Origin of the sequence: uncultured Brachyspira sp. (assembly GCF_949287625.1) — a bacterium.
Lineage (GTDB): Bacteria > Spirochaetota > Brachyspiria > Brachyspirales > Brachyspiraceae > Brachyspira.
In genome coordinates this window covers 1-45590 of record NZ_CASEGO010000031.1, presented here as the reverse complement: position 1 = coordinate 45590, position 45590 = coordinate 1, and the positions used below count along the sequence as shown (strand labels likewise).

At 27.8% G+C, this 45590-nt stretch carries 46 protein-coding genes, 1 tRNA gene and 3 pseudogenes; 19 read left to right on the top strand and 31 right to left on the bottom strand.

Annotation, left to right across the window (positions count from 1 at the left end; all coding sequences use genetic code 11):
- The 4 genes and pseudogenes from Q1X91_RS06715 to map all read left to right on the top strand — a co-directional run.
- Positions 1 to 454 (top strand): annotated as a pseudogene (locus Q1X91_RS06715) (AAA family ATPase); the annotation flags it as partial.
- A gap of 247 nt (positions 455 to 701) precedes the next feature.
- A complete protein-coding gene (locus Q1X91_RS06710) occupies positions 702 to 1604 on the top strand; it encodes a hypothetical protein (RefSeq protein WP_300754856.1) in 903 nt (300 codons plus the stop codon).
- 31 nt (positions 1605 to 1635) lie between these two features.
- Positions 1636 to 1899: a hypothetical protein gene (locus Q1X91_RS06705; RefSeq protein ID WP_020003831.1), complete on the top strand. Its 264-nt coding sequence runs from the start codon at positions 1636 to 1638 to the stop codon at positions 1897 to 1899.
- 19 nt (positions 1900 to 1918) lie between these two features.
- A complete protein-coding gene (map, locus tag Q1X91_RS06700) occupies positions 1919 to 2713 on the top strand; it encodes a type I methionyl aminopeptidase (RefSeq protein ID WP_300754853.1) in 795 nt (264 codons plus the stop codon).
- 16 nt (positions 2714 to 2729) lie between these two features.
- Here the strand turns inward: map and Q1X91_RS06695 are convergent, their stop codons facing one another.
- The 4 genes from Q1X91_RS06695 to Q1X91_RS06680 all read right to left on the bottom strand — a co-directional run bounded on the left by Q1X91_RS06695 (position 2730) and on the right by Q1X91_RS06680 (position 4719).
- Complete coding sequence (locus Q1X91_RS06695) at positions 2730 to 2999, bottom strand: hypothetical protein (protein WP_300754850.1); 270 nt, start codon at positions 2997 to 2999, stop codon at positions 2730 to 2732.
- A gap of 42 nt (positions 3000 to 3041) precedes the next feature.
- Positions 3042 to 3383 (bottom strand): hypothetical protein, encoded by a 342-nt coding sequence (locus Q1X91_RS06690; protein WP_300754847.1) that lies wholly within the window; start codon positions 3381 to 3383, stop codon positions 3042 to 3044.
- A 16-nt stretch (positions 3384 to 3399) separates the two neighbouring features.
- Complete coding sequence (locus tag Q1X91_RS06685; RefSeq protein ID WP_300754845.1) at positions 3400 to 4059, bottom strand: DUF2589 domain-containing protein; 660 nt, start codon at positions 4057 to 4059, stop codon at positions 3400 to 3402.
- Positions 4060 to 4125: 66 nt separating this feature from the next.
- A complete protein-coding gene (locus Q1X91_RS06680; protein WP_300754842.1) occupies positions 4126 to 4719 on the bottom strand; it encodes a DUF2589 domain-containing protein in 594 nt (197 codons plus the stop codon).
- 257 nt (positions 4720 to 4976) lie between these two features.
- On the opposite strand from Q1X91_RS06680, the gene aroC reads away from it, so the two are divergent.
- Complete coding sequence (gene aroC / locus Q1X91_RS06675; protein WP_300754839.1) at positions 4977 to 6086, top strand: chorismate synthase; 1110 nt, start codon at positions 4977 to 4979, stop codon at positions 6084 to 6086.
- 398 nt (positions 6087 to 6484) lie between these two features.
- Here aroC and Q1X91_RS06670 read toward each other — a convergent pair.
- The 5 genes and pseudogenes from Q1X91_RS06670 to Q1X91_RS06645 form a co-directional block, all read right to left on the bottom strand.
- Positions 6485 to 7257: pseudogene (locus tag Q1X91_RS06670) on the bottom strand (DUF2262 domain-containing protein).
- A gap of 338 nt (positions 7258 to 7595) precedes the next feature.
- Positions 7596 to 8398, bottom strand: a pseudogene (locus Q1X91_RS06665) (DUF2262 domain-containing protein).
- A gap of 323 nt (positions 8399 to 8721) precedes the next feature.
- Entirely contained in the window at positions 8722 to 12048 is a 3327-nt protein-coding gene (locus tag Q1X91_RS06655; protein WP_300754827.1) for a DUF4132 domain-containing protein, read from the bottom strand.
- A gap of 300 nt (positions 12049 to 12348) precedes the next feature.
- On the bottom strand, positions 12349 to 13776 hold the full coding sequence (locus Q1X91_RS06650; protein WP_300754824.1) for a hypothetical protein: 1428 nt from the start codon (positions 13774 to 13776) through the stop codon (positions 12349 to 12351).
- Positions 13725 to 13895: a hypothetical protein gene (locus Q1X91_RS06645; RefSeq protein ID WP_300754821.1), complete on the bottom strand. Its 171-nt coding sequence runs from the start codon at positions 13893 to 13895 to the stop codon at positions 13725 to 13727. The genes Q1X91_RS06650 and Q1X91_RS06645 overlap by 52 nt, the downstream gene beginning before the upstream one ends.
- Positions 13896 to 14191: 296 nt before the next feature.
- On the opposite strand from Q1X91_RS06645, the gene Q1X91_RS06640 reads away from it, so the two are divergent.
- Positions 14192 to 15001, top strand: coding sequence for a class I SAM-dependent methyltransferase (locus Q1X91_RS06640; RefSeq protein WP_300754818.1), 810 nt, complete (start codon positions 14192 to 14194; stop codon positions 14999 to 15001).
- A 279-nt stretch (positions 15002 to 15280) separates the two neighbouring features.
- Here the strand turns inward: Q1X91_RS06640 and Q1X91_RS06635 are convergent.
- Positions 15281 to 15354, bottom strand: a tRNA-Ala gene (locus Q1X91_RS06635).
- A gap of 258 nt (positions 15355 to 15612) precedes the next feature.
- Here Q1X91_RS06635 and flgE point away from each other — a divergent pair.
- The 5 genes from flgE (at position 15613) to Q1X91_RS06610 (ending at position 19767) form a co-directional block, all read left to right on the top strand.
- Positions 15613 to 16938 (top strand): flagellar hook protein FlgE, encoded by a 1326-nt coding sequence (gene flgE, locus Q1X91_RS06630; protein ID WP_008722355.1) that lies wholly within the window; start codon positions 15613 to 15615, stop codon positions 16936 to 16938.
- A 62-nt stretch (positions 16939 to 17000) separates the two neighbouring features.
- Entirely contained in the window at positions 17001 to 17225 is a 225-nt protein-coding gene (locus Q1X91_RS06625) for a flagellar FlbD family protein (protein WP_300754812.1), read from the top strand.
- Between the two features lie 36 nt (positions 17226 to 17261).
- Positions 17262 to 18053 (top strand): motility protein A, encoded by a 792-nt coding sequence (locus Q1X91_RS06620; protein WP_300754809.1) that lies wholly within the window; start codon positions 17262 to 17264, stop codon positions 18051 to 18053.
- A 16-nt stretch (positions 18054 to 18069) separates the two neighbouring features.
- Positions 18070 to 18870, top strand: a complete 801-nt coding sequence (locus tag Q1X91_RS06615) for a flagellar motor protein MotB (protein WP_300754807.1) — start codon at positions 18070 to 18072, stop codon at positions 18868 to 18870.
- 24 nt (positions 18871 to 18894) lie between these two features.
- Complete coding sequence (locus tag Q1X91_RS06610) at positions 18895 to 19767, top strand: class I SAM-dependent methyltransferase (protein ID WP_300754804.1); 873 nt, start codon at positions 18895 to 18897, stop codon at positions 19765 to 19767.
- Positions 19768 to 19813: 46 nt separating this feature from the next.
- Here the strand turns inward: Q1X91_RS06610 and ptsP are convergent, their stop codons facing one another.
- The 4 genes from ptsP to Q1X91_RS06590 form a co-directional block, all read right to left on the bottom strand.
- Positions 19814 to 21559: a phosphoenolpyruvate--protein phosphotransferase gene (gene ptsP / locus Q1X91_RS06605; protein WP_300754800.1), complete on the bottom strand. Its 1746-nt coding sequence runs from the start codon at positions 21557 to 21559 to the stop codon at positions 19814 to 19816.
- 19 nt (positions 21560 to 21578) lie between these two features.
- On the bottom strand, positions 21579 to 21845 hold the full coding sequence (locus Q1X91_RS06600) for an HPr family phosphocarrier protein (RefSeq protein ID WP_300754797.1): 267 nt from the start codon (positions 21843 to 21845) through the stop codon (positions 21579 to 21581).
- Positions 21846 to 22044: 199 nt separating this feature from the next.
- Entirely contained in the window at positions 22045 to 22818 is a 774-nt protein-coding gene (locus tag Q1X91_RS06595) for a type III pantothenate kinase (RefSeq protein ID WP_300754793.1), read from the bottom strand.
- 7 nt (positions 22819 to 22825) lie between these two features.
- Positions 22826 to 24220, bottom strand: coding sequence for an HD domain-containing protein (locus Q1X91_RS06590; protein ID WP_300754790.1), 1395 nt, complete (start codon positions 24218 to 24220; stop codon positions 22826 to 22828).
- A gap of 984 nt (positions 24221 to 25204) precedes the next feature.
- Here Q1X91_RS06590 and trmD point away from each other — a divergent pair.
- The 7 genes from trmD (at position 25205) to priA (ending at position 30072) form a co-directional block, all read left to right on the top strand.
- On the top strand, positions 25205 to 25933 hold the full coding sequence (gene trmD, locus Q1X91_RS06585; protein WP_300754787.1) for a tRNA (guanosine(37)-N1)-methyltransferase TrmD: 729 nt from the start codon (positions 25205 to 25207) through the stop codon (positions 25931 to 25933).
- A 5-nt stretch (positions 25934 to 25938) separates the two neighbouring features.
- Positions 25939 to 26430, top strand: a complete 492-nt coding sequence (locus tag Q1X91_RS06580) for a GNAT family N-acetyltransferase (RefSeq protein WP_300754784.1) — start codon at positions 25939 to 25941, stop codon at positions 26428 to 26430.
- A gap of 20 nt (positions 26431 to 26450) precedes the next feature.
- Positions 26451 to 26660 (top strand): hypothetical protein, encoded by a 210-nt coding sequence (locus Q1X91_RS06575; RefSeq protein WP_300754781.1) that lies wholly within the window; start codon positions 26451 to 26453, stop codon positions 26658 to 26660.
- A 146-nt stretch (positions 26661 to 26806) separates the two neighbouring features.
- The gene (gene rplM / locus Q1X91_RS06570) at positions 26807 to 27262 is read left to right on the top strand and encodes a 50S ribosomal protein L13 (protein WP_013113493.1); all 456 of its coding nucleotides are present in this window, start codon (positions 26807 to 26809) and stop codon (positions 27260 to 27262) included.
- A gap of 13 nt (positions 27263 to 27275) precedes the next feature.
- Positions 27276 to 27674 carry a 30S ribosomal protein S9 gene (rpsI, locus tag Q1X91_RS06565; protein ID WP_020004916.1) on the top strand — a complete coding sequence of 133 codons (399 nt, stop codon included), beginning with the start codon at positions 27276 to 27278 and terminating at the stop codon, positions 27672 to 27674.
- Between the two features lie 41 nt (positions 27675 to 27715).
- Positions 27716 to 28081, top strand: coding sequence for a TraR/DksA C4-type zinc finger protein (locus Q1X91_RS06560; protein ID WP_020004915.1), 366 nt, complete (start codon positions 27716 to 27718; stop codon positions 28079 to 28081).
- A 5-nt stretch (positions 28082 to 28086) separates the two neighbouring features.
- Entirely contained in the window at positions 28087 to 30072 is a 1986-nt protein-coding gene (gene priA, locus Q1X91_RS06555; protein WP_300754772.1) for a primosomal protein N', read from the top strand.
- A 4-nt stretch (positions 30073 to 30076) separates the two neighbouring features.
- Here priA and Q1X91_RS06550 read toward each other — a convergent pair whose 3' ends face one another.
- Positions 30077 to 30685, bottom strand: a complete 609-nt coding sequence (locus tag Q1X91_RS06550; protein WP_300754769.1) for a response regulator — start codon at positions 30683 to 30685, stop codon at positions 30077 to 30079.
- Between the two features lie 319 nt (positions 30686 to 31004).
- On the opposite strand from Q1X91_RS06550, the gene Q1X91_RS06545 reads away from it, so the two are divergent.
- Positions 31005 to 32075 (top strand): mannose-1-phosphate guanylyltransferase, encoded by a 1071-nt coding sequence (locus Q1X91_RS06545; protein WP_300754766.1) that lies wholly within the window; start codon positions 31005 to 31007, stop codon positions 32073 to 32075.
- 6 nt (positions 32076 to 32081) lie between these two features.
- Here the strand turns inward: Q1X91_RS06545 and Q1X91_RS06540 are convergent, their stop codons facing one another.
- The 16 genes from Q1X91_RS06540 to Q1X91_RS06465 all read right to left on the bottom strand — a co-directional run bounded on the left by Q1X91_RS06540 (position 32082) and on the right by Q1X91_RS06465 (position 45460).
- Positions 32082 to 32921, bottom strand: coding sequence for a hypothetical protein (locus tag Q1X91_RS06540; RefSeq protein WP_300754764.1), 840 nt, complete (start codon positions 32919 to 32921; stop codon positions 32082 to 32084).
- 12 nt (positions 32922 to 32933) lie between these two features.
- Positions 32934 to 33914, bottom strand: coding sequence for a hypothetical protein (locus tag Q1X91_RS06535; RefSeq protein WP_300754761.1), 981 nt, complete (start codon positions 33912 to 33914; stop codon positions 32934 to 32936).
- Between the two features lie 58 nt (positions 33915 to 33972).
- Entirely contained in the window at positions 33973 to 34842 is an 870-nt protein-coding gene (ispE, locus tag Q1X91_RS06530; RefSeq protein WP_300754758.1) for a 4-(cytidine 5'-diphospho)-2-C-methyl-D-erythritol kinase, read from the bottom strand.
- Positions 34843 to 35007: 165 nt separating this feature from the next.
- Entirely contained in the window at positions 35008 to 35241 is a 234-nt protein-coding gene (locus Q1X91_RS06525; RefSeq protein WP_020004908.1) for a type II toxin-antitoxin system HicA family toxin, read from the bottom strand.
- On the bottom strand, positions 35238 to 35459 hold the full coding sequence (locus Q1X91_RS06520) for a type II toxin-antitoxin system HicB family antitoxin (protein ID WP_104618291.1): 222 nt from the start codon (positions 35457 to 35459) through the stop codon (positions 35238 to 35240). Before Q1X91_RS06520 ends, Q1X91_RS06525 begins: the two co-directional genes overlap by 4 nt.
- Before the next feature lie 52 nt (positions 35460 to 35511).
- Complete coding sequence (locus Q1X91_RS06515; protein WP_300754747.1) at positions 35512 to 36603, bottom strand: hypothetical protein; 1092 nt, start codon at positions 36601 to 36603, stop codon at positions 35512 to 35514.
- Between the two features lie 131 nt (positions 36604 to 36734).
- A complete protein-coding gene (locus Q1X91_RS06510; RefSeq protein WP_300754744.1) occupies positions 36735 to 36908 on the bottom strand; it encodes a hypothetical protein in 174 nt (57 codons plus the stop codon).
- Positions 36909 to 37092: 184 nt separating this feature from the next.
- Positions 37093 to 37509 carry a hypothetical protein gene (locus tag Q1X91_RS06505; protein WP_300754741.1) on the bottom strand — a complete coding sequence of 139 codons (417 nt, stop codon included), beginning with the start codon at positions 37507 to 37509 and terminating at the stop codon, positions 37093 to 37095.
- Positions 37510 to 37521: 12 nt separating this feature from the next.
- Positions 37522 to 38010: a hypothetical protein gene (locus tag Q1X91_RS06500; protein WP_300754739.1), complete on the bottom strand. Its 489-nt coding sequence runs from the start codon at positions 38008 to 38010 to the stop codon at positions 37522 to 37524.
- Positions 38007 to 39194 carry a chemotaxis-specific protein-glutamate methyltransferase CheB gene (gene cheB, locus Q1X91_RS06495; RefSeq protein WP_300754736.1) on the bottom strand — a complete coding sequence of 396 codons (1188 nt, stop codon included), beginning with the start codon at positions 39192 to 39194 and terminating at the stop codon, positions 38007 to 38009. The genes Q1X91_RS06500 and cheB overlap by 4 nt, the downstream gene beginning before the upstream one ends.
- 9 nt (positions 39195 to 39203) lie before the next feature.
- Positions 39204 to 41525 (bottom strand): apolipoprotein N-acyltransferase, encoded by a 2322-nt coding sequence (gene lnt / locus Q1X91_RS06490; protein ID WP_300754732.1) that lies wholly within the window; start codon positions 41523 to 41525, stop codon positions 39204 to 39206.
- A 92-nt stretch (positions 41526 to 41617) separates the two neighbouring features.
- Positions 41618 to 42079 (bottom strand): bacteriohemerythrin, encoded by a 462-nt coding sequence (locus Q1X91_RS06485; RefSeq protein ID WP_096737122.1) that lies wholly within the window; start codon positions 42077 to 42079, stop codon positions 41618 to 41620.
- An 83-nt stretch (positions 42080 to 42162) separates the two neighbouring features.
- Positions 42163 to 43524, bottom strand: coding sequence for an ATP-dependent protease ATPase subunit HslU (gene hslU / locus Q1X91_RS06480; protein WP_300754724.1), 1362 nt, complete (start codon positions 43522 to 43524; stop codon positions 42163 to 42165).
- A 3-nt stretch (positions 43525 to 43527) separates the two neighbouring features.
- Positions 43528 to 44058, bottom strand: a complete 531-nt coding sequence (hslV, locus tag Q1X91_RS06475; protein ID WP_013113511.1) for an ATP-dependent protease subunit HslV — start codon at positions 44056 to 44058, stop codon at positions 43528 to 43530.
- A 169-nt stretch (positions 44059 to 44227) separates the two neighbouring features.
- A complete protein-coding gene (locus Q1X91_RS06470; RefSeq protein ID WP_300754717.1) occupies positions 44228 to 44671 on the bottom strand; it encodes a hypothetical protein in 444 nt (147 codons plus the stop codon).
- Between the two features lie 72 nt (positions 44672 to 44743).
- Positions 44744 to 45460, bottom strand: coding sequence for an ABC transporter permease (locus Q1X91_RS06465; RefSeq protein WP_300754714.1), 717 nt, complete (start codon positions 45458 to 45460; stop codon positions 44744 to 44746).
- Positions 45461 to 45590: the final 130 nt, after the last annotated feature.

The following is a 45590-nucleotide window of genomic DNA, read 5'->3' as shown; positions in this document are numbered from 1 at the left end:
CGAATATGTACCTAACTTGGACGACGTTATCAATGATGATGATAGCAAAGAAGAAGATAATAAAGATGATGATACTCCAGAGATGAAAGAGTATACTGATGATGAGCTTCTTGATGCTGATAATATTATAGATGATGATGAAGATGTACCTAACTTAGACGATGTTATCAATGATGAAGATAATAAAAAAGAAGAAGAAAATAAAGATGATGATACTCCAGAGATGAAAGAGTATACTGATGATGAGCTTCTTGACGCTGATAATATAGAAGATGATACAGAAGATATGGAGGAATTAAATAAATCAGATAGTGATAATAATGATAGCAATATAGATGATACTGTTGAAAATTTAGATGATATACCTAATTTAAACGATGAATTAGAAAATAAAAGCGAAGATAATAAAAATGATGAAGATGATAATAATATAGATGATACTATAGAACGATGAATTAGAAAATAAAAGCGAAGATAACAAAAATGATGAAGATGACAATAATATAGATGATACTATAGAAAACTTAGATGATATACCTAATTTAAATGATGAACTAGAAAATAAAAACGAAGATAACAAAAATGATGAAGATGACAATAATATAGATGATACTATAGAAAACTTAGATGATATACCTAATTTAAACGATGAATTAGAAAATAAAAACGAAGATAATAAAACAGACGACACCACTGAAAATATGGACGATATACCTGATTCAGATAATGAAACAAATTCAGACAGTATAAAAAATGATGATGATAAACTAGAAGAAACAATTGATGATGACAATGTAGACAATAATAAAAATGAGGATATAATAAAGGGCATTGATGATATAATAGATGATAATAATGAGGGGGACATTTTGATAAGTCATGGTTCTATTTTAGAAGATGAAATAGTAAAAAAAGAAGAAGAGTACTTTTCTTCCAGCGATGCTTTTAACTTCTCTCTTAACCGAGATTTTCTTCTTGGAGATTATGATGATGAAGAAAACAGCGATAATAATAATAATTCTAATTTATCACCTAATTTCAGAGAAGAATATGACGACGGAGAAGTAGTAAAACCTGCTAGTGAAAAAGATACATTTGATACAGATGATCTTACAGATAAAGATTTATATGATCCTGAAGAAGTACCTAAAATACCAGATGATTTTTACAGAGAAGCAGAAGAAAAAGTAAAAGAGAACATGACAGCTGGTTGGAAAAATGTATTAAAATCAATCAGAGGTAAAAAATTTGTCAATAAAAATATGCATGATATGCTTAATTGGATAAAAGAGCAGTCTGGTTTGGATATAAAACATGCTGCTATGCTTACAAGAAAAGATGACGGCAGCTATACTATAGATGAATCTCAGAATATATCTGATGCTACAAAAGATAAATTAAATATAACTGAAAATGAAGCTTTATTTAAAAAGATTTTATCACATAAAAAAACTTTATATGTATCAGATCCATTTTCTTCTGATTCTCTAAAAAATAAATTTGATGCTGCTGATAGAGAAAATATATCTCATATGATATTTGTTCCAGTAGAAAATGATGAAGGAGGATTAAAATCATTCTTTATAGGACTTTCATCTAATTAAATATTATAATAAAAGAGGTTGAAGCAAATAAATGGAATATATTATAGTAGTATCAGCATTTATAGTTATAGGCATCATTGTAAGCTTAGTATTTGGCAAAATATTAAAAATCAAAGTATTCGGCGGCTGGGTGATGATGTTTCTTATATCTACTGCAGGTGCTTTGCTTGGTTCTTATTATCTTCCTAGAATAAGCAACATACAATATGTAAGAATAAATTTATCATCTGCCGTATTAGGTGCTATTATACTTGTTATTCTTTTATATATATTTACTCCTAAATCTTTAAAATAAATAAAAGGACAAAAATAAAATGTTTATAAAAGAGATGAAAGGTATAGTAAAACCAAGTATAAAAGATGATGAAGCTATAGAAAATATAAGAAAAGCAGCTCAGATAGCACAGGACTCTATAGATTTAGCTTTCAAACTTTGCATCTCTGGAGTAAGAGCTTCTAAAGTAGATAAAGAAGTTGAAAAATTTATAAAAAGCCAAAATGCATATCCTGCAAACTTTGAAGTTCCAGATTACGGATTTGCTACAAGCATATCAAGCGGTAATGAAATAGCACATGGAAGACCTACTAATAATAAGATACTTGTTCATGGGGAACCTGTATGCGTGGATGTAGGAGTAAAATATAACGGATACTATGCTGACTGTGCTAGAACTGTAGTTATAGAAGGCGGTATGGGATCTGTAAATCATAGAGCATATAAACTTATAGATGCATGTAAAAAATCATTGGAATATTCTATTTATAAATTAAAACCAAATGTGCTTTTAAGTGAGTATGGAAAAACTGTTGAAAATAAAGTCCATGAATATGGTTTCAGTGTTATAAAATCGCTTACAGGTCATGGCGTAGGCTATGAATATCATGAAGCTCCTTATATATTTAATTTTTATCACCCAAATAATGATGTAATATTAGAACCTAATATGGTGCTTGCATTAGAACTTATGATAACAAACGGCACTGATAAATACGAAAAAGAAAAAGACGGCTGGACTTTATCTACTCCAGACTATTCATTGGCTGTGCATTTTGAGCATACTGTTTTAATTACTAAAACTGGTGTTGAAATACTTGGAATAAAAAAATAGAATTATTAACCAATTATTATTCAAGCCACATAGGTTTTCTCTCAAAGCCCACATGATAAGTAAGCCATTGAAGCACTACCTGATGTTCGCCTAAATTAAATAAATAAAAATTTCTCTCTATACCTATAATTTTTCCTCTTGGAACTTCATTTAAGCATTTATTTAATAACTCATTTGCTTTTTGATAATCTTCTTCTTTATAGGGAATATTAGGATCATTCTGTCCTACTATTATTCTTTTTACATATCTTATATTAGTTAAATCAAAAATTTTACTGTCAGACATAAAATATCCTATTTTTACTTCATTACAAAAAATCAAATATTATTATACCAAAACAAACATTACTCTTTCAGGTCTATTTATATATTTATTGTTGATTTTTACTCCATACTGAGATGAAAAATAAAGTTCATATTTATCATCTGTGAAATAATCATATAAACAAAATACATTTTTATATACCTGATAAGCTGTAATGCTGAAACTTATATCAATATCATAGTTTGTATAAGAAAAAAAATTATGCACATCTTTTATATTAAATGTATATTGTAAAAGAGGTATAAGAGAAGAATACTTTTTAAAAAGTTCTCTCTCATAAGCCTCTTTCATCAATACGGCTTTTTCGTCTAAAATATCTTTTAGAGACTTAAAACTAATAATCATAAGTTTTTATTTTTAATTAACTAGCATTTTCAGTTTCATTTTCAGTTTTAGTTTGAGGGGTATTTGCAGATTCTACAGGAACAATAGTAGCATTTATTATATCCAATACTCTGGCAAGCCCCTCAGGCATTCCCTGATCTACAGCATGCAGTTCCACATGGTATTTAGCAGAAGTATCTGTTTTTCTAGTATTTTCTTTATGAGAACTTACACTTCCTTTTATTTCAGTGCGGGCAGAAAATATCCACCATCCCACTTTTCCAGATGTTGTAGTAGTTACTGAACTATCATCTGAACCTTTTTCTTCTTCACTGCTTTTTACTTCCATATCAAAAGTAATATCTACATTTTTTATAAATAAAGCAGGTACTTTAACCATACTAAGCAAAGGAGCTCTTAATACCATATCTACAGTATCATTACTTCCATCATCTTTTTTCACAATTTTTTTATATGCAAACTCGACAGTCCTAAGTTTTGACTCTGACTTTACTTCTTTACCGTTTTCATCTTTTTTAACATCTCTATCAATTCCAACACTTTCTATAAAGTCCTTTGTAATATTTGCTAATCTTAACTGTGCCTCTGCCGCCGCCTGCAATGGAGCTCCTATAAGAGACGACATTGGAAGACCTGTAAATTGATTGGCTATAACTTTATTATCACCTACTGCCATAAATTTCCTCCCTAAAAATTTTATTTATTATTTTTTATTGAAAATTATTATTAAATATAATTATTATTAATCATCATTTTGATTGTTTTTATTTACTGTTAAAAACCCCTGACTTAAATTTGTTATCTCATTTATAAATTTAGACATTCCTTCACTATTCTCTGATTTTTTTATTGTAATCTCAATATTAATATTTGTACCCTTATCCTTATTAATACCAGCACCTTTAAGATCAACAGATACATCTGAAGAATTATTAAAATCTGTCATATTATTTACTACATCGCCTTCAAATACATCATTAAATACAGATTTTTCAGTTTCTTTTTTTGCTTCTATAAGATCAAGAATAGCTATGTTAAATGAAGCTTTTATTGAATCTATATTAAGCTGCGATATTGGAATTAAGTTTATATAAGGAACACAATAATATTTATTACCATATTGATTATTTTCATCAGGCATACCTATTTTTAATCTTATAGGAAATACACCTGGTAAATGCTCATCTTCTTTATTTTTATCATTAGATGTGTAATTTCTATTTCTCTTTTTTTTAAAGTATTTTGATAAATTACTTACCTGCGTTTCTTCTAATTGAGCCTGAGCTTCAGCAACTGATTTGGCAATCGCAATAATGACATCATTAAATTTAGCCATAACAAGACTCTCCTGATGTATTTTTATTAATAATAATTATTATCTAAAATTATTTAAATGAATTATAGTTTACTTTCATTACTTTAAATACATAATTTCATAATAGCCATATATTTTTTTAATCATTTTCATACATTTGATACTAAGTAAATTGTATTATCTATAAATTTTAATTATTAATACAATATGGAAAGTTTATAGAAAATAATATATACTAATAGAAATTATAATAAAAAATTAATTTCAGGAATATATTTATGGGAAGCGTATTTGGTAATAATATTAAATTAAGTTTATTCGGGGAATCTCATGGCGAAGCTATAGGCTGTGTTATAGACGGTTTTCCTTATGGTATTAATATAGATAATGATTTTATAGAAAGCGAAATGGAAAGAAGAAGAGCTAAAAATGCAAAGCTAACAACTGCAAGAACAGAATCTGATAGCCCAGAAATATTATCAGGTATTCTCGAAAACAAAAGCACTGGAATGCCTATTGCTGCGGTAATTAAAAATGAAAATAAAAGAAGCGGTGATTATTCTAATTTAAAAATAATGCCGAGACCTTCTCATAGTGATTATACTGCTATGCTTAGGTACGATGGGTTTAATGATATAAGAGGAGGAGGACATTTTTCTGGAAGATTAACTGCTCCTTTAGTATTTGCAGGAGCTTTAGCAAAATTAGCTTTAAAAGAAAAATTTGATATAGAGATAGCTGCTCATATTAAACAAATATACAATATAAAAGATAAATACCCTAATGATACTTTTCCAACTTATGAAGAGTTCATAGAGAATTATAATAAAGAATTAAGCGTTTTTGATAATGAAGCTATGAAGAAAATGATAAGCATAATAGAAGAAGCTAAAATGAATATGGACTCTGTAGGAGGTATTATAACAGCTGCTGCTTTTAATGTACCTGCTGGTTTCGGAGATCCTTTTTACTCATCTATAGAAAGCAGAATAGCTCAGTCAATGTTTGCTGTCCCTGCTGTAAAAGGAATTGATTTCGGACTTGGGTTTGACTTTGTAAATTATAAAGCAAGCGAATGTAATGATCTATACACTATAAAAAACTATAATAATATAAAAAAAGTAGAAACAAAAACTAATAATAACGGAGGCATACTAGGAGGAATATCAAACGGCATGCCTATAATAGTTAATGCTGTAATAAAGCCTACTCCGTCAATATCTAAAGAACAATTAACTCTCAATATAGAAACAAAAGAGGAAGAAACATTACTAATTAAAGGACGCCATGACCCATGCATAGCTGTAAGGGCAGTACCTGTAATAGAGGCAGCACTTGCTATTGCCATACTTGATTTATGTATAGATATGAAAGGTAAATTACTATAATTAAAAAATATATTTACCGCACGTTAAACCAAATTCTTAAATATAATGAAATTTAAAATTCCAAATGAAACCTATAATTATTAACTTCATTCTACGTGCGGTAATAAACGCAATAAATTTAAAAAACTCTTGGGTGGGCAGCTAAAAATAACAGATTAAAACTATAAAGAAAAACTCCTGCAGAAATTACAAAATAAGATTAAAAAATTTAGAGGGCGGGCAGATGTAATGAAATTTTTAAACTTTTATTGATACTTTGCTCTTTGATTATTTATATTTATTACTTAAATTAGAAATCAAGAGTTAATTAGGTTTTGGATTTCTTTAATGAAATGTTAGTAAAATTTTAATTATAGATAAACTTATATTTGTTATCGTGCGGAAAGAAAGCTATAAATTCAAAAAAACATTAGCTGAGTAATCGGTTTAAAATTAAAATCCCAATCACTATTTACTGGTATTGTATGTCCATCACTGTTTTTAAAATAAAATATTATACAGTTTTCACAATCTATGCTTATAGATGTTAAACTTATTGATTTTATGAATTCTTCTCTTTCTATATTATGAGGCTTAAATATACTCTCTGCCGCACACTCTTTTAATTTCCTATCAATATTTTTTTGTCAGCGAATATTTTTTTGATTATATCAACGCTTTGTTTATTAAACTCTTCATTAATATTATCAAAGAAGATTAAAATATTATTGTTAGTCCAAGGCATCTCTTTCTTAAAACTATTTATATCCTTATTAAGTTCAAAATCGCCTAATTCTTCATCTTTATAATAAATAATCTCTGAATATTTTTCTAATATGATATTTAAATCATCATCTTTATAATCATTGTCAGCTATATCTTCAAGTAAAAAATTAATATAGAAGTCATCAGGATCTTTTTCTTTTCTTACATTTAATCTTACTATGCTTTCATCTTTGAGTATCTTTAAATATTCTTGAGCTTTTTCAACTTTTTTATGAATGATAATATGATTATTTTCTATAATTTCATTAGCAGCAATATTTTTTAAAGCTATAGAATAAACAAATAAAGTACCATATTTTTCCCAAGGAATTTTAGCGTATTTGCAGCATGATCTTTTAAGTATGAATGCTATATCAAAAATTTCATCATCAAAATCTTTATTAAAATCTTCAATTTCTTTATCCATTTTTATACCCTATTAATATAGTAATATACTAAGATAAAATATCAATAACAAATTTTAAAAGTTTTATTAATACATATCTATTTATTATATATAAATTTAGTAGTAGATTTAATTTGTAAATATGTGCTTTTTAAGCTTTTGCCGCGGGAAAAGTTTATATAAAAATTATATATCAATACATTGTTTTTATATATTTTATCACAAACTAAAGTCTAATTATATTAAAAATTTATTTAACGCACGATAAACAAAATTTATATAATATAATGAAATTTGAATTATAGATAAATTTATATTTTAAATATTATTTAGCGTGCGGTAAGTAAACTAAAAATTAATTATCCTTCTATATGAGCATCTGTAAAATTAAAATTACAGTCGCTTTCTACTACTATAGTGTGTCCCCAGAAAATATCTCCGTCATCAAAATAAAATGTTATAATATCTTCGCATATAGCTATAGATGTTAAAGTTATTAATTTTGCAAACTCTTCTTTATCTATATGAGGCTTGTCAGAATCATCGTTCCAGCTGTTGGCATCTTCAAGCATATTTTCTGATATATACTCTTTTAGTTTTTTGTCAATATCTTTTTTATTAGCAAATATTTTTTTGATTATATCAACACTTTTTTGATTTAGTTCTTCATCAATATCTTCAAATAAGATTGAAATATTATTATCATTCCATAGTATATCTTTACTAAACATGTCTATACTTTTATCAAGCTCAAAATCTCCTAATTCTTCATCTTTATAATAAACAGGCTTAGAATATTTTTCTAATATAATATTTAAATCATTATCTTTATAGTTGGTATCAATAATATCTTCAAGCAAGAACCTCATATATAAATCAGATGAAGTTTTTTCTTTTCTCACCTTTAATCTTGCTATGCTTTTACTTTTAATCATTTGAAAATACTCTTTTGTTTCTTTAACTTTTTTTGAATAAGAATATTTTCATTTTCTATAATTTCATTAGAGGCAATATTTTTTAAAGCCATAGCATGAATATATAAAGTGTAATATTTATCTTTATTAGCCTTACCAGCCCCTAAGCATGATTCTTTAAGCACGAACGCCATGTCTAAAATTTCTTCATCAAAATTGCTATTAAAGTTTTCAATTTCCTTACTCATTTTATATCCTTTATAGTTTATCATAATACAATGTATAAATATAATTCATATATTTATTTTTGCAATTTTTTTGCCGCACAAAAAAGTTGCTGCCAAAGGCACACAGAGCGAAAAACGCAATTGCTAGAACTTTATATTTTATATATACGTATTAAATGTAGTGTATATCCATCATTTAAGCCAAAAAATTCAGTTCTTTTGGTTCTTTTATACCAATAAAAGAACTGGGGGTGCGGGGGCTAGTCCCCGCAAATAATTAAAATAAAAAAATTCATTTTTGACAAAATGAAAAATGCTTAGTATATACAGGTTGTAAAAAGTTTCTATTTTATAAAATAAGATTTTACTGTTCCGTATATTGATGAAGTAAATCTCTTATTAATATCTAACGGATTTATATATTCTTCTTCATTGCAGTTTCCGTTTTCATCTAGTCTGTGGAAAGCAATATTTTTAAATGTTACTTTTTCGCTAGCCTCTATTCCAAACCACATATATTCAAAATCTATACGGCATGCAATATTTAATATAGAGTCTTTTAATTCATAATAAGTATAGCTTCCGCCGTCTTCAATATCTCTGCTTCTTTCAAATGACATTTTATTTGCCATTGACATAATCTCGCCTGCTGTTATTTCTTGATCTTCAAAAGAAATGATTTTGTTGTTTTTTATATACTCTTCTTTCACCTCTTCAAATAATAAATCAAGCTGGTTTATAGGCTGTGATATTTCGTAGTCGCTTAATTGAGTTTTCCATTTTGATAATTTTTCACTGTCTAATTCTATAGGGTGAACTAAAGTAATATTTTTTTTATTTTTAATAGTATCATCAAATATATATTCCTCTTCATCATAAGTGTTGAAACTTCCGTCTTCCATATATCTGAAACTCTCTATTAAATTATTTTTTTCATCATAAACGCCCCATATAAGTTTTAAAGCAAATATATTCATTATTGGGTTTTCTACAAAAAGCTCGGTAAAAGTTTTATAAGACCATTTACGAGCATTTAATAAAACTTTATTTAATCTTGTCATTTGATTAGAAGTTATCATTTTTATATTTTTCTTTATCAAAGTTAATTCTTTTTTAGCTGCATCTGCTTTTTCTTTATCATCTTTACTGTTTGGTGCAGGAAGCGATTTTAAAACTTTATTGTTTGAATCTGTTACTTCTATAGTAAAATCATTTTTTATTTGAAGTTTAAATACTCTGTCGGCTTCTCCTCCGTAATGAAGTTCTCTTGTCCCCTTTTTATCAAAATCCAAATCTGGAATTATTTTATCTATAAGCTCATCTTCTGAAATCTCTAATGCTTTGGCAGTATTTTTTAATGCATCTTTAGCCGCATTTTTAACCTGATTATTTTTAACTTTTACAGACATAGTATCAACTAAAACCAATGCAAATTTGCTTGCTTTTAATGCTATGGCATATACTGCATGTGCTGCTAATGCTCCCCTTGAGTTTAATGCCCATTCTTCAATCTGGGCCTTTAATTTTAAGAGTTTATCTTCAGTTTGAAAAAGACAATATGGAATGAGTATATTTTTTAATTTTGTATCTGCTTTTTTATCAAACCAATTTGAATATATATCATCAAGTGCATTTCTAAGTGAATCAATATCAAAAAACTCTGCTATTTTGCTGCAGTCTTTTAAGATTGAAGGCTCTTTTAAAGCAATGTATTCCATAAAAACATACTTAACTATATTTAAAGGAGCTTTAGTTTTTTTATCCTTTAACAAAATATTAGAGAGTATATTTTCGTCTATATCTTTTATTAGAGTTTCATGTCCTTCATTATAGTATTTATTTAAATATTCGTTTATTTCATCAACGCTTTTAAATTGAAAATCATCATCAAACTTTTGTAAATCCCAATATTTAATTATTTCTTTATAAACCGTTCTTGATGCCTCTTTTCCTTCATTTGCTAATTTTTCTACTTCGCTTCTAACAATGCTTTCATTATTATTTATTACCGATACACAATGCTTTTTTATTTCCTTTGATTTTGCTGTGTCGAGAACTTTGAAAACAAAATCAAATTTATCATCAATAAGTTCTTTTAATTCATCACTGAAAATACAATTAATAAATGATATAGTACCGCTAATATTTGATGTTATAGAAGTGATAAATGATTTATCTTCCATAATAGATTTTGTTTCTTCTAAATTATTTTTTATAAGTGTAATAATATTATTTTTTGATTCTAATAATGATAAATAAATATCTTTTAATGGTACTTTTTTATCATTAACTAATTTTTCTTTAGCTTCCAAAATATTTCCATTATAGAATATTTCCTGAATAGAAACATAAATTGAAATTTTGCCGTATATTCCATAATGCTTTAATAATTTAGTAGTGATTTCTGATGCTTCATCATTTATGCCGTCAAAGGACATTATAGCTGACAAATAATGACTATGATTAGCATAAGGTTCTTCTTTTACATATTTAAAGCTTTTAGAAGTTATATCATCGAAACTTTCAATAGGTCCCCTTATTTCTAATAAATCCACGCATATTTCTTTTAACTTTGCTACAATAGAATTAATATCAATATTATATTTATTATCACCGCTTGCAAGAATAATTGATGAAAGCATAGCATAATCAAGATATAAATTTTCTAATTTTGATTTTTCTATTATCTCATAAAGTTTATAAAATGTTTCTTTGTCTTCATCATATAATTTTTTTACTTCTACTGTTAAATATGAAATAAAAAGAGTGTTATTATTAACTATTGTGTTTAACAAAATACATTCTTTAGGGAAATTGCATAGTTCTAAATATTCAGGTATAAGTTTTTGTGTGTAGTAATAATAGCCTTTATCCTCTGAATATCCTTTAAATAATCTTTTATATAATTTTATAGTTCTTGTCATATCTTTGTATATATTCACAAGAAAATAAATCATATTATTATCTTTATTTAAAATATTCATTAATCTTTTATAAACTTCTTCATCTTTATCAGCTATAGTAAAAAGTAATGATATAGTTTCTTCATCATTGATTTTTAGAGAATCTATATAATTTAATAATTGTTTGATGAGGCTTTTATCATCATCTCTATTTATAAGGTATACCAAAATAGTTAATAATAAATGAGGCTCTTTATTTAATAATACTTTATTATCATTTTTTACTTTTTCTAAGTATTGATTAAACTTTTTAGGCATACAGCCTTCTAATTCTAAAAACTTATAAAAATTATTAACTTGTATTTTTATATATTTAGATGCTTTATTATTAGCCAAAGTTGCTTTAGAATATTTTGTATCATATATAGTTCTTTCATATGTATTATTATAACTTTCTATTAATGCTTTTTCTAAATCTTCACCAGTGGATAATCTTAAAATTATATCAACATTTTCACCCTTGTATATATCTTTAATCACAGCTTCAGCGTATCTTGACAAAGCTTTTTTATCTTCTTCTGAAGTGTTTTCATCAAAATAAAACTTAAAAATTTCTTCTGCATCATAACCGTAATAATTTCTTAAAGTGGGGCAGCTGTTTGACTTTCCATAAAAATAATCAAGAAATGCATTCTTATTATTTTCATATTGAAATATTCTTTCAAACTTATTTCTTATTTGTTCTTCATTACTGATATTATTCTCCATAGTTAGTACCTCATCTTTTAATAGTATTTTTATATAGTATAATTAATTTTTTTCATTATGTCAAATTTTTATTACTGTTGCTATGTTCGCCTTCGCCTATAATTAGCAAATAAATAAATTTATTTGCTGGCTTCGGCTCACTGTTTGGTTTATATGTTTCTTAAGCAAATATTATTATTTTTTAATTGTATTTATATCAACTTTTCCCGTGGCAAAAGTTGCAAAATCACTCATTAATTAAAAAAACTCTATCTTATATAAGAAATATTTTAATTAATAATTTTTGTTACATTAAGTATATTATTTCTCCATAAAATGCTTAAATCCTAAATCTTTTGACTTTTGAAGATACTCTTTACTTTTATTTTCGCATTCTTCTTTTGAGCACCCGCTTATATTTTTATCAAGTTCAGCATATTCATCGTATACAAGATGTAAATAGTAGTAGGTTTCTCCTACATCTTCTTTTATTCGGCTATTATCTATAGATTTTTTCAAATACTTTTCAGAATTATTTAAATCAGTAATTGTTTTATTTTCTTTACATTTCAAATACAATAATATACCATAATTATTTGATAATTCTAAATCATTAGGATACAATTTTAAACCTTCATTCAAATATTTTTCTGCTTGTATTAGACTTTCTTCATTATAAGTTATTTCATAATGATTTAAATATAAATAAGAAATACCCTCATATATTATGTAAAAATTACTATTTATACTTAAGGCATTATTGTAATATTCTAAAGCTTTATTAAATTCTTCTTCTCTTTTAGTTTCTCTATATTTATTTGAATATAATATACTTCTATTAGTTAAAACATTAATATTTTTATTATCTATATCTAAGGAATTATTATAGTCTTCTAATGCTTTATTAAAATATTCTTCATCTTTAGTTTCTCTGTATTTATTTGAATATAAAGCCCCTCTATTATTTAAAGTATCAATATTATTTTTATCAATACTTAATACTTTATTATAATCATCTAATGCTTTACTAAAATATTCTTCATCTTTAGTTTCTTTATATTTATCATAATATAAAAGTCCTCTATTATTTAAAGACATAATATTATTAGAATCTATTTCTAATGATTCAGTATAAAGTTTTATAGCTTCATCATAATTTTTATTATTTAATGCTCTTGCAAATAATTCGCTTACTTTAGATCTATCAGCATTTATTTTTGATTGTTTGGTTTGTTCTTCTATTTTCTTTAATGTTAATTCTATTTCTTGGGATTTTTTATTTAATTCTTCTAGTGTTTTATTTGATTCTAATTCTGTTTCTTTTATAATAAGTTCCGACTGCTTTTGATTGCTTTCCATTATTTTATTATTGGCGTATATGCCTAAAATTGTGAATATTATCATTATTAAAGATAAAAATGCAAGCCAGAAAGTTACTGTATTTATTGAAAAATCTTTACTGTCTTTTAGGGTTTCTCTAAGTAAATCGATATTAGGTTTGAATGCCTCTTCTAATGTATTTTTTATAAACTCTTTATTTTCAAAACTTTCATTTGTAACCGTTTCTTTAAGGAACTCATAATAATTGCTTAATTGTATTTGTGAGTTTGATTCAAATTGTTTTATACTGCTTTCTATCAATGTTTTACTTTCATTTGTGTATTTAGAATATTTGCATATCAAAACTAATAAAAATATTATGCATATAACAGAATAGAGTATAAAAGTAGAATGCCTTTTAAAAAACATTCTTCTTTTTTATTTTCAACCTTATTTTTTTCTTTGGCGTTATTTTTACCATTGTTTGTTTTATTATCTACATCGTCTACATTATTAGTATTTTCTGTAGTATTATTATTATCAGACATATTTTTAACCTATCATATTTTAAATATATTATACAGCTAAATTCAAAAATATAAAATTGTTTGAAATGTAAATTTTTATTATATACAAATTCTATTTACAGTGCGTTAAACAAATTCAAGGCTTAACTAATGATTAATTTGTAATAATATTTTTAAATAAAACTTTAAAACTAAATAAAATATTAAATGGAAAGCATATTAAGTATATTTTTTATTTTAAGAATTTGACAAAAAATATAAAACTTGTATAATTAAAAAAAATGTTAGCTTATTCTAACATTTAAAGGAGATATATCATGAATATTAATTTAAACGGGGTATCTGAAACTTTATTAATTACACTATGGGCTAAAGCAGAAGAAAGTAAAAGAGAAGATTCAATTATCAAAGATTATAAATCTATAGAAATATCAAAAGAAATAAATTATGATTTTTCAAAGTTCAAAAACTCTAAAGGAACTCAAGTAGGAACCTGTATAAGAACAAAAATAATAGATGATATAATAAAAGATATTATTGAAAAAAGCTCAGCAGAAAGTTTTACTATTATCAATTTAGGAGCAGGTCTTGATACAAGAGTAAGCAGATTTATAAAAGATAATATTTATTGGTATGATATAGATTTTGAAGATGTTATTTTGTTAAGAAAACAATTTTTTAAAGAACTAGAAAATAATAAAAATTATGAATGCATATCATCATCTATACTAGATTATAGGTGGATAAAAAATATTAAAGTAAGAGGCACTGTTATAATAATATCTGAGGGGGTATTGATGTATATAGAAGAAAATTATATAAAAGAATTAATTGAAAAACTATCTGAAAACTTTATTAACAGTCATTTTATATTTGATACTATACCTACAATTTCAGCTAAAAATACAAAACTTCATGAAACAGTAAAAGAAACAGCTGCAGTGTTTAGATGGGGATTAGATATTCCATCAGATATAGAAAAATTAAGCAGTCATATAAGATTTATAAACAGTTATAATTATGCTGATTATTTTAAAAATAGATGGGGACTTATGGCTATATTAAGACATTTACCATTTGTAAAAAATATGATAAACTTTAATACTATTCATATAAGACTTGTTTAAAATATTATTTATTTAGTTTAATAAATTTTATTACATCCGCCCGCCCTCTAAATTTATTTGTATTATTATGTTGCTGATATGCTATTTCTTGTTTTTTAGTTTGATACTGTTATTTTAGCTGCCCACCCAAGATTTTTTTAAATTTGATATGTACTTAACGCACGAATTGCGTAATTATAAATAACAGATTTATTTGTAATAACAATATTTATTATATAATGAGATTTATTTACCGTGCGTAAAAATAGGTGTAATATGAAATAAAATTTTTATCAAAATTGGAGATAATGGGGCTCGAACCCACGACCCTCACAATGCCATTGTGATGCTCTCCCAAACTGAGCTATATCCCCTTGAAATGTGTGAATATTCTAAATTATTTTTAATTAAAAGTCAATTATATGAGTATTAAGTATTGGTGTAAATTTATAATATTATTATATAGCTATTATAAGTTTAAGATGTTCATTAAATGCATTTGATCTGTATTTATCCTAAAATATATTAATGTAAAATCTATGATAAGTATATCAAAAAAAACATTAAACAAATTTTAATTATACCGAAAATATTTTATAAGAAATACTAAAATTTTTGGAGGAATACGCCTTATGATGCGTTCATTATTTGCCGGCGTGTCTGGTTTACAAAATCATCAAACTCGAATGGATGTAGTAGGAAATAACATAGCAAATGTTAATACATACGGATTTAAAAGAGGAAGAGTTACTTTTAAGGATATGATAAGCCAATCTTTAAGCGGGGCAGCAAAGCCTCAGGAAGATAGAGGCGGTATCAATCCTCAGCAAGTAGGCTTAGGTATGATGGTTGCAACTATAGACACTATACATACACAAGGTGCTTTACAAGTTACTGGTGTAAACACTGATTTAGCTATTCAGGGAGAAGGTTTCTTTATAGAAAAAAGAGGAAACAATTCTTACTATACAAGAAACGGAGCTTTCTCTTTAGACAGAGACGGATATTTAGTTAATCCTTCTATAGGTTATAAAGTACAAGGCTGGAATGCTGTACTTAACCCAGAAACAGGTGAAATGGAATTAAATACTTCAGCTGGAGTAGAAGATTTAATTATACCAGTAGGTTCAAAAGACCCAGCAAGAGCTACAGCAAATACAAAATATTTCTGTAACCTACAAAAAAGCGGAGAAACACATCAGTCAGATTTAACTATATATGACTCTACAGGAATACCTCGTCAATTAAGAGCAACTTTCACTAGAACAGATGTTAACAGATGGGATATGACAATAGATATACCAGATGCCACAGAAGGAAGTGTAAGCGTATCAGCAGGCGACCCAGTAGAAGGCGGCGGAAACAATACTTTCCAATTAGTATTTAATGATGCAGGTTCTCTAATTTCTGTAAGTGACGGTACTAATACTCAAACAGAAGGAGTATTAATGCCTAATGTATCTTTCACTTATCAAGGAACAGAAGGTGAAGTAAATCAAACTATCAACCTTACTATGGGAGAAGTTGGTTTATTTAACGGTATTACACAATTTGAATCTCCATCAACTACTAAAGCTATAGAACAAGACGGATATACTATGGGTATGTTGGAAGGTTTCAGCTTTGATGACAGCGGTCAAATAACAGGTGTATTTACTAACGGAAACAGAAAAACTTTAGGACAGGTTGCATTGGCTAAATTTAATAATGCAGGCGGTTTAGAAAAAGCAGGAGACACTTTATTTGTAGCAAGCAATAACTCAGGAGCTGCTAATATTGGTACTGCTGCTGCTGAAGGCAGAGGTTCTTTAAAGGCAGGTGCTTTGGAAATGTCTAACGTAGATTTGAGCGAACAATTTACAGATATGATAGTAACTCAAAGAGGCTTCCAATCTAATGCCAGAACTATTACTACAGCAGATCAAATGCTTCAGGAAGTTATAGCACTTAAGAGATAATTATAATAGTAGTATACTTTTTATAATTTTATAGTATAATAGAGTTAGGAGTTTCTGATATTATGATACATATAACAAGATTTGACGGAAGTATATTATATGTTAATCCGCATCAAATAGAATTTATGGAGGAAACTCCTGATTTAGTAATAACGATGTTATCTGGAAGGAAGGTAGTAACTAAAGATAGCTTTGAAACTGTGCTTAACAGAATAGTAGAGTATAGAAGCAGAATAGTTTGTGAAAACAGTATGAAAAAGCCGTCATTCTATGGTAATGAAGATTAGTAAAATAAAAAATAAATTTTAGTTAGAGGTCAAAATATGGATATATTTGTACCATTAGGTGTTGTATTAGTTATAGCTATTAACTTATTCGGTATCATTTCAGGAGGAGGTAATGTAGGTCATATGGTTGACTTTGCATCTGTAGTTGTTACAGGTTTGGGAGGTACAACTTCGCTTTTAGTTGCTAATGACTTAGGAACTATATTAGGTGTTCCTAAAGCTATAAAAGTTCTTTTGAAAAAACCTGATTATGATGAAGCACAAATTATTATAACACTTTTAAGTTTTTCAGAAAAAGCTAGAAGAGAAGGTTTATTAGTATTAGAAGATGATATACAAGAAATTTCAGATCCTTTACTTAAAAAAGGTATGCAGCTTGTAGTAGACGGAACAGATCCAGAGCTTGTAAAAAACATTCTTAATACAGAAATAGATAACGTAGAAGCAAGACACGATACAGTAAGAAAAGTATTTGAAGATGCTGCTTCTTTATATCCTGCTTGGGGTATGATTGGTACATTAATCGGACTTGTAATCATGCTTAGAAGCTTAGGAGGCGGTGGCGGTATGGAAGCTATCGGTTCTGGTATGGCTGTAGCACTTATTACTACATATTACGGATCTGTTATAGCTAACGGTTTTGCTTTGCCTATAGCTGGAAGACTTGCAGCAAGACACTCATCTGAGGCTACAGTTCAAAGTATTATGCTAGAAGGTATATTATCTATACAAGCTGGCGATAACCCTAGAATAGTAAAAGATAAGCTTATATCTTTCTTGCCTCCTTCTCAGCGTCAGAAAGTTAATGAACAAGTTGGAGACAGATAATAATTAGAGGTAAATAATGGCTACTATTAAATTTGGTAAAAAAGCTAAAAAAGTAGGTGATAAGGCTCAAGTACCTGGTCCTTCAGCCCCTTTATGGCTTCAAACTTATGGAGACTTCGTAACATTGGTATTGACATTCTTCGTAATGCTTCTTGCAACAATGTCTAGTTCCGTTAACGATTCTTCTATACAGCTTATCGCTACAGCATTCCAAGGATCATTTGGGGTTATGCCTGGCGGTACTACTTTATCACAAAGCAGACTTATTTACGGAGGAGCTAATGCTGATACATTGCCTTCTACAGATAGAGGCTATTCTATGGGCAGAAGTATTGATAAAGCAGTAGCTGTATTGGAAGCTGAAATAAAAAGCAAAAAAGTAAGGGTAGAAGAAGATGAAAGAGGCTTTGTTATAAGTCTTGGTGCTGACCAATATTTTGAATCGGCTTCTACTAATATAATAGACAGCCAAAATAATGTAGAGACATTCATTAAATTGGCTTCGCTGCTTAGCGGTATTCCAAATGAAATAAGAATAGAAGGTCATACAGATTCAGGATCTATTATACCAGGAAGTATTACTGAACAGAAATTTGGTAATAACTGGGGACTTTCTTCAGCAAGAGCTATGGTTATTTTAGAAAAACTTTTTGAAAATGATCAAACAGCTAAATTGGATAGAAATAAATACTCTATCGCTGGATATGCTGATACCAGACCTGTAGCTTCTAATGATTTGCCTGACGGCAGAGCTTTGAATAGAAGAGTAGATATTGTTATAGTAAGAAATGATGTTACTTACTATAACCAAAGATAATAAATTTAAGACTAACTAAAAATTATGCTTTTAGCTGATAAATGGCAAGACTATAAAATTATAGACTGCGGAGAAGGCGAAAAACTTGAGAATATAGGCGGATTTATAGTGTCACGCCCTGATTCTCAAGTTATTTGGTCTAAACGTTTAAATAAATGGACTAATATGGATGCAATATATCATCGCTCGGATAAAGGCGGAGGTTATTGGCAGTATATTAATAAGCCTAAAGATAATTTTATCATCAAATATGGTGATCTATCATTCAAAATAGAGTTTACTAATTTCAAACATATAGGGCTTTTTCCAGAACAGGCTGTTAATTGGCAGTTTATTATAGATAAAATCAAAGAAAAAAAATCTTCTGCTCATGAAAATATGGAAATTAAAGCTCTTAATTTATTTGCATACACTGGAGGTGCAACTGCTGCATGTGCTTATGCAGGATGCGATGAAGTTGTACATGTTGATGCATCAAAAAAAATAGTATCTCATGCCAAAACAAATATAGAAATTAATAATCTTCATCAAAAAAAGGTAAGATTTATTATAGAAGATGTTATAAAATTTGTACTTCGTGAAGTAAGACGCAAAAGAAAATATGATGTTATAATAATGGATCCTCCAGTATACGGAAGAGGACCTAATGGAGAACTTTGGCAGATAGAAACAAGTTTAACAAGATTAGTAGAAGAATGTATTAAACTTTTATCAGACTCCCCTATTCTATTTTTAATCAACTGCTACACGGCAAGTTTTTCTCATATATCATTAAAAAATATATTATCTTCATCTATAAAAAATAAAGGTACTTTTGAAAGCGGAGAAATAGGACTTCCTATAGAAAACTCTGATATGATTCTCCCTTGCGGTATATATGCAAGATTTTATACATAAAAAAGGAGCTTTTTTAAAGCCCCTTTAATTATCTTTCAAACTATTATTAATAGCTTATTGTCTCACCTTTTTCATGTATTTCTAAGAATCTTAATAATTCTGCTTTTACCTCGTCAGCAGTATCCAAAGTAAGAACTCTTTTTGCAAGCATCTGACATTCAGTTTTATCTAAAGATATAATCATTTTCTTAACTTCAGGTATTGATATAGCAGACATAGAAAATACATCTAAACCTAAACCGAATAACAAAGGCACAGCTAATAAATCTCCTGCTAATTCTCCGCACATAGAAATAATAATACCATTAGCATGAGCTCCGTCTATAGCCATTTTTATAGCTATAAGTACTGAAGGATTATAAGGATCGCATATACTGGCTATTCTTTCATTACCTCTGTCCGAAGCTAAAGTATATTGAGTAAGATCATTAGTACCTATAGAGAAAAAGTCAGATTCTCTTGCAAATGCCTCCGCCCTAAATACAACTGAAGGTGTTTCTATCATCATTCCTAATTCTAATGCCTCATTAAAAGCAATATTTTCTTTTACAAGCTCAAGTTTACATTCATTAAATATAGCCTTAGCTTTTCTAAGCTCTTCCAAAGAAACTATCATAGGAAGCATTACTTTTATTTTACCGAAAGCCGAAGCTCTAAGCAAAGCCCTGAATTGGGTTCTTATAATAGAAGTTTTATCCAAGCATATTCTTAAAGCTCTCCAGCCTAATGCAGGATTCTCTTCTTTAGGCATTTCCAAATAAGGCAGATACTTATCGCCTCCAATATCCATAGTACGTATAGTAACAGTATGTCCGCTCATAGCAACAGCTACTTCTTTATAAGCCTTAAACTGCTCTTCTTCTGTAGGAAAATCAGTATTTTCCATAAAAAGAAACTCAGTTCTATAAAGCCCTATACCATCAGCACCATTTTTAAGAACTCCGCCCAAATCTGCAGGCGAGCCTATATTAGCATATACTCTTATTTTTGTTCCATCTTTAGATACAGCATCTTTATGAGCATATTCTTTTAATAAAGCTCTTTTTTTATCAAATTCATCTTTTAATTTTAAACATTCATCTATAGATTCTTTGGAAGGATCTATAATAACAGCTCCTGTATTTCCATTAATTATAATAGTTTGATTATTTTCTAAATCTTTTAAAATTTCTCCAATACCAACTACAGCAGGAAGCTCTAAAGATCTAGCCATTATAGAAGTATGCGAAGTACGTCCGCCTATTTCTGTAATAAAACCTAAAGTATTATCTAAATCCAAATTGGCAGTATCTGAAGGGGTTAAATCTCTAGCAACAACTATAGAGTCCTTTGGAAGATTAGAAACATCAACAATTTCCTCGCCCTGAATATTTCTTATCCATCTGTCAGAAATATCCATTAAATCCCCTGCTCTCTCTCTTAAATATTCATCTTCAACTTCACTTAAAATTTTAGTATAAACCTCTATACCCTGAGATAAAGCATATTCAGCACAAACTTTATCATCAGCTATAATATTATTTACCTCTTCAAGTAAATCCTCATCTTCAAGCAAAGTTATATGTGCATCAAATATTTCTGCTTTTTCCTCTGAAACTTTTTTGGCTGTTGTCTCCCTAATTTTCAGAAGCTGTTCTTTTGTTTTATTTCTAGCTTCTAATAATTTTTTTTGCTCCTCAGCAACATTTGCACAAGGACATTTAGATACTATAATATCTTTTTTAAGAAGAAGATATACCTTTCCTATAGCTATACCAGGGGAAACCCCAATTCCACTAATTCTTTTTTCCATATTATAAGTCCAAAAAAAATTAATCTTTTAAATTAGCAAGAAAATCTTCTATCTTTTTTAGATTTTCTTGTTCATTTTCACCATCGCAATAAATAGTAAGTACTGAATCTTTTTTTACTCCTAAAGACAAAACTTTTAAAAGAGATGAAGCATTAACTCTTTTTCCAGCTTCATTTTCTATTTCTATTTTACAATTTTGTAATGTTTTTATAAATGTAACAAATTCATTACCAGGCCTAGCATGAAGTCCTGTATCATTTTGTATAGTAACTTTACCTGTAGTCATTGGCAAAACTCCTCCGTTCTTTTCTTATATATATTTTAAAGTATATCAGTTTTTTCTCATTTGTCAAATTATATATGTACTAAAAAGTATGTTTTATATACTAAATACATACTTTTTATTTAATTTATATACTAGATATAATTATTCTATATAGTGCATATTAATTACAAATATGGTATATCGTAAAAATAGGACATATTTAATTTTTATTTATCATACTAAAATAAATGCCCTGAAGTACCAAAAAAGGATAAACTTTACATTTTAAAAGTTTTAAATTTGATATGCCGCCTGTAAGAAAGATTTTGGATTTTATATTGTATTTAGATTTTATATATTTTTTTGTTTCCAAAACAACATAATTCACAGTTCCTATAGTATTATATATAGCTCCAGACATAATAGCATCTTTTACATTATTGTTTATAGGGCTTGGTATCGATGCTATAGGCCCTATTTCATAATAAGGAAGTGAAGTAATATTTGAAAGTGCATGATAACTAGTTTTAGTGCCAGATATTATCATACCTCCCAAAAATGTAAAATCTGAAAGCATAACACTAACTGTTGTAGCTGTACCCATATCTATAACTATAGAAGCATATTTAGTATTATCGCCATAGCCTTCAAGACGTATAGAAGCATAAGTTGATAAAATTCTATCTATACCTATCGAATCTTTAGGTTCATATAAATTATCTTTAAGTTTTATATCATTATGGGTAACTCTATAAGGATTAATGTTAAAACAATCTTCTATGCTGTCCTCAAACAGATCATTTACCTTTAATGATACACTGCTGTAAAATACATTTTTTATATTGCTGTGATTATTTTTTATTTCACTTAATGCATTAATCAAATCCAAAGCATTACTATGCTCTATAGCATTATAATATATTGGAGCATTGTTATTATTTTCAAATATTGCTAACTTAACTCTCGTATTCCCAATATCAGCAAGCAAGTACATTTTTTTCTCAAGCCTCGTCCCTTATATTGTTGCTTTCTAAAAAATTTCTAGTTTTTTCAAGTAAAAATTCTCTATTATTTAATTCAGGCTCATCTAATATCAAATCAAGCAAATAATTTAATATCTTACCTATTAAAGGGCTAGGCTTTAAATGAAATTCATTAATCAAATCATTACCGTCTATTTTCAAATCTTTCACTGTTATAGCATTTTCTTCTTCAATTATCTTATCAATTCTAGCCAAAAGTTTAGGTATAGCCCTGCTTTCTTTATCTTTTCTGTGTCCGCTTCCAAGCCTATCAGCTTCTCTTAATTTTAAAAGAGGCTTAATATTTTCAACACCAATAGCACGCATAAACCTTCTAACTGCTCCGTCTGTCCATTCATCTTGATAATAAAACATATGCTGTCTAACTAATAATGTTACAAAATCTATCTCGGAATTAGAATATTTTAATCTTTTCATTACATTTTTAGCTACTTTTGCCCCTACAACCTCATGATTATAATAAACAGGATCATCTTGTTTTGAAACTTTTTTCTGAACCATAGGTTTAGCTATATCATGAAAAAGTGCGGCAAGTCTTACTAATAAAGTTAATTCCTCTGTTTCTAAAGGTTCTACAGACTGTATAGTATGAAGTATATGATAATAAACATCATATTTATGAAATTTATTCTGAGTAACTCCATATCCCTGCATAAGTTCTGGAAGGATTAATGATAACACCCCAGTTTTTCTTAGAAGCTCCAAACCTCTGAAAGGATTTGAAGATAATAATATACCGTTAAACTCTTCACGTATACGTTCTGCTGCGATAGAAGCAAGCATACCTGTAGAATGTGTTATAGCCTCAAATGTTTCTTTTTCTATTTCAAAATTTAATTTAGCAGCAAATCTTATAGCCCTCATTATTCTAAGACCGTCTTCTCTAAATCTTTCATAAGGATCACCTACAGATTTTATTATCTTACGCTTAATATCTTTCATACCGTCAAACATATCTATAAGCGTGCCGTCCAAAACATTATATGCCATAGCATTTATAGTTAAATCTCTTCTTGGCAGATCATCTTCTATACTTGAAGCATATTCTACATTGTCTGGGTGTCTTCCGTCACTATAATTGCCGTCGCTTCTGAAAGTGGTTATTTCTACATGCATATCCTCTATGATAACAAGTATAGTACCATGTTTTATACCAGTAGGAACAGTATATTTAAATATTCTCTGCACATCTTCAGGTTTAGCATCTGTAGTAATATCATATTCATGCGGAGCGATCCCCATTACAGCATCTCTTACAGCCCCTCCAACCAAAAAACATTGAAAACCCTCTATATGCAGTATTCTTGCTATTTCTTTTATCGGATGCGGTATATCTGTAAATATTTTCTTCACTTAATATCCTATTTATTTTATACTCTATATAGTATATACAATTTTCAATTAATTACAAATTATATTTTATATAAATGAATAATATAATTAGGCTTAATTGAAAAATTCTTGGCAAACTGTTTTATAAGTTTATTAATTTAAGTAAAATTATACTTGTTTCAAAACTAAATTTATTAATACTTATATTTTTTTATTTAATATAATTAGAGTTGGTACTTCACAATAGTGCAAATAATAAATTAAAAAAAATAATTTTTTGACAAATTGTAATTGTTTAGGTATATACTGAAAATTTTTAAGTTTGTCAACAGCGAGCCCTCCCTCATCTTCGTTCGGGACGCTTCCGCACGGTATTGTTTATTCTTATCAAATGTCAACGATACGTGCGGCTGATTACCTATTATTATAAAAAATAAATTATTTATTTTACATTTAAAACTTATAAAACTTATTTTATTAACAACAAATAATATTTTATACTATCTACAACTTATAATTACATTTATCAATAACTCAAAATTGAAAAATCATATTTGTTTAGGTATATACCAAAAATTCTTAAGTTTGTCAACAGCGAGCCCTCCCTCATCTTTGTTCGGGACGCTTCGCGAAAGTGCAAGTATTAGAACTTTATATTTTAAAGATACGTATTAAATGTGTGGTAATACCCGAAATTTGGGCTAAAAATGCAGTTCTTTTGGTTCTTTTATACCACGCCACAGGCGAACAGCGTCACAAAAGAACTGTGGCACGACTGTGTGCTTCGCAGGGCAGTCCCAAAATATAAAAACTAATTTTAACAAAATATAGTTGTTTAGCTATATACTAAAATAATTAATTATAAAACATGTGAAACATTGTATTAGCGTAATTTTTTAATTTGAATAATTTTTATAACTAATTTTACTAACAGCTTTTGAAACAAGTATATTATTAAGTTAATAAAACTATTGATATATAAAAACTATAGGATATAATAAAAAAATGATAATAGATATACTTACACTTTTTCCCAAATTCTATGAAAGCCCTATTTCTATGGGCGTAATAAGCATGGCACTAAACGAAAAAAAAATAGACTTGAATATCATAGACATGCGTTTATACGGAGACGGCAATTATAAAAAATGCGATGATTATACTTACGGCGGCGGACCTGGTATGATAATGACATACAATATTTTTAAGAAATATTTTGACAGTCATAATAAAGGATATACCATCATTTTTTCTCCTTCTGGAAAAATACTCACTCAGAAAAAAATAAAAGAGCTTTCAAATAAAGAGCATATAACTATGATACTTGGGCATTATGAAGGTATAGATTATAGAGTTGAAAAAAAATATGCTGATGAAGTCATAAGTATAGGAGATTATGTATTAAGCGGGGGAGAAATACCAGCTCTTCTACTTGTAGATGCTGTATCAAGATATAAAGGCGTTTTAAATAACAAAGAATCCGTTACAAGCGATACATTCGAAGAAAATTCAAACGGTTTATTAGAGTACGAACAATATACCAGACCAGAAGAAATTGATAATATGAAAGTGCCTGAAATTCTTTTGTCTGGAAATCATAAAAAGATTGATGAATATAGAAGAGAAAGAAGCATAATAAAAACTTTTAAAAACAGAAAGGATATATTTTCTAAAATAGATTTAACTAAAAAAGATATAGAAAGCATTTTTAATTATCTCAAAAATAAGGAATAGCAATAATGAAAATAAGAAAAACAGAATATAAAGATATAGATAAAGTAATGGAAATATTTGATTATGCAAGAAACTTTATGAGAGAAAATAATAATCCTAATCAATGGATTAACGGATATCCTTCAAGAGAAAATGTAGAGAATGATATAAATAATAAACATAGTTATGTATGCTTAGATGATAATGATAATATTATAGGCACTTTTTGTTTTTTTGTAGGAGAAGATGAAAACTATGATAAAATATATGATGGTAATTGGATTAATGACAAAGAATACGGAGCAATACACAGAATAGCTGTATTAAACGGAAGAAAAGGTACAGCTTCTTTTTGTCTTAATTACTGCTTTAATCAATGCAGCAATATAAGAATAGACACTCATAAAGATAATATGCCGATGCTTAATTTCCTTAAAAAAGAAGGTTTTGAAAGATGCGGAATAATATATTTAAAAAACGGCAATGGAGAGAGAATAGCGTTTCAGAAAAGTATTTAGATTTATAAATTTTATAAACAATGAAAAATATATACAAAATAATAAAAATAATAGGTATAAAAAAAGCAAAATCCATCATAAAACTTATAGGGTTAAAAAATATTATAAAACTAAGAAATGCTAATAATATTGCAGATTTTATCAGGATAGTAGGAATAAAAAAATCTGCTTCAATAATCAAACTAATAGGAATAAAAAAAATAATTGATATAATAAAATCTATAAGTTAATATCAGTCAATAACATTAAAATTTCATATGAATATATATAATTAAAATTTGACTTTACAATATCTTTATGTTATAATTACGCACCGTTACATTTTTAGATTAAAACTACCAAATTTTTTAAAACGTTAAATTAAGGTGTGTATGTTATGGACAAAAAAACATTAAAAACAAAAAATAATACTTACGTTTTATCACAAAAAGATATCAAACAAAATTGGCTTATAATTGATGCCAAAGGTAAGTCATTAGGAAGAGTTGCAAGCAGAGCAGCTTATATGCTTAAAGGTAAACATAAAGTAGACTATGCATACAACTTAGACAATGGTGATTATGTAATTATCATCAATGCTAAAGACATAGTTCTAACAGGAAATAAAAAGAAAGGAAAAATTCACTATAGACATACAGGCTACCCAGGCGGAATTAAAGCTGTAAGCTACGGCGAATTATTAGAAAAAAATCCTGAAAGAATGGTAAAAATAGCTGTAAAAGGTATGCTTTCTCATAATCCGTTAGGAAGACTTCATCTTAAAAAATTAAAAGTATATGCAGGAAGCGAACATCCGCATGAAGCTAATAAACCTACTGTAGTAAATATATAATTAGGAGATAAAAATGGCAGCTAAACAATTAACTATTTTTACTGGAAAAAGAAAAACTGCTAATGCTAGAGTACGCATCACTTTAGGCAGCGGTAAAATTTTAATAAATGGAAAAAACTATACTGATTACTTCTGCAACAGAGCAGCACTTCTTAAAGTGGTAGAAGATGCCTTAAAAGTAACAGGAAATTTCGGCAAATATGATGTATTAGCAAATGTACATGGCGGCGGAGTTTCTGCTCAGGCTGATGCTGTTAGACATGGTATTGCTAAAGCATTAGTGGGAGAAAGCCAAGATTTCAGAACTACTTTAAAAAGAAATGGTTTTCTTACTAGAGATTCACGTGTTGTTGAACGTAAGAAGTACGGCAGATCTGGTGCTAGAAAACGCTTCCAATTCTCTAAACGTTAAGTTTTTATCCTAGCAATTATATTTATTTAAGGGTTTTTATAATGACTGCTAAGAAATTAAAAAAATTTAAAGATCTCTTATTAGAGGAAAAAAAGAAAACTTTAGATGAGCTTTTAAGCGGAAATGAAACTTATGAAGCTCTTAAAGAGGATTCTCATGGAGATATGGCTGATATAGCATTTCAGGCTTATGAAAAACAAAATTTAGTAAATTTTTCTCAAAAAGAAAAAGATAAATTGGAAATGCTTAATAATGCACTTAAAAGAATAGAAGACGGCACATACGGTAAATGCATAGACTGCAAAGAAGAAATCAATGAAGAGAGATTAACTGCTTTGCCTTATACTTTAAGATGTGTTAACTGTATGTCTAAATATGAAGATAAAAAACGCCGTGAAAAAATGTAATTATAATGTATGTTAAAGTTATTTTTAATTTACCTATAGATAAAATACTTACATACATAAAACCATATGAGATTAATGATAGCTTGGTAGGATGTAGAGTTGTAGCTCCTATTAAAGGTAAAAACAGCAAAGGTATTGTTATAGAGGAAACTGAAAGGTTAGACGGAAACTATAAAGTATATCCTATCAAAGCTAGAATTGATCTTGAATCAATATGTTCAGATAAAGAATTTCAATTAGCAAAATGGATGAGCAGCTATTATCACTCATCTTTCGGAGAAGCTCTTTTCGCAGCACTGCCAGTAGGTACACCAGCAAAAAAAGAAAAAAAAGCAAAACCAATACCTGCCAAACAAAAACCATACCTAAAACTCAATGATGAACAAGAAGAAGTACTAAAAAAAATTAATGAAAGTTTAGAATCAGAAAAACCAAAAACTTTTCTTCTTCATGGCGTAACAGGAAGCGGAAAAACAGAAGTTTATCTGCAGGCTATTAAAAAAGTTGTTGACATGGGAAAGCAGGCTATTGTTATACTTCCAGAAATATCGCTCACCCCTCAAACTATAAAAAGATTCGCAGAAAGATTTGAAGGAAAAATTGCAGTACTTCACAGCAAACTCTCGCCAAACTCCAAATACAGATATTGGCAGATGATAAAAAAAGATGAAATAAAAATAGTTATAGGAGCAAGAAGTGCAATATTCTCCCCTACTCCAAATCTTGGAATAATAGTTATAGATGAAGAGCATGAAACAAGCTATAAGGCTGGAGATACGCCAAGATATCATGCAAGGCAGGTTGCTTTTTACAGAAAAAATCATGAAAATGCCCTTCTTCTTCTTGGAAGTGCCACACCTTCTATAGAAAGTTTTTATTATGCTTCTATAGGAAAAATAGAATTACTTAAACTAAATAAAAGAGCCGCTTCAGTTAATATGCCGGAGGTTAAAATACTCGACTTAAAAAAAGAAAAAAGAGCTGAAGTTTTCCCTATGATAACTCAAAAATTAGTTGAAGAGATAAATAAAAAGCTCGAAAAAAAAGAACAGATAATACTATTTTTAAACCGTAAGGGATACGCTCCTGTTGTAGCATGCTCTTACTGTCAAAGGGTTCTTGAATGTCCTAACTGCTCTGTTTCTTTAACCTATCATAAAAAGAAAAATGTTGTTATGTGTCATTACTGCGGATATACTCAATTTTTGGATAATGAGCTTTGCGATGAATGTAAAATAGGACATTTTGAACGTATAGGAAGCGGTACTGAAAAGGTAGAAGAACATTTAAATATACTTTTTCCAAATGCTGTTATAGAAAGAATGGATCAGGATACTGTAGGCGGCACAAAAAACTATGAAAAAATATTTAAAAGATTTTCTGATGGTGAAATAGATATACTTGTAGGAACTCAAATGATAGCTAAAGGACTTGATTTTCCTAATGTTACTTTAGTAGGCGTACTTTTAGCAGATATGTCGCTTCATATACCAGATTTTAGAAGTGCTGAAAGAACTTTTAACCTCATTACTCAGGTAGCTGGAAGAAGCGGAAGAGGAGAGAAAAACGGAGTAGTATATATTCAAACCTATTCCCCTAACAATTACAGTATAGAATGTGCTAAAAATCATGACTATATAGCATTTTATAATCAGGAAATAGAAAAAAGAAAATACCCGATTTATCCTCCATTTACACGGCTTGTGAGACTTGTAATAAGAGGCTTAGATGAAAAAAAAGTCGAAAGCGATGCTAATATAATAGCTGATATGCTTAGAATGGAGACTTACGAAAACTCAGATAAAATTACAATACTTGGGGCTGTAGCATGTACAATAAGTAAATTAAATAAATATTACAGATGGAATATATTAGTAAAAACACCTTCTCATTCTCTATTAAGCGGATTTTTCAATAAGCTTAATAATAATTTTAAAGCTCAAAAAGGTAATTATATAGAAATAGATATAGATCCTATAAGCATGCTATAAACGATTACACATCTACATAAAATCTAACAGCATTTCTTATTCTTGCTTTAAGTTCATTTTGACCTACTGGTTTTTTAACATAATCACATGCACCTTTCTCAAGCCCATTAACAACATCATCTTCATTATATCTTTTAGTAATAATAATAATTAATGCTGTTCTTAAAGTTATTTCATTTTTTATCTCTTCAAGTAAATAGAAATAATCTTTATCTTCTGATAAATTAATATCCATTAAGATAATATCAGGTGAAATCTTTTTAAGCTCTTTAAGAGGAGATGTAAGATTAGATATACATATAACCTCATAGTCTTCACTGAGCCATTCAGAATAATTTTTTCTTGTAATCTCCATAGGTTCTATGATGGCTATTTTATATCTGGAATGTTTTCTTTTTAACTTCACTCTTTTTTCTTTTTTATTAAAAGCTAAAAATGCTTTCAAATCAGCATAACGAATTTTATACCTTTTTCCGGGAGTAACATCAGCTTTAAGTCCGTAGTGACGAACCCAATAATTAACCGTTGTTCTTGAAACCCCAACTACTTTAGCTACATCAATGGGGGACAACATATCGTCATCATCATATATTAACTCTTCAGTATTATTCATATGGCCTCTCACAAATTATGATTAATAAAAAATCTCCCTATTATAGTAATAAAGATTAATATATAATTAGTTTTTTGTCAAATAAAAAATATTTAATTTGCAATTAATATTAGTAGATTTATATTTGTAATATTACAAATAACTACATTTTTTACAAAAAATCAATTTTTTTTATTTAATGTATAAAATGTAAATATATAATTTTTAAAAAAAATATCTAATACTGACTATGAAATTATATAATAAAAATATACAAAATTCTTGTTTTTTATCAATTTTTTAATTATAATTATACTATATAATAAAAAAGGATTAAAAAATGGAAAAAGCTGTACTCATTATGGCAGGAGGTATAGGTGAAAGACTATGGCCTTTAAGCAGAGAAAGCAAACCAAAACAATTCTTAAATATAGTAGAAAACAAATCATTAATAGAGCAAACTATAAACAGAGCATTAAAAATAACAAAAGAAGATAATATATTTATAATTACTGGAAAAAGATATAAAGAAGCATTTGCAAAATATATACCTTCATTTAAAAAAGAAAATATAATATATGAACCGCTAGGAAGAGATACAACAGCGGCCATTGCTTTAGGAGCATTATATATAAAAGAGAAGATAGGAAATGCTATAGTAGCAATACTTCCAGCAGATCCTATAATAAAAAATGAAGAAATGTTCTTAGATACTATTGAAAATGCTATTGAGGTAAGCGAAAGTACTGATAAAATAGTAATAATAGGAATTAATCCTAACAGACCTGAAACTGGATATGGATATATAAAATTAAAAGATAAAATTAAAGATAATGAATATAATGTTGATCGATTTGTAGAAAAACCAGATTATAAAAATGCATGCAGATTTTTAGAAGACGGACATTATCTATGGAATAGCGGTATATTTATTTGGTCTATTGATAATATACTTAAATCTATAAGCGAATTAATGCCTGAAACTCATGATAAAGTAATGAAAACATTAAAAGAAAAAGATGATATAAAAAAACAGGAAATTTTTAAAGCTATAGATAAAATATCTTTTGACTTTGGAATAATGGAAAAATTAGAGCATATTGTATGTATAAAAGCACATTTCTTTTGGGACGATTTGGGAGCTTTCTCAGCACTTGGCAGAATACATGATAAAGATGAATGCAGCAATGTAGTAGTTGGAAATGTATATACTAAAGAAGCAAACGGAAACATTATTATTAATGATGATGATGATACTTTTATAGCTATAGACGGAGTAAATGATTTAACTATAGTAAAATCTGAAGGTGTATTATTAATATATCCGAATAACAAAGATTCTAAAATAAAAGATATATTAAAAGATATTAGAGAAAAAGATGAACTAAAAGATAAAAGACACTTACTTTAATAAAAATTATTTCTTTTTAGAATATTTTAAAAGTGTTTCTCTACTCATATTATCTTTGGCTTCTTTAATTTTTTCTAACTCCTTTTCTCTCTTCTCTTTTTCTTTTTTCTCTTTTTGATTATCTTCTATAAGAACACCATTTATAACAACATTTTTTAACTCTATATTTTTGTTTTTTGCTATTTCAATAGGTATGGTACTGCCTTTTATTTCTACATTTTCAAATTTCAATGATTTATAAAACTTGATATTTCTAAAATCAGCATCGCCCTCTATAATAATATTTTCAAAACTAGAATCTCCCTGCAAACTAGCATTAAGAAGACTAAAATTATTCTTAAAATATGTATGATTAAACTTAAATTTATCTATTATATCAGTATTAGACATATTAAAGTTACAGTCTATAGTAATATTATCTGCATCTATAGAATATATATTTGATAATGACATATTAAAGTCCATATTAATTTTTGAGTTTTTTAAAATTATACCTTTATGAACATTGGACATATTTATAATAATACCGCTGTCAAAATCAGAATCCGTAAAGTCCAAAGAAGCCTGTAAATCATAATTTCTAATTACAAAAGGTCCGTAAAATGATGAGTTTTTAAAGAGTAAATCAGCATTCTTCTCTACCTTTAAGCCTTCAAAATTAAATCCTTCATAGCTTATCATATAAGAAAAATTATAAAATCCTCTATAAAGATCATCTCTTATAATACGTCTGAAAAGACCATCTGGTTTATCATTACTGTCATGATGAATAATGCATAAACCGTCTTTATACTCTTCTCTATCGCAATTTTCTGTATTAGATATTTTTTGTTTACAAACAGCCATAAATCAATAAACCTAAAACATAAAACTCATACCTATATTATGCGAAATATTATCCTTACTGAAATTATCAAAAACAATAGAATAATCAAGCCTGAATAATTGCACATAAACAGATAAACCCAAAGAAGCCCCATTATTACCAACGCCTACTCTTGCCAAAATACCGCTAGGTAATTTGGCAGCAAATCTTTTTTGTATAGCACTAGGAGCATCTAATATAGTTTCTGGTAAATCATCATACCAAGTACTCTTTTCTTTAAATAATCCCAATTTATTAAAATCTACTATCATAGCCTCTATACCAACAGATATGCTATGAGTAACAGAAGGAACTGATATAGTATACTGTGCAGCCACAGAAAAACTTCCATCGCTTTTAGTGTATGCTAAAGAAGCAATTATATCAGTATCAACTTTTGCAAATACATTATCATAAAATCCGAAATTTCTAACCCCCACACCTAGTTTGAAATTCGGAGTAAAAAGAGACTGCATATATGATAAATCCAAAAACATTCCGAAATTATTATCTTTTTCGCTATTATTAATAACAGTTTTTATATTTGCCCCTATAAAAGAACTTTCATTAATAGCATAGGAAGCCCCTACATTAATCAAATAAAGTCCGCTGTATATATCATTTTTTCTAGTACCAAAACTATCATATGAATAAACTTTATTAATATCTCCTGCAAACCCTATACCCACAGCATAAGAAGCTCCTATATGTGCATAAGATGCATTAAATATATATTCATTTTTAGGATTAGAAGTAACTGTATAATTTAAATTAACACTGTCTCTAAGTACTCCCATTAAAGAGGCTGAGTTTATAAAAATAGAAGAAGAATCATTACCAAGCAAAAAAGCACTATTCATCATTCCCATAGATCTTGTACTTGTTGTTTCAAGTACAGAAAGAGAATGTTTTGAAGACAAACCGTAAAATATAGAACTGCTTATAAGAAGTATAACAAATATTTTCTTTATCATATTATTTTCTTCTCTTTATATTTTTTATAATAAAATTTAATTATAACATAATAAAACATTAAATCAAACTCAATTTATAAATATTATAATTCATTTCTGATTTTAATTTATTATAGTCGTCAACTATTTTTTTATCATTATTCTCATATAAAGCAAAAAGCGAAGAACCAGAACCGCTCATAGATACTTTTCTTTTTATTATGTTTTCAGCATTGAGTTTTATATCCTCTATTCTTTTATCCAAATTAAAAACATTTTTTTCAAATATATTATATGTATTAGAAACTATATCGTTAAAATTAATATCTTTATTAAAATCTTCTCTATTATCAAGCATATTTTTTATAGCGAATATATCTGATTTATTAAAATCATCTTTGACAAACTTTGAATAAGCCAATTTTGTAGATACATGTATATTAGGATATATCAAAATAATATTATAAGGCAGTATAAAGTTATAATTTTTTATCTTCTCACCTATTCCAGAAACCCAAGCTAAACCTCCTCTTATAAAAAAAGGAATATCCGCTCCAAACCTAGAAAATGATTCTATCAAAGTATCGTTAATATCAATATTAAGTTCGCTTAAAAAAAACTTAATAATATTAGCAGCATCAGAAGATCCTCCTCCAAGACCTGCACCTGTAGGAATATTTTTTTCAATATTTATATTATAATTACTTTTAAGCCCCATTTCATTTTGAAAATAATTAAATACTTTGGTTACTATATTATCCTCTTCATCATCTTTTAATGCGAACATTCCGTTTGTATGAATACTGTATTTATCAGACTTTTCTATAGTTATAATATCATATAGATTTACTGTATGAAATAAAGATTCTATAAGATGATATCCGTCCTCTCTTTTTGATGTAATATCGAGAGAAATATTAATTTTGCATGGAGCTTTTATTATATGCATGTTATTTCCTTAAAGTGATAGACTATTATTGTAGTATATTTATAATTTTTTGCAAATTATAAAATACAATATATTTATTAAAAACTATATTGATATTATGATTTAATAATATAAAAAAGAATATTATTTTTTAAAAGCTAAGAAAATTACAAATTGAAAAAGGTATTATATTTTTTCTATCAAATTATTATATTCTTCTACATCAAGATTTATTTCATTTAATATTTTTCTCATAAGCGGTCTTGATATTACCTTATTTGAGTGAAAAGGAATAACCGTACATCTTCCATCTTCATGTTTATAAAAAGCATGACTTCCTTTTTGTCTTTGTTTAATAAATCCTAATAAAAACAGTAATTTTTCTATAGTTTTTGCATCTTTTAAAATTAGCTTACTCATACCAGTTCTATTTCTTCTATTTTTATAAACTCTGGAATAGCATTCTTCTCTTCATTGTCCATCTCTTCAAAACATAAATCCAAAACTTCTTTTAATTTTATATGCAATTCTTCCAAAGTATCAGCCTGTGTATGAGCACCTACTATTGAAGGAATATATCCAACATAAACATTACTTTCTTTATCATATTCTATATAGGCAAAAAATTTTTTATTCATTGATAAACCCTCGAAGTTATATATTTTTATTATAACAGAAATTATTATTAATTTAAGCCCCTTTTGAAAATTTCCTAAACGCTTGAACAGTCTGCACCGAACCATACCAGAATAAAACTTTACCTAAAAAATAAACTAAACAGCCAAATATTTTTAAACATAAAGTTAATTTAGATTCAGCATATTTTATTAAAAGGCTGTAATCAGTAGGTATAAAATATTTTATTAATTCTTGGAATAATTTTTTATAATATAAAAGTGCTATATTAGAATGAGACAAATCAGGAATATAAAAAACAGTAAAACAAAAAGCTGTTATTAATATAGTCATAAATAAAGCCCTAACCCAATTCTGACCATTATCGCTATATAGTGAACTTAATTCAATGGAAAGTATGTCTGCCCAATCCTTATAAGTTTTATTTTCCTTTTTTCTTAATTCTTCTTTATGTAGTTCTATTTCTTTAGCCTTATACTGCAAAGCATCTATAGCATTGTTTGATGCATAAGCCTGCTGTTTGAGAAATAAAGCACTTTCACGATTAGCGAATTTATGCACTTTGAAATTAACAGGATTGATTAACCCGCCATTGATAACAGAGCCTTTAAAATCTGCCTCTTCTACTTCAATATTTTTTAAATTTATTCTACCATTAATAAAAGTATTACTAATATTTATTTCATTTACTTTTTTTATATTATTTAGATTTATAAAAGAAGTACCATTATTAAAAGTAATGTTATCTAATTTTATTTTTGAATTATAGTTGTTTTCTTTAATATATTCTTCATCATCAGTATTGATTTCATTTATATCAATTATTTTTTCTATTTTATTATTTTTAAATATTAATTCTTGGTTTAAGTATGATTTTGTAATTTTAACACTATCTATATATTGATTATTAGCAAACGATATTCCATTTTCAAATTTAGAATTTGATATATGTAATTTAGAATTTATTTCAGAACTTCCAAAACATAATTTACCTTTAAAATAACATTCCACGAAGTAAATTTCTTTACTGAATATCATTGTATCAAACCATACATCTTTTTCAAATTCAACATTATAAAATTGTATAATACAATCAAATGTTTTAAAAAATTCATGATTAAAATCTAACTCATTATTAATAATCAAATTTTCTAATCTTATATTAGAAGATAATTTATTTACCTTCAGGTATTTTTTATAAAAAATATATATAGTCTTTTCTAAAGAAAAATTAATAATAATTTTCTTTTTATCATTATTTTTATAATCTTCAATACCTATTCATCTGTAATAGTTATGATGTTGTTTGAATTTTTAGTTTTACTTTTTTTAAGTGCCTGTTTTAGTAAATCACACTTTAGCCATATAATAAGCTCTTCTTTTGAATTATATTCTGTAGGCTGTTCTGTTATACCATATTGATATATTTCATTAACATTTAAAGTAATCATAAAAACTCTTAAAAATTCTCATTGTAAATTGACAAGTCTTAATATTATACAAATTTGCACTTTTTGCAACTTTGACGAAGTCCGCCTGCGACCGTAGGAAGTACTATTAAGTATGGTGTGCGGCGAGAAAAAGTTGAAATAAATTAAATTATAAATTAATTCTTTTATGAGAAAATATATATCATTATCTTAAAGGAAGTCTGTCTATAGATTCTATTTTCCATTTATTAGCTTCGTTTATCAGTCTTATATAATAATAGGTTGGAGAAAACTCACTGTTTCTTATTATATAATATCCTCTATAGGCACTGGTATTGTCTCCTATTGTATAATTTATAGTTACAGAATATTCCCCGTTTGAAGATGAGAGCAAATTTTTTATAGAATCTTTATTGTCTGTAAGAATATTTTTTATGCTTTCTATATTATCTATATCAGAGTTTTTTTCTATCCAGTTTATATTATCATCAAGTATCTGAGCTTTCATATTATCATAAAATATAAATAAATCTTTTTTCTTTCCGCTATCCAAATCTTCAAGACAAGAAACAGCAAGTAGAGATAAAATAAAAATGACTAATACAATAAATAATTTCTTCATAAAAATAAGTCCTTAAATATTCAAAAAATTAATAGTAAGTAAATTCCATTTATCATTTAAATAAATAGCCACAAACTCAATGGAGTTTTCAGATATTTTATTAAAAGAAGGATATTCAATCTGAGCTAATATAACATCTTTATATTTTTTATATGTAATACTTACATCATAATATCCTCCGTCTTTAGGAAGATAATTGCATAAAGCATCATCATTATTTGAAAATATCCTCTGATACAAAGCACCTCTATTTTTTATAGATTCTATAATATTAACAGGAGTAAGTTCATATATTAAAGACATTTCCTTAATAGTATTAGCTATATTATCATCTAAATTAAGAACAAAATTAGAAGTAAACTCAAGCGTATCCTTATTCGATATTAATTTAGATATATATGTTTCATACTCATAAACGCTGTATTCACTGTCTGCTTTATATTCTTTTTGGCATGAAACTAAAAATAAAATCATTATTAAAATAAATATAATATTTTTCATCTAATTTTTAACCTCATATATTGTATTAAAAACTCAGCAATATCATAAAGCGATAATACCAAATGAACAGCCTTATTTTCTATAACACTTCTAGGCATTCCATAAACTGTAGAACTAGCCTTATCCTGAGCAATAGTAAGATTATTATGATTATGAAGTTTAATCATACCTTCAGTGCCGTCATTACCCATACCAGTCATCACTATAGCTATAGCCTTGTCAGTCAAAACATCATCAATAGTATTAAACAAATAATCCACGCAAGGAGTATAAATAAACTTTTTTTCAGTATCTGGATAAAACTTAATTTTAAGCCTTCCAGCAGAATCCATATATATACCCATATTTTTATCACCCGGCGAAATATAAACAACCGAAGGCATTAACTCTTCATCAAGACTAGCCTCTTTTATTTTTATAGAACATATATCCTGAAGACTTGAAATAAGAGAAGAAGAAAACTCTTTTGGTATATGCTGTGATATAAGTATAGGAAGAGGAAAATCAGATGGAATACTGGGAAGCATTATTCTCAAAGCTCTAGGACCTCCTGTTGATATTCCTATAGCAACTAATTTTGGAGTATTAAATTTAAACTTCAAAACCTTAGTTATAGCTGTAGCAACCTGTTTCTGATTAAAAGGTATTATTCTCACATTATCATCAAATTTATCTATTTCTGTTTTTTCGCTTTCATCAACAACTTTTCTATTATTAGAAGAATTATTTAACAAATTAAAATTATAATCTATACTAGATTCAGGAACAAACTCTAAAGCATTTGCTCTATTATTTTTTGATATTGCAATTATTTTATTTAATACATTCTCTTTTAAAAAATCAATAGATACATTACGCGGCTTATAAATGATATCAAAAGCCCCAAGTTCCAAAGCCCTAGATGATAAATCTTTATTCTTAGTTAAAGATGTCATCACTAATATATTAACTTGTATATTTTCTTTTTTTAAAAGTTTTAAAAGCTCTATACCGCCCATTAAAGGTAAATCTATTTCCATAACAACAAAATCAGGCTTTATAGATATTATTGATTTATATGCATCTATACCATTATTTACCAAACTTACAACATTAATTCTATAATGATTTGCTAGAATATTATTTAACATTCCAGAAATAATCTTAGAATCTTCTGCTATAAGTACTCTAATGGCTCCCAACATATATATCCTTTAATGCTGATTGTTGTCTTTTTTTATATTATTCTTCATATTATTTTTTATAGTTTTATCTCTTCCTAAAGTTTCCTCATTTTCCTCTATAATTGTAGTTAAAGCAGAAGAAATATCAGAAGTATATTTATTATCATCAAATATACTGTATGATTTTGAATCCTCTATTATATCAGTTATTTCTTTTGTATAGTCTGTATATTTATCAGAAAACAAATCTATTTTTTCAGTATTTATATTACTGTTTTTTATATTATTACTTTCTTTTTGTATAACTTCATTATTATTTTTTATATTATTAATTTCAGAATTTTTATTTATTATTTGAGTATTAGTTTTTACTTCCTGAGTATTTTCTTTTTTCTTAACTACAGCTTCCTCTATATCGTCCAAACTAGGCAGCTCATCGCTTGCTTCATCATTAATATATTCATCTACTTTTTTAGCAGAAGGAATTACAGCAAATACAGCCTCATTTTCTGCAGACTGCTTTAGAAAGAAACGTTTTTTAATGATTTCTTTTAACTCGATTAAACTTTTAGCAGTAGCAAAAAACAAAAGAACTAAAATACCAATAAAACAAAGAAATACAAACCATTCTCCGAATCTTGTATATATAGTTATATCACTATTTAATGCCACATTAGCTACCATATAATCGGGTTTCCAAAAAGGAAGAGTTGATATAATTTTACCAGTACTTGAAATATGCCCAGTAACCCCAGAATTACCATTATGAACTATATCTCTTCTATTCTCTACAGCCCTAAAAATAGACATATAAAAATGCTGAAGAAGAGATTCATCACTGTAAGACCAAGCATCTTCTGTAATAACAGCTAAAGTCTGAGCACCATTATATACAAACTTTCTAACAAAATCCCCGAAAGCACTTTCAAAACATATAACGCCAGAAAAAGTATATCCGTTAGGGTGATTAAACACCGTAATGCTTCTTCCTCTGTCCCATCTATTAGCACCAGCTTTATCAAACTGAGCATACATAAAGTTTATAATATTTTTGAAAGGAAAAGTATTTAGAAGAAACTCATTATCCTGAAACGGATATGATTCTCCGCCTGGTACAAGTTTTATTTTAGAGTACTCTCCTATAACATTACCTCTGTCATTAATAAACTCCATACCATTATAGTACTTATACGGATTATATGCATTTTCATTAGTATCTTCTTTTATGATAGTAGTACCTAAAAGATGATAAGTTTGAGTATATCGAATCATATCATAAAGTATATATGTATTATAAACACCAGGGTAAATAGAATTAGAAACAAGCCCATAATCAAAAATTTCTTTATATTCATTTATATAATACCCATATGAATCAAGAGTAACAGATTCTGGATATACTATTAGTGAAGGTTTTGAAAGAGAGGCATCTCTGGCAAGATTTGCTATTCTTCTTACCGACACTGTACCATTTTGGGTTACTCCGTCAGGCTTTTCCTCACTTTGGAATTTTTCAGGCTTTAGGAGAAATTTCTCTGCAAAACCCTGTATTCCTTTGGAGTTCTTACGGTAAGGCTCCCCAGTATATATATTATTCCAATATACATTTGGATCAAAAGATTTCTGTATAAGTGCGATTCTAGTTTTAGGCTGAAGGGTTCTTTTTGATTCCTCAATATTAATTTTCACAGCCCCATAAATAAGAATTAATATAAATGATGAAATAAATACAATGGCTGGTATATATGGTCTTTTATATTGATACTTTTTTGAAATATTTCGCTCTGCAAAGAAAAGCAAATAATGAGCTATAACAGAGTTACAAAAATATACAAAGAAGCTGATACCCAGCACTCCAAATATATCAGCGGACTGCAGAAATAGGGAGAAATTCCACTGCGAATAGCCTATAATTCCCCAAGGGAAACCGAGATATCCTACATTTCTCATATATTCCATAAATGTAAACACAAGCGGTACAGTAACAAACCTGAATGCAGGAAGTTTTTTTGATAAAAAAACGCTTAGAAGCATAGCTGGAAAATAGAATAAAAATATTATTAAAAATAGTATAGTAAATAATGTCAAAAAAGAAACTATAGCTTCAGTTTCTTTCAGCATAAATGCAGTTACCCACATAAGCAGATAACCAAAAAATACCAGTACAAATATGGAGGCTGATATTACATAGTATCTAAGTTTATCTGATTTATATATTATAATATTAAGCGGAACAAGTGCAATAAAAGAAATAGGGAAAAAATTTAATGGCGGAAAAGCCAAAGATAGAAGTATAGCACTAATAATACTTAATATAATTACACCAATCGTGTATGAATTACTTTTCGACACTTATAAAATTTCCTATTTTTTACACAACACTATATTAAAAACAACAACATATAAACTTAGAACATTTATTAATATAACAGCATACTTAAATATTAATTATGACCTTCTTTTTTCTTTAAGGCTTCCTTAATTTCATTAACAAATTTTTTATCCTGAAAACCTATATGCTCTAAAAGCCAATCTTTAAGGAATTTAATAAATTTGTTAGCTACAAAAGGCTGACCTTCTTCGTATTTTCTAATTTGGTCAACTATTTCCAAATAGAAACTCTTATGCATAGCTTTATGATTTTCTGCATCCGAATAATTAATAAGGTCCATTATTTTTTCTTCCGTTTTGAAATGGTACTGAGTATAATCAATACATTTCTTAATAGCTTTAATAAAAGCTTCATTAGTATTTGCACTGTTATCTACTGTTGCTAAATAAAGTTCATTAACTATATTTACCAATTCTTTGTGCTGGCTATCTATTAATTTATGTCTTGTTTCATACAAAGGCACCCATTTAATAAATACCGTAGTTTCTTGTTGTTCATTATTATTATTATCCATCATAAACTCCAATTAATTTTTCTTATACATTATTTATTTTATAAAAAAAAACCAAAAAATCTATACTATACAACAAAACACTGTTATAATATATATTTGCTGATGTCTCTGTTATCCTCAATGTCTTTCATAGCATCTTTTATATTATCGGCATTGATTTTTATAAATTCACCTTTATGTTCATCGGCACTAAAAGAAATTTCTTCAAAAACCTTTTCCATGATGGTATAAAGTCTTCTAGCACCTATATTTTCAACATTAGTATTAATATTATAAGCCATATCTGCTATAGCTTCCAAAGCTTCTTCTTCAAACTCTATAGTTACTCCTTCAGTTTTTAAAAGCTCCTGATACTGTTTGGTAATAGCATTTTTAGGGTTAACCAATATATCTTTAAAATCATCTTTGGATAAAGCCTTTAATTCCACCCTTATAGGAAATCTTCCCTGAAGTTCTGGTATCAAATCCGAAGGTTTGTTAATATGAAAAGCTCCTGCTGCTATAAATAGTATATGATCTGTTTTTATAGGACCATATCTTGTATTAACAGTAGTACCCTCTACTATAGGAAGTAAATCTCTTTGTACACCATGACGGGCAACATCGGCACTGTCTGTTTTGTTTCCGCTTGCTATTTTGTCTATTTCATCTAAAAATATTATACCCATATTTTCAGTAATACTCAAAGCATCTGAAGTTATTTTCTCCATATCTATAAGAGATTCTGAAGCCTCATTTATAAGATGTTTTTTAGCCTCTTTTACTCTTAAACGTTTATGCTTTTTGTTCTGAGGCATGATACTTCCAACCATAGACTGAATCATATCGCTTTCTTCAAAGCCCATACCAGGAATTATGCCGAACATTCTATTTTGACTGCCTGTTATCTTTAATTCAACATAACTTTCATCAAAATCGCCGTTAGCTATACGTTTTTTTATCTGTTCTTTGGCATTTTTCTTTTTTTCCATTTCTTCTTCAGATACATTTTCATTTTCTTCTTTTTTTACAGAAGGAAGAAGAAGTTTTGCCAATTTATCCAAAGCTATATCGGTAGCCTCTTTTTCAACCTCTTTCATCATAGCAGTTTTAAGCTCAAATATGGCTACATTAACCAAATCTCTAACCATACTCTCAACATCGCGTCCTACATAACCTACTTCTGTATATTTAGTAGCCTCTACTTTGATAAAAGGAGCATTAACAAGTTTTGCTAGTCTTCTAGCTATTTCTGTCTTTCCAACCCCAGTAGGTCCTATGAGTATAATATTTTTTGGTGCAACCTCATCTTTCAATTCTTCTGGAAGATGACGTCTTCTGTATCTATTTCTCAAAGCTATAGCAACCGAACGCTTAGCCTCTGTTTGTCCTATTATATATTGATCAAGTGCTTCAACTATCTTTCTAGGTGTAAGCTCGCTTTCTAATTTCGCATCAAATGACATAATTTATTCTATAACCTCCAAAGAAATATTGCTGTTAGTGTATATACATATCTGAGAAGCTATTTCAAGAGCCTTTTTAGCTATTTCTTTAGCTGAAAGGTCTGTATTTTCGCATAAAGCCATAGCAGCAGCCTTAGCATACTGTCCGCCGCTTCCTATAGCTAATATATTATTCTCACTTTCTATAACATCGCCGTTACCCGAAAGTAAAAGCATTTTGTCTTTGCTCGCTACTATAATAAGTGCCTGCAAATTTCTAAGCATTTTATCGGTTCTCCATTCGCGTGCAAGCTCAACAGCTGCTCTTGTAAGATCTCCAGAAAACTCCTGAAGTCTTTTTTCAAATTTTTCAAATAATGTAAATGCATCGGCAGTAGAACCTGCAAAACCAGATATAACTTTACCGCCGTATAATTTTCTTAATTTAACAGCATTAGGCTTCATTACTGTTTCACCCAATGTAACCTGTCCGTCGCCTGCTATTGCTGTAATTCCGTTTCTGCATACTGCACATATAGTAGTGCCTTTAAACATATTTTTCATTCCTCTTAATTAATATATTGTATCTTATATTGTATTATATATTTGTATCTATTGCAAATTTATTATATATATTTTTATTACTTATAATATGAATTTAATTATAAAAACCTACAAAAAAGGAGGCATATGCCCCCTTATAGTTATCTATATAAGAAAATAATTACTGAGCTTTATTAAATATACCATCTTCATATGTTGTTGTTACACTGCCTATTTTTTTAGTATAATTAACTGTAGCTTGGATCTCTGATGTAAATTTTATAGTAAGAGTATATGAATCTGTAACAGTAGCATCACTAGCATTTTTTTCAGTATAAGTAGCTGTATAAGTTTCTCCTATTTTTACTATAGCTATAGATTCAAATATTAATTCTTTGCCCCCTTTAACATCTGTGTAAGTCATGCTTCCATCATCATTAATTACCATCTTATTTAAATAAAAATAATCAGAAACACCTTTATCTTCAGCATTCCAAGTGCCTGCATATGTACTCTCTATTCCTGTTATATTTCCTGTAACATTGCCTGCTGCCTCTTTTAATTTTTCACAGCCTACTGCCAAAAATGATACGAACAATGTTAATACTAATAATTTTTTTAACATTTTCTTCCTCCAAATTAGATTATTAAATTTATAATATAAGAAAATGATTTTTTGTCAATACTACATTTAAAACTATTTATCAGCATACCTGAAAGTATTAACAGCCAAAATCAAAGCTATTATTAAGCATACAAACAGTACAGCTATACCAATAAAGTATGAACGAAAATCAAAATAAAAAGCTCCCCTAAATGCATTCAAAAAATACTGAAAAATATTTAATTTGCTTAAAAACTTTACTATATTAGGAGCATTATATAATGAATAATACCCGTCGCTTAAAAACATAGAAGCCATTAAAATAATATTATACAATATACTGGCTGTTTCATTATTTTTTACAAGACTGGAGACAAAAAAACTTATAAATATATAAAGCAAAGAAGCTATTATTATTACAGGCAGAAATAAAAAAACAGATAAAAAATCAAACTCTATCTTAAAAAATAAGGCACAGACAAAAAATACAAATAAACTGCTTATAATAGATATTATCACCCAAGCACATGATAAACTTATAATATACTTATATAAAGGAAGCGGTGTTACTTTAAGCAAGTTATAAACCCCTCTCCTTCTCTGACTTAATACATTAAAACTCGTAGTCATAAAAGAATAAGCAAGCACACTTACACATGTCATAGCCGTGAGTATATGAATAGTGTAGCTTTCCATATTAAAAAAAAGTCCGAGTGATATAACTATTACCAAAGGAAAAAATATTGACCAGAATATAAGAAAAGGATCTCTTATAGCTTTTTTAATTGTAAGTTTAAATATTATTTTCATAGTTATTCTTTATTTATTATTATTTATTATGAAATTTTTAGTATATACCTAAACAAATACAGTTTGTCAAAAAATAAATTTTTTAAATTTTGATATTTGCGGGGCTTTGCCCCACACCCCAGTTCTTTTG

Excerpts from the sequence above, each read along its gene's own strand:
- ispE (WP_300754758.1), bottom strand. The coding sequence starts at position 34,842 with ATGCATATAATAAAAGCTCCATGCAAAATTAATATTTCTCTCGATATT.
- Q1X91_RS06545 (WP_300754766.1), top strand. The coding sequence starts at position 31,005 with ATGGAAAAAGCTGTACTCATTATGGCAGGAGGTATAGGTGAAAGACTA.
- Q1X91_RS06600 (WP_300754797.1), bottom strand. The coding sequence starts at position 21,845 with ATGACTACAGGTAAAGTTACTATACAAAATGATACAGGACTTCATGCT.
- Q1X91_RS06470 (WP_300754717.1), bottom strand. The coding sequence starts at position 44,671 with ATGTTAAAAAAATTATTAGTATTAACATTGTTCGTATCATTTTTGGCA.
- cheB (WP_300754736.1), bottom strand. The coding sequence starts at position 39,194 with ATGTTGGGAGCCATTAGAGTACTTATAGCAGAAGATTCTAAGATTATT.
- Q1X91_RS06615 (WP_300754807.1), top strand. The coding sequence starts at position 18,070 with ATGGCTACTATTAAATTTGGTAAAAAAGCTAAAAAAGTAGGTGATAAG.
- Q1X91_RS06620 (WP_300754809.1), top strand. The coding sequence starts at position 17,262 with ATGGATATATTTGTACCATTAGGTGTTGTATTAGTTATAGCTATTAAC.
- Q1X91_RS06610 (WP_300754804.1), top strand. The coding sequence starts at position 18,895 with ATGCTTTTAGCTGATAAATGGCAAGACTATAAAATTATAGACTGCGGA.
- Q1X91_RS06535 (WP_300754761.1), bottom strand. The coding sequence starts at position 33,914 with ATGATAAAGAAAATATTTGTTATACTTCTTATAAGCAGTTCTATATTT.
- Q1X91_RS06560 (WP_020004915.1), top strand. The coding sequence starts at position 27,716 with ATGACTGCTAAGAAATTAAAAAAATTTAAAGATCTCTTATTAGAGGAA.
- Q1X91_RS06710 (WP_300754856.1), top strand. The coding sequence starts at position 702 with ATGGACGATATACCTGATTCAGATAATGAAACAAATTCAGACAGTATA.
- Q1X91_RS06645 (WP_300754821.1), bottom strand. The coding sequence starts at position 13,895 with ATGTCTGATAATAATAATACTACAGAAAATACTAATAATGTAGACGAT.
- rplM (WP_013113493.1), top strand. The coding sequence starts at position 26,807 with ATGGACAAAAAAACATTAAAAACAAAAAATAATACTTACGTTTTATCA.
- Q1X91_RS06510 (WP_300754744.1), bottom strand. The coding sequence starts at position 36,908 with ATGATTACTTTAAATGTTAATGAAATATATCAATATGGTATAACAGAA.
- trmD (WP_300754787.1), top strand. The coding sequence starts at position 25,205 with ATGATAATAGATATACTTACACTTTTTCCCAAATTCTATGAAAGCCCT.
- Q1X91_RS06505 (WP_300754741.1), bottom strand. The coding sequence starts at position 37,509 with ATGAAGAAATTATTTATTGTATTAGTCATTTTTATTTTATCTCTACTT.
- Q1X91_RS06680 (WP_300754842.1), bottom strand. The coding sequence starts at position 4,719 with ATGGCTAAATTTAATGATGTCATTATTGCGATTGCCAAATCAGTTGCT.
- Q1X91_RS06625 (WP_300754812.1), top strand. The coding sequence starts at position 17,001 with ATGATACATATAACAAGATTTGACGGAAGTATATTATATGTTAATCCG.
- Q1X91_RS06580 (WP_300754784.1), top strand. The coding sequence starts at position 25,939 with ATGAAAATAAGAAAAACAGAATATAAAGATATAGATAAAGTAATGGAA.
- map (WP_300754853.1), top strand. The coding sequence starts at position 1,919 with ATGTTTATAAAAGAGATGAAAGGTATAGTAAAACCAAGTATAAAAGAT.
- Q1X91_RS06500 (WP_300754739.1), bottom strand. The coding sequence starts at position 38,010 with ATGAAAAATATTATATTTATTTTAATAATGATTTTATTTTTAGTTTCA.
- rpsI (WP_020004916.1), top strand. The coding sequence starts at position 27,276 with ATGGCAGCTAAACAATTAACTATTTTTACTGGAAAAAGAAAAACTGCT.
- hslU (WP_300754724.1), bottom strand. The coding sequence starts at position 43,524 with ATGTCATTTGATGCGAAATTAGAAAGCGAGCTTACACCTAGAAAGATA.
- Q1X91_RS06550 (WP_300754769.1), bottom strand. The coding sequence starts at position 30,685 with ATGAATAATACTGAAGAGTTAATATATGATGATGACGATATGTTGTCC.
- Q1X91_RS06595 (WP_300754793.1), bottom strand. The coding sequence starts at position 22,818 with ATGTACTTGCTTGCTGATATTGGGAATACGAGAGTTAAGTTAGCAATA.
- Q1X91_RS06575 (WP_300754781.1), top strand. The coding sequence starts at position 26,451 with ATGAAAAATATATACAAAATAATAAAAATAATAGGTATAAAAAAAGCA.
- Q1X91_RS06690 (WP_300754847.1), bottom strand. The coding sequence starts at position 3,383 with ATGATTATTAGTTTTAAGTCTCTAAAAGATATTTTAGACGAAAAAGCC.
- Q1X91_RS06520 (WP_104618291.1), bottom strand. The coding sequence starts at position 35,459 with ATGAATAAAAAATTTTTTGCCTATATAGAATATGATAAAGAAAGTAAT.
- priA (WP_300754772.1), top strand. The coding sequence starts at position 28,087 with ATGTATGTTAAAGTTATTTTTAATTTACCTATAGATAAAATACTTACA.
- Q1X91_RS06640 (WP_300754818.1), top strand. The coding sequence starts at position 14,192 with ATGAATATTAATTTAAACGGGGTATCTGAAACTTTATTAATTACACTA.
- Q1X91_RS06695 (WP_300754850.1), bottom strand. The coding sequence starts at position 2,999 with ATGTCTGACAGTAAAATTTTTGATTTAACTAATATAAGATATGTAAAA.
- ptsP (WP_300754800.1), bottom strand. The coding sequence starts at position 21,559 with ATGGAAAAAAGAATTAGTGGAATTGGGGTTTCCCCTGGTATAGCTATA.
- Q1X91_RS06655 (WP_300754827.1), bottom strand. The coding sequence starts at position 12,048 with ATGGAGAATAATATCAGTAATGAAGAACAAATAAGAAATAAGTTTGAA.
- flgE (WP_008722355.1), top strand. The coding sequence starts at position 15,613 with ATGATGCGTTCATTATTTGCCGGCGTGTCTGGTTTACAAAATCATCAA.
- Q1X91_RS06525 (WP_020004908.1), bottom strand. The coding sequence starts at position 35,241 with ATGAGTAAGCTAATTTTAAAAGATGCAAAAACTATAGAAAAATTACTG.
- hslV (WP_013113511.1), bottom strand. The coding sequence starts at position 44,058 with ATGTTTAAAGGCACTACTATATGTGCAGTATGCAGAAACGGAATTACA.
- Q1X91_RS06540 (WP_300754764.1), bottom strand. The coding sequence starts at position 32,921 with ATGGCTGTTTGTAAACAAAAAATATCTAATACAGAAAATTGCGATAGA.
- Q1X91_RS06650 (WP_300754824.1), bottom strand. The coding sequence starts at position 13,776 with ATGTTTTTTAAAAGGCATTCTACTTTTATACTCTATTCTGTTATATGC.
- Q1X91_RS06485 (WP_096737122.1), bottom strand. The coding sequence starts at position 42,079 with ATGGATAATAATAATAATGAACAACAAGAAACTACGGTATTTATTAAA.
- Q1X91_RS06465 (WP_300754714.1), bottom strand. The coding sequence starts at position 45,460 with ATGAAAATAATATTTAAACTTACAATTAAAAAAGCTATAAGAGATCCT.
- Q1X91_RS06705 (WP_020003831.1), top strand. The coding sequence starts at position 1,636 with ATGGAATATATTATAGTAGTATCAGCATTTATAGTTATAGGCATCATT.
- aroC (WP_300754839.1), top strand. The coding sequence starts at position 4,977 with ATGGGAAGCGTATTTGGTAATAATATTAAATTAAGTTTATTCGGGGAA.
- Q1X91_RS06685 (WP_300754845.1), bottom strand. The coding sequence starts at position 4,059 with ATGGCAGTAGGTGATAATAAAGTTATAGCCAATCAATTTACAGGTCTT.